This is a genomic window from Janibacter sp. Soil728 (assembly GCF_001428305.1).
Classification (GTDB): Bacteria; Actinomycetota; Actinomycetes; order Actinomycetales; family Dermatophilaceae; genus Janibacter.
Window position 1 is genome coordinate 456,676 of sequence record NZ_LMRZ01000003.1, and the last position, 57,101, is coordinate 513,776.

Below are 57,101 nucleotides of genomic sequence, written 5' to 3' on the forward strand. Positions count from 1 at the left end.
GGTCTTCGGTCCCGTGCTCGGCCTCATCCGCGCCGACTCCCTCGACGAGGCAATCGAGCTGCAGAATGCGACCGACTTCGGCCTCACGGGCGGTCTGCACAGCCTCGACGAGGGCGAGATCCTGCGCTGGACCGATGCGGCCGCGGTCGGCAATGCCTATGTCAACCGGCACATCACCGGTGCGATCGTGCGCCGCCAGTCCTTCGGCGGCTGGAAGGCCAGCTCGATCGGTCCGGGCGCCAAGGCGGGCGGCCCCAACTACATCGCCCAGCTCGGGACGTGGACGAGCGACACGCTCCCGACGAAGGGAGCACCCGTCACCTCCTCGGTCCGCGCGACCGTCGACGCGCAGCTGGCAGCGCTCGGCGATCGCGTGACCGACTCCGAGCGCACCTGGCTCGAGGCCGCGATGGCCAGTGACGCCGCCGCCTGGGCGGACGAGTTCGGCGTCGAGCACGACGAGAGCAACCTCGTCGTCGAGACCAATGTCTTCCGCTACCGCGCCCACCCGCAGGTGCTCGTGCGGGCCGGTGCGGGCACCCGACTGGTCGAGGTAGTGCGTCTCGTCGCTGCAGCGACCCTGACCGGCGCCCACGTCACCATCTCGGCGGACCCGACCGCCACGCTGCCCAGCAGCATCGGGCACGTGCAGGTCATCACCGAGGCAGACGGTGCCTTCATCGCTCGTGCCGGACGCACGAGCGACGTGCGGGTCCGCGCCATCGGCGGCGCTCCCGCCTCGCTTGTCGACGACCTCGTCGCCGCTGGCGTCGACGTCATCACCGGCGAGGTCCTGGCCACCGGACGACGTGAGCTCCTCCCCTTCGTCAGGGAGCAGGCCGTCAGCACCACCCGGCACCGCTTCGGTCACGTGGCGAGCGCCTGAGGCTCGACCCCTCCGTCCCCCGCCCACCGGGTGGAGGTATACCCGCGGACCTTTCGCCCGCGAGTTCACCTCCACCCGTCGGTCGGGGCACCCGGGTGGATGCGGACTCGCCGACGATCCACCCGCGCGTTTACCTCCACCCGGGGAGTGGGGGGCGGCGGGGCGAAGGGGGGTTGCCGCGCCTCAGCGGACGGGGACGCCGGCGCGCATCAGCCCGTAGGTGACGCCGTCGACGAGGGCCAACCACGAGGCCTCGACGATGTTGGGCGCGACCCCGACGGTCGTCCACGAGGTCGCGCCGTCGCTGTGCTCGATGAGCACCCGGGTCGTCGCATCGGTGCCGTGTGCCGCGTCGAGGATGCGCACCTTGTAGTCGATGAGCTCGATCCGATCGAGCTCCGGGTAGACGACCGACAGCGCCTGACGCAGGCCCTGGTCGAGGGCGTTGACGGGGCCGTTGCCCTCCCCCGTCGCGACGAGCCGCTGCCCGCCGGCGACGGCCTTGACGGTCGCCTCGGACATCGCGTCGGCTCCGCCCCGGGCATCGATCATGATCCGCCAGGACTCGATCTGCGCGTACTCGGGAGCCTCCTCGTCGAGCTCCCGCCGCAGCAGCAGCTCGAAGGACGCATCGGCCGCGTCGAAGGTGTAGCCCTGCTGCTCCAGCTCCTTGACCTTGGCCAGGACCCGGGTCAGTGCGTCGTCGTCGCCCGAGAGGTCGACGCCGAACTCGCGGCTCTTGAGCTCGACCGTCGCCCGCCCAGCCATGTCGGAGACGAGCATGCGCATGTCATTGCCGACGTCCTTGGGCTCGATGTGCTGGTAGAGGTCGGGGTCGACCTTGATCGCGCTCGCGTGCAGACCGGCCTTGTGGGCGAACGCCCCCGAGCCGACATAGGGCTGGCGGGAGAAGTGCGGGAAGTTGGTCACCTCGCTCACCGCGTGCGCGATGCGGGTGGCGTCCTGGAGCCGGTGCGGCTCCACCAGGTCCATGCCGAGCTTGAGCTGCAGGTTGGCGATCACGGTGATCAGGTCGGCGTTGCCGGTGCGCTCGCCATAGGCATTGACCGTGCCCTGCACGTGGTCGGCGCCCGCCTCGACGGCCGCCATCGTGTTGGCCACCGCGCAGCCGGTGTCGTTGTGGCAGTGGATCCCCAGGCGCGCACCGGTCGCCTCGATGACGTCAGCCACCGCCGCGCTCACCTGCCCCGGCAGCATGCCGCCGTTGGTGTCGCACACGGCGACGACCTCGGCGCCGGCCTCATGGGCGGCGCGCACGCAGGCCAGGGCGTAGTCACGCTCGAGGTGGTAGCCGTCGAAGAAGTGCTCACCGTCGACCATGATCGTGCGACCCTGCGCGCGCAGATGGCTCACGGTGTCGGTGATCATCGCGAGGTTCTCCTCGCGGCTGGTCTTCAGTGCTCGCTCGACGTGGCCGGGGTGCATCTTGGCCACGAGCGTGATGACCTCGGCCCCGGAGTCGAGGAGTGCCTGGACCTGCGGGTCCGTGGCGGCCGAGCCACCCGCACGCCGGGTGGCACCGAAGGCGGCCAGCGTCGCGCTGTGCAGCTCGAGCTCGGTGGCTGCCCGCGCGAAGAACTCGGTGTCGTTGGGGTTGGCGCCGGGCCAGCCCCCTTCGATGTGGGTGACGCCCAGGTCGTCCAGGTGCCGCGCAATCGTCAGCTTGTCGACGACCGAGAGGTTGATGCCCTCCTGCTGGGCACCATCGCGCATGGTCGTGTCGTAGACGTGGAAGCCGTGCATGGCGGGATCTCTCGTTCGGGACGAAGGGGGCTGCTCGCCTCCCCGCAGTGTGACACCTGCTCGTCGCGCCCGTCCGGTGCTTGGGGTGATGCTCCGGATCCGTCTGCCGTTGTCGCCAACTGCTCGACACATGCAAAAGACCCCCCGGGTGCGGGAGGTCTGCGCGACGAGCAGGTGGCTCGTCGCGCCTAGATAATGAGCTCGGCTGCGGTAGCAGCCCGGGTCGTCATCTGAAGCATCACGCGCTCACCATGGCACCGATGCATCGGCCACCTTGTCCCGTGTCCGGATCGTGGGACGCGGCGATTCACCCGATGAGACCTTCGAGGACCTGCGCGACGCCGTCCTCGTCATTGCCCGGCGCCCGGTCGGTCGCCACGGCCAGCACCTCCGGATGGGCATTGGCCACGGCGAAGGAGCGCCCAGCCCAGGTGAGCATCGGCAGATCGTTGGGCATGTCGCCGAAGGCCCACACATCCTCCGCCGCGATCCCGAGCTCGGCGCACCAGCCGGCGAGCGCGGCGGCCTTGGTCACGCCGACAGCCGAGATCTCCGCGAGCCCGCCGGCCCCGGAGAAGGCGACGATCGCCCGGTCCCCCACCACCTCGGTGGCGACCCGGATGAACTCGTCGTCGGTCAGGTGCGGGTTGCGGGCCAGCAGCTTGCCGACGGAGGCATCGGTGAGCAGCTCGATGGCCGGTGTCGTCACGAGGTCCTCCGGGTGGTCGTGGATCGCGGCGAACATGCTCTCCGCGGCCAACCCGTTGTGCCGCTCCGCGGCGAAGCCGGTGCCCGGCACCTGCTCGCGCAGGTCGTGCACGATCGCCGTGACGATGCCGCGAGGGATGGACCGCACGCCGAAGATCCGTCGCTCGGCGACGTCGTAGCGGAAGGCACCGTTGCCGCAGATCGCCACTCCCCTGGCCCCGACGACGTGCGCGAGCTCGTCGAGCCACCTGGGCGGGCGCGCGGTGACGAGCACCGTCTCGATGCCGGCCTCGGCGACAGCGCGAAGGGCGTCGACCGAGCGCTGCGAGACGCTCCCGTCACTGCGCAGCAGGGTGCCGTCGAGATCGGTCGCGATGAGCCGTGGGGTCACGGGCCCAGTCTCGGCCACGAGGGCGAGGTCAGGCGAGGCGGGTCATCCAACCGCGCGTGTCCTCGGCGACGCCGTACTGGATGTCGAGGAGTGCCTGGCGGATCCTGCGGGTGTACTCCCCGCCCCCTTCGCCAGCAGTGGACGCAGTCGAGCCACCGTCCCAACGCAGCTCACCCACGGGCGTGACGACGGCGGCGGTGCCACAGGCGAAGACCTCGGTGATCTCACCGGAGGCGACCCCTTGCGTCCACTCGTCGATCTCGATGCGCGACTCCTCGGGCGTGAGGCCCAGGTCGGGAGCGAGCTCGAGGATCGAGGCGCGGGTGACGCCCTCGAGGATCGAGCCGGTGAGCGCGGGGGTGCGCAGCCGGCCGTCCTTGGTGACGAAGAAGAGGTTCATCCCGCCGAGCTCCTCGATGTAGGTCTGCGTCGAGGAGTCGAGGAAGACCACCTGGTCGCAGCCGTGCTCGATGCCCTCCATCTGACCGGCGAGCGACGAGGCGTAGTTGCCACCGCACTTGGCGGCGCCGGTGCCCCCGGCGCCAGCACGCGCGTAGTCACGGCTCAACCACAGGTTGACCGGCTTCAGGCCACCGGGGAAGTAGGCACCCGCCGGGCTCGCGATGACGCAGAAGGTGACCTCGTTGGCCGGCCGGACGCCGAGGAAGGCCTCGGAGGCGAACATGAAGGGACGCAGGTAGAGGCTCATCTCGCCGCTGCCATACGCCGGGACCCACGCCTTGTCGGCCTCGACGAGGGCCTTGATCCCCGCCACGAAGTCCTCCTCGGAGATCGTCGGGAGGGCCAGTCGCTCGCAGCTGCGCGCCATCCGGGCGGCGTTGCGGTCGGGCCGGAAGGTCCACACCGAGCCGTCCTCGTGGCGGTAGGCCTTCATGCCCTCGAAGACCTCTTGGGCGTAGTGCAGGACCGATGCGGCCGGGCTGATCTGCAGCGGCCCGAAGGGACGCACCCCGCCGGTGTGCCAGCCCTCTCCCTTGGTCCACGTGGCCGTGACCATGTGGTCGGTGAAGGTGGACCCGAAGCCGGGGTTGGCCAGGACGGCCTCACGCTCGGCGTCGGACAGGGGGGCTTCGCTGCGGGTGGTCGCGAAGGTCAGCTCAGCGGTCATCGGTGACACGTCTCCTCGGGGGTCTGGTGTGTTGCAGGTTACCCCTCGGGAGCGGTGTCTCAGAGCAGAGCGGCGATCGCGTCCCCGATCTGGCTGGTGGACCGCTCACCCGAGCGCTCGGCGAGGTCGCCCGCGACGGCCGCCTCGATGCGCTGGGCGTCCTCGGGACGACCCAGGTGGTCCAGCAGCATGGCGACGGACAAGATCGCGGCCGTCGGGTCGGCCTTGCCCTGACCGGCGATGTCGGGGGCCGAACCGTGGACCGGCTCGAACATGCTCGGGGCCTCGCGGGTGGGGTTGATGTTGCCGCTCGCGGCCAGGCCGATGCCACCGGCGACGGCCGCGGCGATGTCGGTGATGATGTCGCCGAAGAGGTTGTCGGTGACGATGACGTCGAAGCGCGCCGGGTCGGTCGCGAGGAAGATCGTCGCGGCGTCGACGTGCTGGTAGGCGGTCTCGACGTCGGGAAACTCTGCGCCGACCTCCTCGACGGTGCGGCGCCAGAGGTGACCCGCATGGACGAGCACGTTGTGCTTGTGCACGAGGGTCAGGTGCTTGCGCGGTCGGGCCTGGGCGCGGGCCAAGGCGTCGCGCACGACGCGCTCGACGCCGAAGCGGGTGTTGACGCTGACCTCGGTCGCGATCTCGTGCGGGGTGCCGACGCGCAGCGCGCCGCCGTTGCCGACATAGGGACCCTCGGTGCCCTCGCGGACGACGACGAAGTCCAGGCCCTTGTCGGTGACCTCGTTCGACAGCGGGCTCGTGACGCCCGGGAAGAGCTTGGCCGGACGCAGGTTGACGTAGTGGTCCAATGCAAAGCGAAGGGGGAGCAGCACGCCACGCTCGAGCACACCGGACGGTACGGTCGGGTCGCCGATCGCGCCCAGGAGGATGCCGTCGTGACCGCGCAGCTCCTCGACGACGGAGTCGGGCAGGGTCTCCCCCGTGCGGTGCCAGCGGGCAGCGCCCAGGTCGTACTCGGTGGTGCGGACGTCGACGCCGGTGGCCGCGAGGACCTTCAGGCCCTCGGCCACCACCTCGGGGCCGATTCCGTCGCCCCCGAGGACAGCGATGTCGAACGTGGTCTGCTGCGCGTCGCTCATGCGGTCAACCCTAGGACGCCGTCCCGACATGTGAACCCCTCGTCCCGCGATGCGGACGTGAGCCCGCATTGCCCTAGGGCAATGCAGCGACAGGGGGCGAAGGGGTCTCGTCAGTCGACCTTGCGCGCGGCGCCCTTGTCGGCGGACTGGGCGAACTTCGCGAAGATCTTCAGCGCCGGGGAGATGGGACGTTCGCGGCTGACGGGGGCCCACCCCTTCGCGTCCTGCTCGGTGCGGCGGCGGGACAGCTCGGTGTCGTCGACGAGCAGGTTGACGCGGCGGCCGGGGATGTCGAACTCGATGACGTCGCCGTCCTGCACCAGACCGATCGCGCCGCCCGAGGCGGCCTCCGGGGAGACGTGGCCGATGGACAGGCCCGAGGAGCCGCCGGAGAAGCGGCCGTCGGTGATCAGGGCGCACTTCTGGCCCAGACCGGTGCCCTTGAGGTAAGAGGTCGGGTAGAGCATCTCCTGCATGCCGGGGCCGCCCTTGGGGCCCTCGTAGCGGATGACGAGGACCTCGCCCTCCTGCACCTCCTTGGACAGGATCATCGTCACCGCGTCGTCCTGGGACTCGGCGACGCGGGCCGGGCCGGAGAAGTTCCACTGGTGCTCGGGCACTCCGGCGGTCTTGACGATGCAGCCGTCGGGGGCGAGGTTGCCGGTGAGGACGGCGAGCCCGCCCTCGGCCGTGAAGGCATGCTCGACGGAGCGGATGCACCCGTCCTCGCCGTCGGTGTCGAGGCTGGTCCAGCGGTTGGTCGAGGAGAAGGCCTCGGTCGTACGCACGCCGCCGGGAGCTGCGTGGAAGAGCTCGGTCGCCTTGGCGGTCGTGGCGCCGGAGCGGATGTCCCAGTCGGAGAGCCACTGCTCGAGGGTCTTGCTGTGCACCGAGCGCACATCGGTTTCGAGCATGCCCCCGCGGTGCAGCTCACCGAGGATGGCGGACACACCGCCGGCCCGGTGGACGTCCTCCATGTAGTAGTCGCTCGAGTTGGGCGCGACCTTGACCAGGCACGGGGTCACGCGGGAGAGCGCGTCGATGTCGTGCTGGTCGAAGTCGACCTCCGCCTCCTGGGCGGCGGCGAGCAGGTGCAGGATCGTGTTGGTCGAGCCCCCCATGGCGATGTCCAGACGCATGGCATTGGCGAAGGCGGCCTTCGTCGCGATCGAGCGCGGCAGGACCGACTCGTCGTCACCGTCGTAGTAGTCGCGGCACAGGTCGACGACCAGGGCGCCGGCGTCGAGGAAGAGGTCGCGGCGGGCCGCGGAGGTCGCGAGCGTCGAGCCGTTGCCCGGGAGCGAGAGGCCGAGCGCCTCGGTCAGGCAGTTCATCGAGTTGGCGGTGAACATGCCCGAGCAGGAGCCGCAGGTGGGGCAGGCCGCCTGCTCGATCGCGGAGATCTCCTCGTCGCTGACGTTGTCGTCGACCGCCTTGACCATCGCGTCGACGAGGTCGAGGCGGGTGAAGGTCTCGCCGTCCTCGCCGATGATCGCCTTGCCGGCCTCCATCGGCCCGCCGGAGACGAAGACGGTCGGGATGTTCAACCGCAGCGCGGCCAGGAGCATGCCGGGCGTGATTTTGTCGCAGTTGGAGATGCACACGAGGGCATCGGCGCAGTGCGCGTTGACCATGTACTCGATCGAGTCGGCGATGATCTCGCGACTCGGCAGGGAGTAGAGCATCCCGTGGTGACCCATCGCGATGCCGTCGTCGACGGCGATGGTGTTGAACTCCTTGCCGACTCCCCCGGCCTCCTCGATGGCGCCGGCGACGAGCTGGCCCATGTCCTTGAGGTGGACGTGCCCGGGGACGAACTGGGTGAAGGAGTTGGCGATCGCGACGATCGGCTTGCCGAAGTCGCCCTCACCCATACCGGTGGCGCGCCACAGGGCACGGGCACCGGCCATGTTGCGACCGTGGGTGGTGGTTCGAGAACGCAGCTCAGGCATGCCTCCACCGTAGTTCGACGTGCCGAGGAGTGATACCGCGTCTCACATGCAGGCGCCCCCGACCGTGCGGTCGGGGGCGCCTGGAGGTGCGGGTGCGCTCACTCGCCGCAGTCGCGGCGGTCCAGGCTCTCCTGGAGGGCGCGGCGGGCTTCGGTGGCCTCGTCGCTCATGACGGCTCCTCGATATGTGCAGCTGGGGTGGTGCGGACGGGCACGGTGGGTGGGGGTGCCGATGGTGCGAAGGGGGTGGGGCCGGGTAGGCCGGGCGATCGTGCGACGGTACGCCGGTCGGGTGGCCCACCGGAAGGCCCCATCCAGTGCGTGGACGGGCGTCTGACCCTTCGAGACGGCCGCGGGCGGCCTCCTCAGGGACCGGGACGAGACGGCCTCCTCAGGGACCGGGACGAGACGGCCTCCTCAGGGACCGGGACGAGACGGCCGCGGGCGGCCTCCTCAGGGACCGGGACCCAATAAATGGGAGGCGCGTGTCGGTGGGTGGACATAGCCTTGACAGGTCATGACCCAGACCCTTCAGCGGACCGCCACGCCGCCCCCGACCACCACGACCGACCCGACACCCCCGGAGCGCACCGTCACCTGGCGCCGGATGCGCTCGCCCGCCGCCGCTGCGGCGCTCGTGTGCTCGGCCCTGGCCGCGATCCTGCTCACCCTCGGCACGGTGGTCATCGGTCGCCTCGCCGAGACCCCGACGATCGCTCTCGTCCAGATGCTCGCCGTGCTCGTGATCGGCGGCGCGCTCATCGACAACATCGGCAAGGTCGTGTGGGTCGGCCTGTCCGACCGGGCCGAGGGCGTGCTGCGCGACGACCTGCTCGACGCGGCCCTGGCCCAGCCGGTCGCAGTCCTGTCCGAGCAGGCCGCTGGCGAGATCCTCGACCGGGTCGACGACGACACCCACGAGGTCGGCAACCTCATGCGATGGCAGCTGTGGATGTTCGCCCGCACCGCCTTCTCCGTCCTCCCGATGTGGATCGTCGCCGGGCTGACCTGGTGGCCCGCGTGGCTGATCTTCCCGGTGCTCGCGGGCCTGACGGGAGTGGCCGTGCGGCCCCTGCTCGGCGAGATCGCCCGCCGCAAGGTCATCGAGGAGATGGCCTGGACCGACCACGCGAGCGCGCTCGAGGAGGGCATCGCCGGACGCGACGACCTGCGCACGAGCCTGGGTCAGGCGCACATGGTGCAACGGCTGGCAACGCTCACGGCCCGGGTGCACGCACGATTCCGTGACGTCGTCACTCTCGAGAGCCAGCTGGCCCGTCGTGCGGGCCTGCTGCTCCACTCGCTCCTCGCCGGCATCGGCATCGCCGGCATCGCCTTGACCGTGAGCGACTCGCTGTCGGTGGGCGAGCTGGTCACCCTCTTCCTCGTCACGTCGACCTTCGTCGGACTGGTCAGCCAGCTGGCCAACCACCTCCCAGACCTGCAGGCCGGTCTGGGTGCCGTCATCCGGCTGCGCCAGATGCTCGCCGTCGAGCCCGAGCCGCGCGGCGGGGTCCCGGTTCCCGACGGGGCCGAGGTCGCCGTCGAGGTGCGCGGCCTGGACTTCTCCTATGCCGAAGGCAGCTTCGCCCTGCGCGATGTCACCTTCGCCGCACCCGCGGGCGAGACCGTCGCGCTCGTCGGGAGGACCGGCTCCGGCAAGTCGACACTGGCGTCCTTCGTCTCGCGGGCTGTCGAGCCGCCCCGCGGCAGCGTCTTCGTCGGCGGTGTCGACGTGCGAGACATCGACCTGCAGCGGCTGCGCACGGATGTCGGGGTCGTCACGCAGCGGACCGAGATCGTGGCTGCCACCCTCGCTGACAACATCTCCCTCTTCGACGACATCCCGCGTGCTGACATCGAGGCGGCCGTCATCGAGCTCGGTCTGCGCGACTGGGTCGAGGGACTGCCGGGCGGCCTCGACACGCTGCTGGGCCCCGGCGGCACCACCCTGTCCGCCGGGGAGGAGCAGCTGGTCGCCTTCGCCCGACTGCTCGTGCGCCGTGTCCGCGTCGTCGTCCTCGACGAGGCGACCGCCCGCATGGACCCGCTCACCGAACGCCGGGTCGTGTCAGCCGCGGACCGGCTGCTCGTCGGCCGCACCGGCATCCTCATCGCCCACCGCCTCAACACCATCGAGCGAGCACCGCACGTCGTGGTCCTCGATCACGGCCGAGTCATCCAGCAGGGGCGGCGCACGCAGCTCGCGGAGATGGAGGGCCCCTTCCGCAGACTCCTGCTCGACAGCCGGACCGAGTCGGCGACGGACCTGCCCGCAGCGCAGGGGCACCTCGACCACTCCGACCTCGACCCGGTCGGCGGACGGCGCCGCACGACGACGCCCCCCGAGGTGCCCGAGATCAGCGACGGCCCCTCGCTCGCACGAGGCATCGTGCACGCGCTCTCGGTCACTCCGACGTGGGGCGTCGCCGGAGCGATCTGCTTCTTGGCCATGTCGCTCCTGAGTGCTCAAGGAGCAGTCACCGGCCTCGTCTGGGGTCGCATCGTCGAGGGCCTGCAGGCCGGGCAGGACCCGACAGCGCTCGCGATCGTGCTCGCACTCAGCCTGCTCGTCGTCCCCTTCCTCACCGCGGAAGCCTTCGCTCGCTACCCACGCTGGTGGATCGAGGTCATGCTGCGCACCCGCATGGCGGTCCTCGTCGGCCAGATCCGCGCCGAGCGGCTGCCCCGGACCCCTCCCGGTGAGGTCGTCGCCCGCTCGATGGACGCCGACCGCTACGCGCGCTATGCCGACAGGTGGGTCGACTTCATCAACGGCCTCGTCATCGCGGCGCTCACCGCTGTGCTCGCCGGCACCTGGGTCGCGGGTGCAGTGCTCCTGACCGTCATGGTCACCTCTGCCGTCGCGGCCAGCTTCGGCCGTCCGATCGCCGGCCGTTCGGCTGCTGCCGCGTCCACCGCGCGCGCAGGCTTTGGTCGAGCCGTCGTCTCCGCGCTGGAGTCGGTGCGCACGATCAAGCTGGCGGCGGCGACCCCGCACGTCCGACGGCACCTGCGCGAGGTCGACGGCGGACGCGTCGATGCCGCGGTCAAGGAGCACCGGGTGCAGGCCGTCCTCGACGCCGTGCCGCTCGTCATGGTGCAGTCCGGAGTCGTCGCGACCTGGTGGATCCACGTCGCGGGCGGCTGGGGGCTCGGCACGGCCATCCTCGTCTCGGGTGCGGTCGCCGGCTTCGACTGGTTCGGTCGGGTCGCGAGCATGGTCGTCACCGAGGCCCCCGGCACGCGGGCCTGGCAGGTGGAGACGGCGCACTTCGCAGGCGGGACCGACCTGATGGACCTGCCCGAGGGCGTCGACCTGGTCGAGGGCACCGCCCCGTCACCGGTCGCCGGTGAGCGCGAGCCACTGCAGCACCTCGAGCTACGAGATGTCACGGTCGTCCACGACGACGGGACGATCGGCGCCACCGACATCGACCTGACCGTCCACGCCGGAGAGCTCGTGCTGCTCATCGGGCAGGTCGGGTCCGGCAAGTCGAGCCTGCTCGCCTCCCTCGCCGGGCTGGTCGATCACCGCGGCAGCGTCCTGTGGAACGGCCAGCCCGTCACCGACCCACAGCGTGTGCTGCGACCCGGTCGGGTCGCCCACGTCGCCCAGGTGCCTCGGGTGCTGTCAGGGACCTTCACCGACAATGTGCAGCTCGGGCACGATCGGCCCCTCGAGGACCCGGTCGCTCTGGCCCGGCTGAGCGACGACGTCTCCTCGGCCGGCGGCCCGGACTCGCTCGTCGGGCACCGCGGGGTGCGTCTCTCGGGCGGACAGGTCCAGCGTCTGGCGCTGGCCCGCGCGCTGGCCACCGAGGCCGAGCTGCTGCTCGCCGACGATGTCTCGTCCGCGCTCGACGCGACGACCGAGATCGCTCTGTGGCAGGGCCTGCGCGAGCAGGGCGCCACGGTCATCGGGGCCACGTCCAAGCGCGCTGCGCTCGAGCAGGCAGACCGGGTCGTGGTGCTCGTCGCGGGCCGGGCCGTCGCGATCGGCCCGTGGAGCGAGCTCTCCCCCGCGTGGGGCCACCTCGCCGGCTGAGGGCAGCTCCCCCTTCGTCGGTGGAGGTAAACCCGCCGACGAATCCCCCGCGCGTCCACCTCCACCCAGCTGCTTCCCCCAGCCATGGCCCCGCCCACGCACCCAGGCACCCACGCACCCAGGCACCCAGCGCGGGCCGGGCATGACACAGGGGGCGCCCCGGCTGATGAGCCGGTGGGCGCCCCCTGTGGGGACCCGCTCGCGGGGGTGACCGCGGCGGGAGTGCGTGATCAGCGAGCGGCAGAGCCCTCGGTGTAGTCGTCGTCGCCGGACTTCCACGCGAAGTGCGCGCGCAGCGCCTTGCCGGTGGCCTCGATCGGGTGACCGGCCTCCTTCTCGCGCAGCTGCTTGAACTCGACGGCGCCCTTGTCCTGGTCCTCGATGAAGCGCGTGGCGAAGGTCCCGTCCTGGATGTCCTTGAGGATGCCCTGCATGGACTCCTTGACCTTCGAGTCGACGACGCGCGGGCCGGAGACGTAGTCGCCGTACTCGGCTGTGTCGGAGATCGACCAGCGCTGCTTGGCGATGCCGCCCTCCCACATGAGGTCGACGATGAGCTTCAGCTCGTGGAGCACCTCGAAGTAGGCGATCTCCGGCTGGTAGCCAGCCTCGGTCAGCGTCTCGAAGCCCGCCTGGACGAGGTGCGACATACCACCGCAGAGGACGGCCTGCTCCCCGAAGAGGTCGGTCTCGGTCTCCTCGGTGAAGGTCGTCTTGATGACGCCGGCGCGGGTGCCGCCGATGCCCTTGGCGTAGGCCTTGGCGATGTCCCAGGCCTGACCGGAGGCGTCCTGCTCCACGGCGATGATGTCCGGGATGCCGCGGCCGTCGACGAACTCGCGACGCACGGTGTGGCCGGGGGCCTTGGGCGCGACGAGGATGACGTCGACGCCGGCCGGTGCCTTGATATAGCCGAAGCGCACGTTGAAGCCGTGGCCGAAGACGAGGACGTCGCCGTCCTTGAGCTCGGGGGCGATGTCGTCCGCGTAGAGGTGACGCTGCACCTGGTCAGGCGCGAGGATGACGATGACGTCAGCGTCGGCGGCGGCCGCGCGCGGGGTGAGGACGGTCAGGCCCTCGGCCTCCGCCTTGGCGCGGCTCTTGCTGCCTTCCTTCAGGCCGACACGCACGTCGACGCCGCTGTCACGCAGGTTGAGTGCGTGGGCGTGGCCCTGCGAGCCATAGCCGATGACGGCGACCTTGCGGCCCTGGATGATGGACAGGTCGGCGTCGTCGTCGTAGATCATTTCGGCGGCCATGTGGCGGTTCTCCTTGTGGTGTAGGTACTGCAGTCACGTCTGGGTGTCATCGTCTCGCGTCCGGCGCGAAGATGACGAAGGGGGTCAGTGTCTGGAACGGTCGGTGATCGAGCGGGGACCGCGGCCGATGGCCACGACACCCGACTGGACCAGCTCCTTGATGCCGTGCGGCTCGAGGATCTCCAGCATCGAGTTGAGCTTGTCGGCATTGCCGACGGCCTGCAGGACGATCGCCTCCGATGTCGCGTCGACGATCTTGGCCTTGAACATCTGACCCGTCTCGAGGATGCCGCTGCGGTTGCTCGCGTCCGCGCGCACCTTGACGAGCACCACCTGGCTGTTGACCGAGGCGAGCGGGTCGAGCTCGACGACCTTGAGCACCTCGACGAGCTTGTTGAGCTGCTTGGTCACCTGCTCGAGGGGCAGCAGGTCGACGTCGACGACGACGGTCATCCGGGAGACCGCGTCATTCTCGGTCGGACCGACCGCGAGCGAGTCGATGTTGAATCCCCTGCGGGAGAAGAGCGCCGAGATCCGAGCAAGGACGCCCGGCTTGTTCTCGACGAGGACGGAGAGGGTGTGCTTGGTGCTCATGGTCTCGTGCCTCACTTTCCGTCGTGGTCTGCGTCGGTGTCCTGCTCCTCGGCCTCGGACTCTTCCCGGTCCCAGACCGGGGCAGCGTCACGGGCTGTCTGGATCGCGTCATTGCTCACGCCGGCGGGCACCATCGGCCACACCATCGCGTCGCGCTCGACGACGAAGTCGATGACGACCGGGCGGTCGTTGATCGCCATGGCCTGCTCGATGGTCGCGTCGAGGTCCTCGGGTCGCTCGCAGCGCAGGCCCACGCAGCCGTAGGCCTCCGCGAGCTTGACGAAGTCGGGGATGCGACTGCCGACCGAGGTGTGCAGGTCGGTGTTGGAGTAGCGCTCGTTGTAGAAGAGCGACTGCCACTGGCGCACCATGCCCAGGCTCGAGTTGTTGATGATCGCGACCTTGATCGGGATGTCGTTGATGACGCAGGTCGCGAGCTCCTGGTTGGTCATCTGGAAGCAGCCGTCACCGTCGATCGCCCACACGACCCGGTCGGGCTCGCCGACCTTGGCCCCCATCGCTGCCGGCACCGAGTAGCCCATCGTCCCGGCTCCGCCGGAGTTGAGCCAGGAGTTGGGGCGCTCGTACCCGATGAACTGCGCTGCCCACATCTGGTGCTGCCCCACACCGGCCGCGTAGACGGCCTCCGGCCCGGCGATCGCACCGATGCGCTCGATGACCTGCTGCGGCATGAGGGCGTCGTCGCTGGGCGCGGTGTACCCGACCGGGAACTCCTGCGCCCACCCCTTCGTCGTCGCCGCCCATGCGTCGTAGGTGTGCGGGTTGACGTCGGCGGCGTCGCCCACGCCGGCCTCGATGGTCGTGATGAGCTCGCTGATGATCGCCTTGGCGTCACCGACGATCGGCACGTCTGCGGCCCGGTTCTTGGAGATCTCGGCCGGGTCGATGTCGGCGTGGATGATCCGTGCGCCCGGGGCGAAGGACGACAGCTGGCCGGTGACCCGGTCGTCGAAGCGGGCGCCGAGGGTGATGAGCAGGTCACTGCGCTGCAGGCCGGTCACGGCAGCGACCGAGCCGTGCATGCCGGGCATGCCCAGGTGCAGCGGGTGCCCGTCGGGGAAGGCGCCCCGCGCCATGAGGGTCGTCACGACGGGGATGCCCGTGATCTCCGCGAGCCGGAGCAGCTCCGCGTGGGCGCCGGCGCGGATGACACCACCACCCACGTAGAGGACCGGCTGCCGGCTGGCTGCCATCAGGCGCACGGCCTCGCGGATCTGCTTGGCGTGCGGACGCGTCACCGGGTGGTAACCCGGCAGATCGATCTGCGGCGGCCACGCGAAGGTGGTGGTGGCCTGCAGTGCGTCCTTGGCGATGTCCACGAGGACCGGGCCGGGTCGGCCCGTGCTCGCGATGTGGAAGGCCTCGGCGATGACGCGCGGGATCTGCGCCGCGTCGGTCACGAGGTAGTTGTGCTTGGTGATGGGCATCGTGATGCCGCGGATGTCCGCCTCCTGGAAGGCGTCGGTGCCGATGGAGCTCGAGGCGACCTGACCGGTGATCGCGACCATCGGGACCGAGTCCATGTGGGCGTCGGCGATCGCGGTGACGAGGTTGGTGGCGCCGGGTCCGGAGGTCGCCATGCACACGCCGACCTTGCCCGTGGCCGAGGCGTAGCCCTCGGCGGCGTGGCCGGCGCCCTGCTCGTGGCGTACCAGGATGTGACGGACCGCGGTGGAGTCCATGAGCGGGTCGTAGGCCGGCAGGATCGCGCCCCCCGGGATACCGAAGACGACCTCCGCGCCGACGTGCTCGAGGGCGAGGACCAGGCTCTTGGCTCCGGTCACCTGCTCGGGGGTCGGTCGGGCGTTCCCGGGCCTACGGGCCATCGCGGCCGGGCTCGGGGCGCTGCTGCTCGTGTCAGTCACCGTGTGTCCTTCGGTTCGGCGTGCCATCTGCTGGTGCTCCTTGATCCTCTCCCGGCATGAAAAAGCCCCTCAGTCCGGGTGGACATGAAGGGCGCGCGCTGCGTCGACGACGGGTCGTCGCTCAGGCAGCGCGCCGGGGAAGTACGAGGAGGAGGGCCATGTCGCTACTTTCCCCCGCCGCCCGCAGCGTGTCAACGTTTGAGACAACGAAGTCCACGATTCGGGACGCAAACTCGGGTGACGAGACCCGGCGAAGGGAGCATGCTGGCCCGATGTGCGATGGAACCACCCCCTGCACCCTCCCGGACGGTGCCGCGCTCACCGTCCGCCCGCTCGAGGTCACGGACGCGGAGGCGGTGGTCGACCTCGCCCGCGCCGACGAGATCGAGAGCCTGCCCGAGGCGATGACCGAGCTCGTCGACGTGCAGCGCAGCTGGCGCGCTCCGGGCACCGACCTCGCCGCGCGCTCGCTGGGGCTCCTCGACGGTGACGAGCTCGTCGGGTACGTCGTCATCGGCCGGCACGGACGCCTGGACGCCGTCGTCTCGTCCTCGTGGCGTGGCCGTGGCCTGGGTCGGGCGCTCCTCGACTGGGCCCGGGCGAGCGCCTTCGCCCTCGACGCGGTCGAGGTCTCGCAGACGGTCCCCGTCGGGAGCCCCGCCGAGGCCTTCCTCGTCGCGGCCGGCGGGCGGGCCGAGTACGACGCCTGGGTGCTGGAGCTGCCGGCGGAGCGCCGGCTGGTCGACCAGCCCCTCCCCCGTGGCCACACCCTGGACGAGGGCCGGCCCCACGAGATGCGCGCCGTGCACCGCGTGATCGAGGACGCCTTCGGCGAGTGGCCCGGTCGCCGTTCGACGAGCTATGAGGAGTGGTCGGCTGACTTCCTCGAGGGCGCGGAGGCGGCGTCCTGGCGTTGCCGCGTCGTCCGCGGGCCGCAGGGCGCGGTCGTCGGTGTCGCGATGATCATCGGCAGCGACGACGGGATGCTGTGGGTGGACGAGCTCGCCGTTGCTGCGGATCGACGTGGCCTCGGGCTGGCCCGAGCCCTGCTCGCCGACTCCTTCGCCGAGGGGCGCAGCCGAGGATTCGCCCGCTCCGGCCTGTCGACCGACTCCCGCACCGGCGCCCTCGGCCTCTACGAGCACGTCGGCATGGAGGTCGTCTCGACATTCAGGCACTACGCGCTCGACGTGGATGGCCCCCGGCAGGACTAGCTGGTCGGAGCCCGGTACTGGTCGAGCACGGCCGCGCCGAAGGCGAGGTCCTGCCAGTGCCCGGAGAAGCGCAGCACGGCAGCCGCGCCGGGCGGGAAGCCGTTGCTCAGCAGCTCGTGCGCGTCGTCATCGCCCTCGCCGTCCGCCAGGAGGCTCGCCACCGCCGGCAGACCGGGGGCGTGCCCCACGACGAGCAGGACATTGGCGTCGTTGATCGACTCCCTGATCACGGACAGGACCGCGTCCGCGTCCGCGTTGTAGAGGCGGTGCTCGATCTGCACCTCGGCCTCGGAGCACCCTGCCTCCGCGACCTCCTGCATCGTCTCGCGGGTGCGCAGCGCGGGTGAGCACATGACCTCGTCGCAGCCCAGGCCCTGCTCACGCAGCCAGCGTCCGATGTCTTGCGCATGCTCTCGGCCACGCTCGGTCAGTGGTCGCTCACGGTCGTCCTGTCCGGCACGGCCCGTCTCGGGCTCCGCGTGCCGCAGCAGGATGAGTGTCCGGTCCTCCGCTGACGTCGTCATGACTTGAGTGTGGCCCGAGACACACTGAGACGCCACTCCTCGATAACGTCTGTGCATGACGCGGCACGCAGCGGTCCGGCTCCTCCTCGGCATGGCCCTGCCGATCGCGCTCGCCGCCTGCAGCACGCCCCAAGGGGGCACCCCTCCCCCTTCGTCATCGCCGGTCACTCCGCCCGCCGCGCAGCCGGTCGTCTCCGAGGTCGTCGGCGATCTCGACGTGCCGTGGGACCTGGCCTTCCTCCCCGATGGCGCCGCGCTCGTCACCCTGCGTGATCGCGGCGAGGTGGTGCGGATCGAGGACGAGGAGGTGAGCACCGTCGGCACCGTTCCGGGCGTCGTGGCCGAGGGCGAAGGGGGTCTCCTCGGCCTCGCGATCTCCCCCGACTTCGCGCGGGACCGGTCCGTCTTCGTCTACGTGACGACGGCCGATGACAACCGGGTTCTGCGGATGGCTTTGGGGGACAACGGCCTTGGCTCACCAGAGCCGGTCCTCACCGGCATTCCCAAGGCCGGCAACCACAACGGCGGTCGCATCGCCTTCGGCCCCGACGGCCAGCTCTACGTGGCGACCGGGGATGCGGGCGACACCTCCGCGGCGCAGGACCCGGACAGTCTCGGCGGCAAGATCCTGCGGATCACGCCCGACGGCGACGCTGCACGGGGCAACCCCGTCCCGGGCTCCCCCGTGTGGAGCTCAGGCCACCGCAATGTGCAGGGACTCGCGTGGGGCGAGGACGAGACGATGTGGGCCAGCGAGTTCGGGCAGGACACCTGGGACGAGCTCAACCGGATCGTGCCGGGCGGCAACTACGGCTGGCCGCAGGTCGAGGGCGCCGGTGGGCGGTCGGGGTTCATCGATCCGGTGGCGACCTGGTCGACAGCGGACGCCTCGCCGAGCGGCATCGCGGTCGCGAAGGACGGCTCGGTCGTCATGGCGGCCCTGCGAGGCAAGAGCCTGTGGCGGGTTCCGGTTGAGGGAGAGGGTGGTGACGCACGAGCAGGTGAGCCCGAACGCCTGCTCGAGGGCCAGCACGGCCGGCTGCGCGACGTGGAGCTCGCACCCGACGGGAGCCTGTGGGTCCTGACGAGCAACACCTTCCGCGGAGAGCCGCGTGAGGGCGACGACCGTGTCCTGAAGGTCACCCTCCGCTGACCGTCGGACCGCCCCGTCCGCCCCTAATATCCATGGACATGAGGCGCGTGGCGGTAGTGGGAGCTGGGCTCGTCATCGTGGGCGCCGTGGGGATCACCGCGGCCGTGCTCGCCGATCTCGGTCGCTGGCCGTACTACGGCGGAGCCGTCGCGCTCGTCATCGGTGTGGCACTGCTGCTCAGTCGGGTCCTGCGACACCGCGCTGCGCTCGGCGGCGCGTGCCTGGCCGTCGCCGTCGTCGTGGGCGGTGGAGCCTGGTTGGGCTTGAACGGTCTGCCGGAGCAGCACTCGGCCTGGCCGCAGGAGGGCGGATCCGTCGACTACCGCGTCGCCGGGGACGCCGCCCGGCAGGGTGACCTGTGGTTCACCGGGGCCGCTGCCTACGAGATCTCGACGGGTGAGGTGCGCTGGACCGGCTGGGGCACGGGCGCACCGCCCAGTGGCGCCGAGGACATCCGGCTGATCGCCGTGACGCCGACGATGGTCGTCAGCTTCGAGCCCTCGACGCAGGACCGATACAGCGGACAGCTTGTCGCACGCGCTCCAGCGGACGGCAGCACGCTCTGGTCGGTCCCGAGCCCGATCGTGCGCGGCTCGGCCGTCGACGGTGATGCCCTCGTCGTCACGTCATCCGAAGGCACCACTGCCCATGGCCTGAGTACGGGCGAGACGGTGTGGACCTCGCCCGATGGGTCGGCGGCATCGTGCGAGCTCGGTGAGTTGCGCCACTCCTATGGTCCGTCCCCGTCGCAGAGCGTCGTCCTGCTGTCGGGCGAGGGACGAGGCGCCCGGGCCGATGTCGTGCGGGTCAGCGACGGCAAGGTCCTCGTCGAGGATCTCAGCTGCCTGTTGAGCGCCCGTGTCGTCGGCGATGTCATCGTGCAGGCGGATGACAGTCGCCTCGTCGCTCGCTCGACCGAGGACGGCACCGCCGTCTGGTGGACACCGGAGCACATCACGCTCGGATCGCACTACAACGTGTCCGGTAACGGATCGACCATCTTCACCCCCGATGGCTCCAAGGACTACTTCGCCATCGACGTCGCCACCGGCGATGTCTCCGAGACCAGCCCACCCCGGGGCTGGCGGGTCGCCCGGGACGAGACACGGCGTCAGGTCGGAGAGCACGTGTGGCAACCGGTAGTCCGAGAGCAAGGCGGACTGGGGATGTGGGAGCTCGGCACCGATCGGGTCGTCCCCGTCCCGGGCCCCCGGATCCACCGCAGTCTCGAGTCGGACCCGACGAGTGGGTGGCTCGTCGTCAGCGGCCATGTCGAGGACCCCGTCGGTGACGATCACCCACAGGCCTGGGCGCTCTCCCCCGAGGGCGATCTCCACGGCCCCTTCACCGGTCGCTCTGCCTACGCCGAGGACGGCGTGATCATGGTCGACAGCACCGTTCATCCACTCGAATGACCCTGCTCTCCCCGGCGCGGTGACCCGCTGGGGTGGTGGCCCCCGAACTAGACTCCGACCCATGGTGAGCAAGGTCGTGCGATGGCTCCGACGTCACCCGGTCGTCGTCGGCGCAACCCTCACCGTGACCGGTGCGGGCCTGATCGCCGCTGCTGTGCTTGCCGACCTCGGCCGCTGGCCCTACCTCGTCGGGACAGTCCTGCTCGTCGTGGGTCTGGTCCTCGTCGTCGTCCGCCTCCTGAACCGCCGGACCCCTGCGATCGCCGCCGCCCTGGCCATCGCGCTCGGCCTCGGAGGCGGCGCCTGGCTCGCCCTCAACACCCTCCCCGACAGTCATCCACACTGGGAGGAGGGCAGCAACGAGGGCCACCTCGCGGTCGACTCCTTCCGCCTGGGCAGCATCCTCTTCGCCGAGGGCATCGCCCGTGACGCCCAGACCGGTGAGGTGCGCTGGACCGCCCCCGACGACAGCCACGTCATGACCACGACCGACGAGACCGTCGTCCTCGACGAGGCCGTCGAGGGCGAAGAGGGGCGGCGTCTGGTCGCGCGCCTCATCGACTCGGGTCGACAGGTGTGGTGGACCATGACCCGAGGGCGGCCCACCGCCGTCGCCCAGCACGACGGCGTCCTCGTCATCAGCACCCGCGAGGGCACCACCGGCCACGACCTGACCACGGGCGATGAGCTGTGGACCTCGGCCCGCAGAGCCGGTACGGAGTGCAAGCAGGGCGTCCCGCTGACCCTCGACGTGCCCGACCTGCAGCAGTCGGTGGTCTTCCTCCCTTCGTCCAAGCGTGGGTCGAAGGGGGTCGACCTCGCCCGGGTCTACGACGGAGAGGTCGTCGCGCGCGGGCTGGACTGCCTCAACTACGGCCGCGTCGTCGCAGGCATCTACGTCGAGCACGGAGACGGGGTCCTCACCGGACGGTCCGTGAGCACCGGTGCGCTCGAGTGGGAGCAGGACTGGATCGCGCAGGCCCGGCCCTTCTCCCTCCCCGACAGTGACGGCACCATCTACATCCCGGACAAGCTGAGCAGGGACGGCAAGGGGTCCACCGTCGATCACTACTCCGCGCTCGACCTGCGGACCGGCGAGATCACGCAGACCCGACCGCCCGGCGGGTGGGTGTCCGACACCGACGTCGTGCAGGACCAACGGGCCGACGTGCTGTGGCAACCCGTCCGTCGCGGCGCCTCGGCCGGGCTGTGGGAGGTCGGGACCCCCAAGGTCGTACGCATCCCGGGCAGCCCGCGCATCTCGATCTCCGAGGCCGACAGCAGCGGCTGGGTCGCGGTCGATGGCTCCACCACGAACATCGTCGGTGAGCGCACCCGGACCACGTGGGCCGTCTCACCCGATGGCACGCTGCACGGACCCTTCACCGGCGGCAGCGCTCCCCTCGACGGCGCCTCGACCATCGCCGACGGCGTCCTGCGCGTCGGCGCGCAGGTCTACCCCCTGAAGTGAGCCGGCCTCAGCCGCGGTCCACGACGTGCAGCGGATCCTCACCCGCAGCGAGCCGGCGCAGCTGCTCGCGCAGCAGCGCGACCATGCGGGGCCGGAAGGCCTCGGTCACCCCGCCGACGTGCGGGCTGATGATGACGCCCGGGGCCGACCACAGCGGGTGATCCGCAGGCAGCGGCTCGGGGTCGGTGACGTCGAGTGCGAAGCGCAGGCGTCCTGCCTCGGCCAGCGCTGCGTCGGTGTCGAGCGCCGGACCACGCCCGACGTTGACGACGAGCGCCCCGTCGGGCAGCGCAGCGAGCGTCTCGGCCCCGAGCATGCCCTTGGTCGCGGCCGTGCCGGGCAGCACCGAGATGACGATGTCGTGCTCCGGGAGCAGGTCGAGCAGCTCGTCGGTGCCGTGGATGCGATCGACGAAGTCGTCGCCGTCGCGGGCCCGTGAGGCGACCGCGGTCAGCTCCACCTCGAAGGGGGCCAGTCGTCTGGCGATCGCGGAGCCCACCGAGCCGTAGCCGAGGACGAGGACCCGCTTGTCGGCCAGACCGGGGCGGAACTCGCGGGGCAGCCACTCCCCCTTCGCCTGAGCGGCCGCGAACTCGTCGAAGCCGCGCTGGGACGCGAGCACGAGCGCCACCGCCAGCTCTGCGGTCGCAGCGTCGTGCACGCCGTGCGCATTGGCCAGCTCGACGCCGTCGGGGACGACGGGCAGGGCCGCGTCGACGCCGGCGGAGAGCAGCTGGACCAACCGCACCGACGGCTGCTGCCGGATCGGCTCGATCTTGTCGGGCGAGGCCATGTACGGCGCCACGAAGACGTCGAGCTCGACCTCGGGTGGCGGCTGCGTCGGGTCCCACACGAGGGTGGTGACGCCCTCGACGGGACCGACGGCATCGAGCCAGGACTGATCGGGCAGCGAGACGGTGACCATGCTGCCGACCATAGTCACACCGAGGTCAGCCCTCGACCCCGAGCTTCGTCAGGATGATCGCCCGGGCCTTGTCTGCGTCGGCCTGACCCTTCATCTCCTTCATGACCTGGCCGATGAGGGCACCGGCGGCCTGCACCTTGCCGCCACGGATCTTGTCCGCGACATCGGGGTTGGCCGCGATGACCGTGTCGACCGCCGCCTCGAGCGCCCCGTCGTCCTGGACCAGCTCGAGACCGCGCGCGTCGGCGACGACCGTGGGTGCGCCCTCGCCGTCGAGAACCCCCTCGAGGACCTGGCGAGCCATCTTGTCGTTGAGCCGGCCGGCCACGATCAACGACTCGAGCTCGGCGACGTGCTCCGGGGTGATCCCGACCTGCTCGGCGTAGGTCGCCAGGTCGACGCCCTCGGTGTTGGCCCGACGGGAGGGCTCGGCGAGCCACCACTTGCGCGCCGACTGGGCCTTGGCGCCTGCCGCAACGGTGGCCTCGATGAGCTCGATGGCGCCGGCGTTGATGACATCGCGCATCTCGAGGCCGGAGAAGCCCCATTCGCCCAGCAGCCGCTTGCGGCGCAGCGCCGGCGGCTCGGGAAGAGCGGAGCGCAGCTCCTCGACCCACTCACGGCTCGGGGCGACCGGGACGAGATCGGGCTCGGGGAAGTAGCGGTAGTCGTCCGCGTCGGACTTCTCGCGGCCGCTCGTCGTGACGCCGGTGTCCTCGTGCCAGTGCCGCGTCTCCTGCAGGACCGACCCGCCAGAGGTCAGGACCGCCGCGTGGCGGCAGACCTCGTAGCGCACGGCGCGCTCCACGCTGCGCAGCGAGTTGACGTTCTTGGTCTCGGAGCGCGTGCCGAGGGGGACGGCCAACTGCTCCGGTGAGGTCGGGTCGTCGCCCGCCTTGGCACGCAGCGACAGGTTGACGTCGCAGCGCATCGAACCCTGCTCCATCTTCAGGTCCGAGACCTCGAGGGAGCGCAGCAGGTCCCGCAGCGCCCCGACGAAGGCCTTGGCGACCTCGGGGGCCCGCTCGCCCGCACCGGCGATCGGCCGGGTGACGATCTCGATGAGGGGGATCCCGGCGCGGTTGAAGTCGACGAGCGAGTACTCGGCTCCCTGGATGCGGCCGGTGGCGCCACCGACGTGCAGGCTCTTGCCGGTGTCCTCCTCCATGTGGGCGCGCTCGATCTCCACACGGAAGATCTCGGTGCCCTCGCCGGTGGCGGCGGGGATCTCGACGTCGAGGTAGCCGTCGAAGGCGATCGGCTCGTCGTACTGCGAGGTCTGGAAGTTCTTGGGCATGTCCGGGTAGAAGTAGTTCTTCCGGGCGAACCGGCACCACTGCGCGATCGAGCAGTTGAGCGCCAGCCCCATGCGGATCGCCGACTCCACACCGATCTCGTTGACCACGGGCAGGGCTCCGGGCAGGCCGAGGCAGACCGGGCAGACCTGGGTGTTGGGCTCGGCGCCGAACTCGGTCGCGCAGCCGCAGAACATCTTGGTCCTGGTACCGAGCTCGACGTGCACCTCGAGACCCATGACGGGGTCGAAGGTCGTCAGTGCCTCGTCGTAGCCGAGGACGTCGTCGGTGGTGGTCGTCGCCATGTCTCAGGCTCCCTTCGTGATGGCCAGCTCGGGGGCCTGCTCGAGCAGGTGCCCGCCCCAGGCGGAGACGAGGCGCTGCTCGAGAGCCGCGCCGACGGTGTAGAGACGGTCATCGGCCATGGCCGGCGCGAGGATCTGGAAGCCTGCGGGCAGCCCGTCCTCGGCCAGACCGCTCGGCAGTGACATGCCGGGCACGCCGGCGAGGTTGGCCGGGATCGTCGCGATGTCGCCGCGGTACATGGCCATCGGGTCGTCGGTCTTGTCACCGAAGCGGAAGGCCGTCGTCGGGGCCGTCGGGCTGACGAGGACGTCAGCGCTGCCGAAGGCCGCGGCGAAGTCGTCGGCGATGAGACGACGCACCTTCTGCGCGCTGCCGTAGTAGGCGTCGTAGTAGCCCGAGGAGAGGGCATAGGTGCCCAGGATGATGCGGCGCTTGACCTCGTCGCCGAAGCCGGCGTCGCGGCTGGCCGCCATGACCTGCTCGGCGCTCGGTGCGTCGATCCCGTCCGGGGAGACCCGCAGGCCGTAGCGCATCGCGTCGAAGCGGGCGAGGTTGCTGCTGGCCTCGCTCGGCATGATCAGGTAGTAGGCGCCGAGGGCGTGCACGAAGTTGGGGCAGGAGACCTCGACGACCTCGGCGCCGGCGTCGACGAGGTGCTGCACCGACTCGTCGAAGCGGGCCTGGACGAGTGGCGAGAAGCCCTCTCCCGTCAGCTCCTTGACGATGCCGATGCGCAGGCCCTTGACGTCAGCGCGCTGGGCGGCGCCGACGACATCCGGGACGGGCTGGTCGATCGAGGTGGAGTCGAGCGGGTCGTGACCGGCCATGACCTCGTGCAGGAGCGCGGTGTCGAGGACGGTGCGCGCACAGGGGCCGCCCTGGTCGAGCGAGGAGGCCATCGCGATCATCCCGTAGCGGGAGACGCCACCGTAGGTGGGCTTGACGCCGACCGAACCGGTGAGGGCCGCGGGCTGACGGATCGAACCACCCGTGTCGGTGCCGGTGGCCAGAGGTGCCTGCCACGAGGCGACGGCAGCGCTGGAGCCACCGCCGGAGCCGCCGGGGATGCGCTCGAGGTCCCACGGGTTGCGCGTCAGGCCGTAGGCCGAGTGCTCCGTGGAGGAGCCCATCGCGAACTCGTCCATGTTGGTCTTGCCGAGGATCGGCAGGCCGGCCGCCTTGAGCTTGGCGACGATGGTCGCGTCGTACGGCGGGACCCAGCCCTCGAGCATCTTGGACCCGGCGGTCGTCGGCATGCCGGTCGTCGTCATGACGTCCTTGACGGCGATCGGGACGCCGGCGAGACGGTGGAGGTCCTCCCCCTTCGCCCGGCGGTCGTCGATCTCGCGCGCCTCGGCGAGGGCCGACTCACCCGCGACGTGGAGGTAGGCGCCGACCTGCTCGTCGACTCCCTGGATGCGGTCGAGGTGGGCGCGGGTGATCTGCTCGGAGGACAGGTCACCGGAGGCCAGCGCGTCAGCGAGCGCGGCAGCGGTCATGCGGGTGGGGTCGCTCATGGTGTCCTTCTGGCTCAGTCTTCGGTGAGGATGCGCGGCACGGCGAAGCGCTCGATCTCGGAGGCGGGCGCCATCGCGAGAGCCGCCTCGGGGGTCAACGACGCACGCACCTCGTCCGGACGGGTGACGTTGACGATCGGCATCGGGTGGCTCATCGGCTCGACGCCATCGATCGGGGCCTGCTGCACGGCCGCGACCGAGGAGATGATGCTCGCGAGCTCGCCCACCATGGTGTCGAGCTCGGCGTCGGACAGGTCGATACGAGCCAACGAGGCGAGATGTGCCACGTCGTCGCGAGTGAGGTCAGCCATGCGGGACAGTCTAGGTTCCGGCGAAGGGAGCACCGCCCCCGGTCGGTCGGGCGGTGCTGCGCGCCCTTACCGGTGCGCTCACGCTCGCAGGAGCGGGCGTGGTGGTCGGGTGTGCCGACGCGCCGGGAGGCGAAGGGGTGCCGTCCGGGGTGAGGGTCGAGCGCGGCACCGTCTCCGGAGCGGGCATCCGGGACGCGAAGTGGGCACTCGTCCGGCCGGACGGTGACGCCGAGGTGGCCGTCTGCGTCGTGCTGCACGGCAAGGGAGGCCACGTCGACCAGGTCTTCGGAGGTGGGCTGCGGGCCGAGGAGGTCCTCGCCGACCTGCTGGCCGACGGGGACTTCCCTTCGCCGTGGCCGCGGTCGACGGTGGCGACAACTACTGGCAGGCCCGGGCCGACGGGAGCGACTTGGGCGCCCTCGTCACCGAGCACCTCCTGCCGCTCCTCGCGGACGAGCAGGCGATCGACACGACGAGGATCGGACTGCTCGGCGGGTCCATTGGGCGGGTACGGGGCACTGCTCCTCACCGGGTCGCTGGGGCGAGCGCGTGTGGCGGGAGTCGCGGCGGAGTCCCCGGCCCTGTGGTTCAACGCGGGCGGGACCCCGGCCGGCGCTTCGACGACGCCGAGTACTAGGCGGCTCACGCGGTCAGGGGCGCCAGTCGCGGCTGCGCGGCATCCCGGTGGGTGTCGACTGCGACGACGAGGACCCCTTCGCAGCTGTCGTGGATGGGCCGCCACCTGACAGCCTGATGCGGTCGGCGCTTGTGACTCGCGGGTACGACGACAGGCTCCGTGGCCTTGGTGCACCCAACCCCCGGGAACTCGGCGTCGTTTGAGGCTTCGCTCGACACTCTGTCGTCGTACCCGCGCGTCACATGTCCTGTGGACAACCCGAAGCACGCATCTGGGCCCCGCCACCAAAATGCTTGCCATGCAGCCAGATCAGGTTCTTTCGGAACTGGGCGGGATGGGTTCTCGAGCCGACCTGCTCGCCAAGGTCACCGAGGCGTCCCTGCGACGAGCCCTCGCGGCGGGATCCGTGGTGCGCCAGTCCCGAGGGAGGTATGCCCTTCCCGTCAGGCCACGCATCGGCGAACGCGCTGAGCTTGCAGAGCTGGCCCTCTCCGGCCAGCGCGCTGCCCACGAGTTGTCAGGGACTGCGATCCTGCTGAGTGCAGCGGCGCGCTGGGGCTGGTCGACCAAATGGGTCGCCACCCTCCCTCAGGTGGCCGTCCCCCTGGGCCGCAAGGTCTCTCCACGTGCTCGACGGTCGATCGACGTGCGATGGCGACCAGTGCTGCCGGGCGACCGCGACGACGGCTGGGTGACCTCTCGGGTGCGGACCGCCATGGACTGCGCGGTTCTACTACCGGCAGATGAGGGGCTGGCTGTCCTCGACTCCGCGCTGCGCGAAGGTGCGATCGACCGGGATGAGCTGCTCTTCGCTTCGGCGGGTCTGCCTCGCAAGTCTTCCAGCAGAGTCGAGAGCCTCGTCCGGATGGCGAGCCCTCTGGCGGCGAACCCCTTCGAGTCGGTGCTGCGCTGGATCGTCTCGGACATCTCGGGACTGAGCGTCCAGCCACAGGTGGAGATCACGGATGGTGACGGGCCGATCGGCCGCGTCGATCTGGCGGACGAGGAGCTGCGGATCGTCATCGAGGCGGATTCCTTCGAGTGGCACGGGCAGCGCGAGGCCCTCGAGCGCGACTGCATCCGGTACAACCGGCTGGTCGCGGACGGGTGGCTGGTCCTGCGCTTCAGCTGGGACCAGGTCATGCACCACCCCGAGCGGGTCCGTGACCTCGTCCTTCGCACAGTAGCGCAACGTGACTCGCGGGTACGACGACACGTTGCGTGACCGCCGCCCCCACAGCCCCCGCCCCATGGGGGGCTGACCATCCGATGTCCACCAACATGTCGTCGTACCCGCGCGTAACGGCGCGGCGGGGCAGCCAGAGGACGGCCCGGCGGGTGGGGTCACAGGAGGGGCACGGCGGACCGGGTCCGCTCGACGGCCCGGCGGGTGGGGTCACAGGAGGGGCACGGCGGACCGGGCACTCTCGACGGCCTGCCGGTCGATCTCGCCGACCAGCACGTCCTCTCCCCCGCCCAGGCGGGCGCGGACCTCGCCGGTGGGGTCGGCGAGGACGGAGCGGCCGATGCCGTAGGGGCCGCGCACCGAGTCAGCCGTCCACGCCTGGCCGACGGCGAGCAGCCACGCCTGGGCGTCGTGGGCACGGGCCCGCGTCAGCAGGTCCCACTGACTCGCCTTGCCGGGCCCGTCACCCCATGACGCCGGCAGCACGACGACCTGCGCACCGGCCCGGCCGAGCGCGGTGAAGTGATCGGCGAAGCGCACGTCGTAGCAGGTGGCCAGGCCGACCCGCCAGCCGTCGACGTCGACCGTGACGACCTCCTCCCCCGGCGCCACGGTGTCGGACTCCGTGTTGCCGAAGGCGTCGTAGAGGTGGATCTTGCGGTAGCTCGTCTCGGTCGTGCCGGGCCCGGTGGCGAACAGCGTGTTGTGCACCCGCGAGCGCTCCCGGCCGTCAGCGGTCGTGATCTGGTCGGCGGGGGCGAACATACCGACGACGATGCTCACGCCATGGCGCTCGGCGAGCGAGCGGACCCCGTCGGCGAAACGCCCGTCGAGCGGCTCGGCGACCGTGTCGAGCCGCCCGGCGAAGGAGGCCATCGCCGCCTCCGGGTGGACCACCAGCCGCGCGCCGGCCTCGGCGGCGCGACCGGTGAGCTCGTCGATGCGCGCGAGGTTGGCGACCGGGTCGCCGGTGGAGGTCCACTGGCACCCCGCGAGGCGAAGAGAGTCACTCACGCGACCTCGCCCCCTTCGGCCTGCTGGTCGGCACCGGCACGACGGGCCATGTCCGCACGGGCCGCCGCGAGCACCTGCTCGTCCCGGCACCCCCCGGCGAAGCCGTCGATCCGCTTGCGGATCTCCCGGCCGAGCAGCCACTGGCCGATCGGGTGGGCGATGCGCTGCAGCCAGGTGGGGCGCACGTCGTAGGTGTACTTCCACACCGCGAGCGTGCCGTCACCATCGGGCTGGAAGCGCCACCCGCCGCCGAAGCGCGCGAAGAACCACGGCCCCCGCACCATGGTCATCCCGACTGACGTGGGCGGGCGCCACGAGACGTACTCGCTGACCATGCTCGGCGAGATCGGCCCGGCGAAGGACGAGCGGGTGTAGGTGCGCACCCCCACCCCCGGCTCGACCGCTCCGTCGAGGAAGCGCTGCTCGCGGATGAAGGGGTCCCACCGTCGGCGGACCGCACCGGTCGTCTGGGACACGGCGAAGGCGAGGTCCGGCGGGATCGGGACGTGCACGTCGGCGCTGACCTGTGGCATGTCTCCACCTTAGGCTGGGTGACATGGCGACTCTCTTCACGAAGATCATCAACGGCGAGATCCCCGGACGGTTCGTGTGGTCCGACGAGACCTGCGTGGCCTTCCTGACGATCGAGCCGGTCACCGACGGCCACACGATGATCGTCTCCCGCGCCGAGATCGAGCAGTGGACCGATGCGGATCCGACCACCTGGGCGCACCTGCAGGAGGTCGCCCGGCTCATCGGCCGCGCGCAGCAGGCCGAGTGGCAGACCCCGCGGGTCGCCCTGATGCTCGAGGGCTTCGAGGTTCCCCACCTGCACGTGCACGTGTGGCCGGCGGCCTCCGCGGCCGAGGTCGAGCCGCACGCGATCATGAAGGACGTGCCCGCCGAGCGCTTCGACGAGATCGCCGAGCGACTGCGCTCCCGCCTGCGCGCCGATGGTCACGAGGCCACCGTTCCGGGCCCGGGGCCGCTGCCCGCATGATGTCCCGCCGCGTCAAGGCGCTGATCTTCGGTGCGGCGATCCTGGCCTTCGCGCTGGCCCTCGTCGGTGGCGCGGCGCTCTTCGCCAGCACCGGCCAGCCGTGGCCTGCGGCCGGCTGGGCGCTCGTCTGGGGCATCGCGGTCGCCACGACGACCTGGGGCCTCGTCGGCCACCTCCGAGAGACCGACCCCGCGCTGGTGGACGAAGGGGGCCACACCGTCGTCGCTCCCCCGGCGGCCCCCCTTCCTCCCGCGACCGACCGCAAGAACCCGTGGCCGGTCGAGTGGCTGGCCCCGGCGCTGGCGGAGGCCTTCGCAGGCACGCCCTATGTCGTGCGCAGCAACGGCCGCTCGATCCTCGTGCACGCCGATCTCGTCGACGCGCGCTGGCAGCACGTCGCGACGGCCCACCACCTGCGGCAGACCTTCGTCGCACGCTTCACCCCCACCGGGACGAAGGGGGTGATCCGCCGGACCGACGAGTCGCGCCGGCTCGAGGCGAGCGCCGGGGTGACGCACCTCGGTGCCCAGCTGGCGGTGCAGTCCGGACGCCAGTGGGGCCGCACCCGACGGGTCGAGTACGGCCTGGGGCTGGATGGCTTCAAGAAGAGGGTCGACTTCGAGTTCTCCACCGCAGAGATCAACCAGCCGGTCAGGGAGGTCATGACCCGCGCGGGCTGGCGCGCGACGCTCGACGCCGAGTCCAAGGGTGCGCTCGTCATGGGCGTGATGGGCCTGTCCGCCCTCGTGCTCGTCCCGGTGGCCCTGCTCGTGAAGAACCTCCTCGGCTGAGCGCCCACACCTCGGGCCGGTCGTGACTCGTCGCGCCTGAGGGTGTAGGCATAAGGCATGGCTACCACCGCATTCAAGGGCAACCCCGTCAACACCGTCGGCGAGCTGCCGGCCGCCGGCGCCACCGCTCCGGCCTTCGACCTCGTCGGCGACGGACTGTCGGCGCTGACCACCGCCGACGTCTCCGGTCGCGTCGTCCTCAACATCTTCCCCAGCATCGACACCGGTGTCTGCGCTGCGAGCGTGCGCAAGTTCAACGAGCTCGCCGCCAGCCTCGACAACACGACCGTCGTCAACGTCTCCCAGGACCTCCCCTTCGCGCAGGCTCGTTTCTGCGGCGCCGAGGGCATCGACAAGGTCAAGGTCGGCTCGACCTTCCGCTCCTCATTCGGTGAGGACTACGGCGTGACGATGGCCGACGGCCCGATGGCCGGTCTGCTCGCCCGCTCGGTCGTCGTCCTCGACGCCGACGGCAAGGTCCTGCACACCGAGCTCGTCCCCGAGATCACCCAGGAGCCCGACTACGACGCGGCCGTCAAGGCGCTCGGCTGATCGGTCCCGACCCCGAAGGGGGGATGTCGTCCACGTCGGCGACATCCCCCCTTCGTCATGTCCGAAGGGTCGGCCCGGGAGAACGTCAGGCGCGGACGGTGCGCGTGACGATGTAGCTGCGGTCACGCACGAGGACGTCGGTGGGGCCGAGGTCTCGCAGACGCTGCAGATAGGGCAGGTGCGCGTTGTACACCAGCACCAGCTCACCACCGGGCACGAGGACCCGAGCCGCGTCGTCGATCATCTCCAGCGTGGGCGTCGAGTCCTTGGCGGTGCCGACGTGGAAGGGCGGGTTGCTCACGATGGCGCCCACGGAGGCATCCGCCAGCTCGGTCAGACCGTCCGTGCGTCGCACGTCGAGCGCGCCTCTCGTCGTCGCCCTGGTCGAGGCCACCGCTGCAGACGACACGTCCAGCGCGACCACATCGGCAAAGCGACGGGCCAGGAGCGCGGCGAGGATGCCGGTGCCGCAGCCGAGGTCGATGACCGTGGCGTCGGTGTCGCCGAGCCGGTCCAGCTGGCTGACGAGCAGGGCCGTCCCGGCGTCGACGCGCGTACCGGCGAAGGCCGCGCCGTGCGCGTGCACGGTCAGGTCGAGGCCGTCGTGGTGGCGTGAGCGCGGCCAGTTCTGCTCGACCGCTCGCGGGCCCACGGCGTGCAGGACGCGTGACTTCTGCCGACCGAGGCTGGCGCTCACCTGCTCGAAGCTCACGGCGAGCACGTCATTCATCGATCGGGTCATGTGCTTGACCCGTCCACCGGCAACGACCCGGACGTCCGGTGCGCCCACCACCGCGGCGGTGCGGGCGATCTCGTCGAGGGCATCGAGGGACGCGGGCAGGCGCAGCACCACGAGGTGGGCACCCGTGAGAGCCGTGACGAGATCGGACGCCACGTCGACTCCAGTGGCGGCCACTCGTCGCTCGCTGACGAGGCTGTCGCTGTGGGCCACGACGTCGGCCCCGGCCAGCTCGGCCACCGCTGCGGCCAGCGCACCGTGATCGTCACCGATCACCGCGGTCCGCCCCGAAGGGAGGTCCCCGAGCTCGTCGATCAGCAGCCGGTCCACGGGGTCGGGATCGGGACCCATCAGGTGCGCGGGCCCTTGCGGTACGGCTTCTTGTCGGCGCGCTCGCTGGTCTCGCTCAGCTCGATGAGCTGACCGGAGATCCGGGTCTGGCTGAGCCGGTCGCTGGTACCGGCCGGCAGGGAGGCCGGGAGCTCGACGAGCGAGTGGTCGCCGCGGATGTCGATGCGCCCGAAGTCCTGACGGCCCAGGCCGCCCTCGTTGGCCAGTGCGCCGACGATCTGGCGCGGCTCGACCTTGTGCCGCTTGCCGACCGCGATCCGGTAGGTGGCCATCGGGCCCGACGAACCGCGCGGTCCGCCGGCGCCTCGCGAGCCACGGTCATTGCGCTCGCCCCTGCTCTGGGAGCCACCCCTGTCGTCGCGGCGAGGTCCGCGGTCGTCACGCTCACGCCGCGGCGGACGGACCGGGTCGGGGCCGAGCAGCATCGGCTCGTCGCCCTGCAGCAGGATCGCCAGAGCAGCCGCGACGTCGCTCTCGGGCACATCGTGCTCGGCCACGTAGTGGGCGACGACACCGCGGAAGTCCGCGAGGTCGCTGGAAGCCAACGCAGCCGTGATCCGGTCGTCGAAGCGGCCCAGCCGGGTGGCATTGACGTCCTCGGGGGACGGCAACGGCATCTCGGTCAGCGTCGTGCGGGTCGCCTTCTCGATCGACTTCAGCAGGTGGCGCTCGCGCGGGGTGACGAAGGAGATCGCGTCGCCGGAGCGTCCGGCCCGGCCGGTGCGGCCGATGCGGTGCACGTAGGACTCGGTGTCGGTCGGGATGTCGTAGTTGACGACGTGGCTGATCCGCTCGACGTCGAGGCCGCGGGCGGCGACATCGGTCGCGACGAGGATGTCGAGCTTGCCCGACTTCAGCTGGGAGACGGTCCGCTCACGCTGGGCCTGCGCCACGTCACCGTTGATGGCGGACGCCGAGAAGCCGCGCGCCCGCAGCTTCTCCGCCAGGGTCTCGGTCTCGTTCTTGGTCCGGACGAAGACGATCATGCCCTCGAAGTTCTCCACCTCGAGGATCCTCGTCAGCGCATCGACCTTCTGCGGGTACGAGACGAAGAGGTAGCGCTGGGTGATGTTGGGCGCCGTCGCGGTCTTGCGCTCGACGGTGATCTCGAGCGCGTCCGTGAGGTACTTCTTGGAGATGCGCCGGATCTGCGAGGGCATCGTCGCGGAGAAGAGCGCGACATTCTTGTCGTCCGGGGTGTCGGCGAGGATCGTCTCGACGTCCTCGGCGAAGCCCATCTTGAGCATCTCGTCGGCTTCGTCGAGCACGAGGAAACGCAGCTCCGACAGGTCGAGCGTGCCCTTGTCGAGGTGGTCCATGATGCGTCCGGGGGTACCGACGACGATGTGCACGCCGCGCCGCAGGGCGCTCAGCTGCACGCCATAGCCCTGGCCGCCGTAGACGGGCAGGACGCGCACGCCCGGCACCCGGGAGGCGTACTTCTCGATCGCCTCGCAGACCTGGAGCGCCAGCTCACGGGTGGGCGCGAGGATCAGGGCCTGCGGCAGCTTTTGCTTGACGTCGAGCCGGCTGAGGATCGGCAGCGCGAAGGCCGCGGTCTTGCCGGTACCGGTCTGGGCGAGGCCCACGACGTGGCGCCCCTCGAGGAGGGCGGGGATGGTCGCCGCCTGGATCGGAGAGGGTGTCTCGTAGCCGATGTCCTTGAGTGCGCGCACCACGCGCTCGTCGAGGCCGAGGTCGGCGAAGGACTGCTGTTCGGGCTCTGGGGTGGTCACGCTGTCGTCGCTCACACCCCCGACGGTAGTCGTGCAGACCACCTCCCGGCGACAGCGCCACGTGTGTCCCTCAACGCCCCCGCACCAGATCGACGCTCAGATCGACATGTCCGAGGTGCTGGAAGAGCTCTTCGACGACGTGGAGCGCGACGAAACCCTGCGTGATCGGCTCGGGGTCGCCCTCCTCCCAGCCATCGGGTCCGCGCGGGACCTCGTCGGCCTCGAAGTCGGCGAGATCCTCCACCCAGCGCCGTCGCTGCGCGGCGACGATCGCCTCGAGCTGGTCGAGAGTGCCCGCCGCGGTGAACTCCGCCGACCGGTCCCGGGAGATCGATCGACCGGCGATCGTCTCGCCGCCCCACCGCTCCATCACACCGCAGCAGTGGACGATCAGGGCGTAGACGCTGTTGGCCCCCTCGACCTCGGGCTGGCGGCACAGCAGCTCGGCTCCCCCGACCTCGTCCAGCTCGTCCGCCCGCGCGAGCAGCTTGGCCAGGGCGGAGTCGATGTACCACTGCAGGGTGGCGCGCGTGATGCCGGCGGTCATGACCTGCTCCCTTCGGCCGGCACCCGGGTGAAGATGCCCGGGCCGTCGTCCGTCGCCAGCCGCGCACGCAGCGCCGGGTTGCGGTGCAGCCGTCGAAGCGCCTCCAGCGTGGCTCGCGGCTCGACGTCGAGGTGCCGCGCCTCGTAGAGCGTGATCGTCCGTCCCTCGACGCTCACGCAGGCGTTGTCGATCGGACGCAGGTGTCCCTGTCGCTGCTCCTGGGTGGCCAGGACCGCGTCGACGAGCGTCCACTGCACCTGCACCCGATCCGCCACGAGCCAGGTCGGGGTCACCCCGATCTGTCCCGGCTCACGTCGCCGCCTGAGCGACTCGCGGGTCGCGAGCGCGAAGAGCCAGGCGAAGAGCAGCAGGACGGCGAACCCGGCGACGAGGGACACCGGCCCCGCTGTCGTCCCACCACGCACGAGGCGCACCGCGCCGGCCACGAGAGCGGCCACGATGGCGATGGTGAGCAGCCCGAAGAGCGGGACGGCCCACCACGGCGGTGGGCGCAGCGGCAGCGCGACCCCGCGCTCCCCCTCCCACTCACAGGTGAGGGGCACCCCCTTCGTCCGGTAGTGCCGACTCGACCAGACCGCGAGCGGACTGCCGAAGGGAGAGTCCGACGCCGGCACCCCATCGGCGCCGGTCAGGACTCGTCCTTCGCCTCGGGCTCGGCCTCGGACTCGTCCTCGGGCTCGGGCTCGGGCTCGGGCTCGGCGAAGCGCGCCACGCTCCCGGTCTCGAGCAGCTCGGTGAACTCGTCCTCGGTGAGGATCGGCCGACCCAGGTCGCGAGCCTTGGCCTCCTTGGTGCCGGCGTTGTCGCCGACGACGACCCAGTGCGTCTTCTTGCTCACCGAGCCCGATGCCTTGCCGCCCCGCTCGAGGATCGCCTCCTTGGCGCTGTCCCGCGAGTAGCGCTCGAGCGAACCGGTGACGACGACGGTGACGCCCTCGAGCGTCTGGGTGATCGACTCGTCGCGCTCGTCCTCCATGCGCACGCCGTCGGCTGCCCACTGCTCGACGATGCCGCGGTGCCACTCGTTGCCCTCGCCGTCGAACCACTCGCGCACGGAGGCCGCGATGGTCGGCCCGACACCCTCGACATCGGCGAGTGCCTCCTCGTCGGCCTCGCGGATCGCGGCGATGGAGCCGAAGTGCTGGGCCAGTGCCCGAGCAGCGGTCGGTCCGACGTGGCGGATCGACAGCGCGACGAGCACCCGCCACAGCGGCTGCTGCTTGGCCTGCTGGAGGTGCTCGGCGAGCTTGGCGCCGTTGGCCGACAGGACGCGCCCGTCGTGCACGGCCTCCTGCGGGTCGCTCTTCTTGGCCGTCCGGGTGAAGAGCGGCACGCGCGCGATGTCCTCGGCGGTCAGGCCGAAGAGGCCGCCCTCGTCGGTCAGCACGCCCGAGTCGAGCAGTCCGACCGCGCCCTCCCACCCCAGGGCCTCGATGTCGAAGGCCCCTCGACCGGCGAGCGAGGAGAGCCGCTCGCGCAGCTGGCTCGGGCAGGTGCGCGAGTTGGGGCAGCGGATGTCCTTGTCGCCCTCTTTTTGCTGGCCGAGCTCGGTGCCGCAGGCCGGGCAGTGGGTGGGCATGACGAACTCGCGCTCGGTGCCGTCGCGCAGCTCGACGACCGGCCCGAGGATCTCGGGGATGACGTCACCTGCCTTGCGCAGGACGATCGTGTCCCCGATGAGCACGCCCTTGCGCTTGACCTCGTGACCGTTGTGGAGCGTCGCGAGGGAGACCGTCGAGCCGGCGACGGTCACCGGCTCCATCACGCCGAAGGGGGTGACCCGCCCCGTGCGTCCGACGTTGACCTGGATGTCGAGGAGCGTGGTGTTGACCTCCTCGGGCGGGTACTTCCACGCGATGGCCCAGCGGGGTGCCCGCGAGGTGGTGCCGAGGCGGCGCTGGATCGCGATCTCGTCGACCTTGACCACCACGCCGTCGATCTCGTGGTCGTACTCGTGGCGCTGCTCCTCCACCTCGGTGATGAAGCGGCGCACCTTGGTCATCGAGTCGAAGACCCGGTAGTGCGGTGAGGTCGGCAGCCCCCAGCCGGCCATGAGCTCGTAGGCATGGCTCTGGCTGTCGATGTCGAAGCCCTCGCGTCGGCCCATGCCGTGCACGAGCATGTGCAGCGGGCGACGGGCCGTGACGCGAGGGTCCTTCTGCCGCAAGGACCCTGCGGCAGAGTTGCGCGGGTTGGCGAAGGGAGCCTTGCCCGCCTCGACGAGGCCGGCGTTGAGCTCGGCGAAGTCCTCGAGCCGGAAGAAGACCTCACCCCGGACCTCGACGAGGTCCGGTACGGGGTGCTCGCTGCCGTCCAGCTGCGTCGGGATGCCCTCGATGGTGCGGACATTCATCGTCACGTCCTCGCCGGTGCGGCCGTCGCCGCGGGTCAACGCGCGGGTCAGGCGCCCCCCTTCGTACAGGAGGTTGATGGCCAGACCGTCGATCTTGAGCTCGCACAGGTAGTGGAAGCCGCTCACCTCCTGCTCGACGCGGCGCGCCCAGTCGAGCAGCTCGTCACCGTCGAAGGCGTTGTCGAGGCTGAGCATCCGCTCGAGGTGGTCGACGGCGGTGAAGTCGGTGGAGAAGATCGCACCGCCCACGGTCTGCGTCGGCGAGTCAGGCGTGCGCAGCGAAGGGTGGGCCTCCTCGAGCTCCTTCAGCCCACGGATGAGCCGGTCGTACTCGGCGTCACTGATCGTCGGTGCGTCCTTGACGTGGTAGGCGAACTGCGCCGCCGTGGCCTGCTCGGCCAGATCGGTCCATGCGTGTCGGGCGTCGTCGGGGATCTCGCTCACCCGACCATCCTGCCGCACGGACCCGACAGGGCTTCCCCGCCGGAACGTGCCGACCAGCACACCTCAGCGGGCCTCGGCCCAGCGAGCGAGCTCTCGCTTGGACCGGATCCCCAGCTTGTCCCGCAGCCGCTGGAGGTGGTTGCGCGCGGTGCCGACGCTGATGCCCAGCTCGGCCGCGATCTCCTTGGACGTGAGGCCCTGGGCGGCCCGCTGCGCAACTTCGGACTCGCGCGGAGTGAGCCCTCCGTTGACGGAGTACCGCTGGCTGTCCGGGATGGTCGCCGTGCCCGGCGCTCGTCGCACCCGCCGCTCGCGCAGCAGCGATGCGAGCGTGCGCTCCGCGTCCGTGCCCGACAGCAGGTCGATCGCCGACCGGTGGGCCGTCAGCGACTCGCTGCCGGAGGGTGCGACGCGCGAGGCCCTGCGCATGGCCTCGGCGGCCGGCAGCACCTCCCCTCGCTGGGCGTACCGTCGGGCGATGTCGAGGTAGGCGGGGTACGGGTCGTGCCGCCCCAGGAGCGTCTCGGTGAAGTCGCGCTGGATCGCCGCGCGCTCACCGACGGGCCAGAAGTCCCACATGTCCGCCAGCGTCTCAGCCGCCTCCTCGGGCGCGTGTCTGGCGAGCGCGAGCGCCAAGCCGTCCCAGGCCAGTGCGGGACGGCTGGGAGCCAACCGGCGCAGCGCCGGGCCGAGGTCGCGGTGCGGCCGAGGCTCCCTCCGCGCGGCCCGCAGGTCCGCCTGGACGACCCGGCCCAGCCACCCGGTCAGCATGCTCACCTGCTCCTGGGCCTCGACCTCCTCGGTGAGGTCCTCACGCGGGACGTACCGTCCGACCTCGACCGTGGCCGCGGACCGCAGCAGGGTGACGAGGGATGTCAGCTCCTCGGCGCGCCCCGAGATCGAGTCGAGGACCTCGAGGGCGGCTCGGTGTCGGCAGCGATGGATCAGGGCCGCGGCGCGGGTCGCCTGCAGCAACCCCCGGTGCCGACTCCCGAGGAAGCGGATCTCGGCCACATCGGCCATGGCCGCGGCCTCGTCGTACTCACCGAGCCCGAGAAGGATGAGAGCGTGGTTGACAAGGGCGTTGCCGCACCAGGTCACCATGCTGGGGTTCTCGACGTCCGCCCGGTCCCACACGGATCGAAAGGAGTCGCTCGCCTCGTCGATGCGGCCGCCGTAGGCCAGGACCGCGCCCCGGACAGCCGCCGAGCGCTGCACGATCGCCTCGTCGCCCAGCTGGCGCCCGAGGGACTCGGCCGCATCGCACAGACGCAGCCGGTGGTCCAGGCCCGGGAGCAGGGTGACGCTCGGGAAGGCGAGGCCGAGCATGGCGCTCGCCCGTCCCTGGTCGTCGCCGGCGATCGTCAGCTCGGCCAGTCCCTCTCGCCCCCTGATCTCCTTCTCCCGCGGGACGAGCAGGGCCATGTCGGTGAGGACCTTGCCCCGCGTTGTCGCGCTCAGTGGTTCGGTCAGGAGGGGTCCGACCACCTCGAGCGCGCGGTCCCGCTCGCCCGTCCAGTGGGACACCGTCAACAGGGTCGACACCAGGGGCACGACGTCGGCGTCAGTCCGGCCCGGGGTACGCAGCGCACCAGCGATGAGGTCCGTGGCTCCCCCAGCGTCGGCTCGCATGGCCAGGGCGAGGGCGGACCGACACACCTCTTCGACCCATGCGCTCGACGTGGCGACGCCCGGTTGTTCCATGCACCAACCATATGTGCAGTTCTTGCACTGTGCTCGTCGTCACACTCGCGGAAGCATGCTGTCACCGCCACCCCGGCGGTGAGGGCGCCCAAGTGGGCCCGATGACACCCGTTAGGGAGAGCACCACGCATGAAACTCCGTCGTTCCTCAGCCGCCTTGGTCGTTGCCTGCACGTCCATCGGGATGCTGGCCACCGCGCCCGCAATCGCCACCACCGCGCAGACCCCTGCCGCGCAGACCGCTACGGCCACCCCGGGTGACACGCTCCAGCAGCGTCTCGATGCCATCCTCGCCTCGCCGACCGTCTCCGACGAGGTCAAGGCGAAGGTCCGTGAGATCTCGGCGCTGCTGCCGAGCGACTTCAGCGAGCAGATGGCCACGACACGTGCTCGCCTCGGTGTGGGTGACACGCAGTGGTCGCAGATTGCCGCGAGCGCCATCGACCCTGACGACTACGAGTGCTCCGACACACAGCTCAGAGACTGGATGAGGGGGCAGACAAGTGACTGGGGCTTCGCAGAGGTGCTGATCTACTCGTTCATGCCGTGGAGCGACTTCGTGACGTACGACGCGCTGGTGTACGGGTCGGAGTCGAAGACCGCCACCTTCGGGAGCGACGGCGAGTACACCAACCTGCTGCGGAGCCAGATGAAGGACCTGCGGGACTTCTGGGACGTCCCGGGTCAGGACATCGAGCTGATTCCGATGCACGGTGGGGACGTCTTCGCCGACCAGGAGCGGTTCGCCCGGGTGCTGACCTTCGCGTTCTCGGGCGACCCGGACGAGCCGATCGAACCGGAGGTGCGCGAACTCGCCGGGCTCCTCATCGACCTGCTTGACGTGGCGCCCGGCCTGAGCGACGGCAACCATCCCATCTTCAGCTTCAACGCCTTCGCCTTCGACCCTCAGGACACCGGCCTGGACGTCTCCAAGCGCATCATCATGGGTGACGGGATCATGGAGGGGATGACGGGCGTCGGCGTCGGCCCGAAGGTCGGACCGCGTTCGATCCTGGCTCACGAGTACGGCCACCAGGTGCAGTACGCCCACAACCTTTTCGAGTCCGACCTCACCGGCCCCGAGGCCACCCGGCGCACCGAGTTGATGGCCGACGCCTACGGCGCCTACTTCCTCGTCCACGCCCGCGGCGAGGCCCTCAACCAGAAGAGGACCCTCGACGGACTCCGGGCCTCCTACCTGGTCGGTGACTGCGGCTTCACCAACCCCGGCCACCACGGCACGCCCAACCAGCGCGCTGGCGCAGCGAGCTGGGCGGTCAAGCAGGTCAACAGTGCGCCGGATCAGGGCCACATCCTGCCGACGCTGACCTACGCCGATCGCTTCGACGCAGCACTCCCCATGATCACGGCACCCGACGCCGAAGAGTGACTCCGCGCTCCTGAGCGCCGCCTGTCATGCTCTCGGACCTGATCGGTCCGGGAGCATGACAGCGTGCCCCCCTTCCACTCCTGAGGTCTGCCGTGAGAGATTGCCCTCACACCCGCTGGCCTACCGAGGAGTAGTCGACGATGACCAACCTGGCGACCAATCTGGTCACCACCGCCCAGAACCACCCTGACTCGGTGGCCATCAAGCTCGACGACGCGGAGCTGACCTACGCGCAGCTGCACGGTCTCGCGGCCAAGGCGGCCGGCGCCCTGCGCGCTGCCGGTCTGCAGCCGGGCGATCGCGTCTCCCTGATCCTGCCCAATGTCCCGGCCTTCCCCGTCCTCTTCTACGGGACGCTGCTCGCCGGCGGCATCGTCGTGCCGATGAACCCGCTGCTCAAGGGCCAGGAGATCGAGTACTTCTACAACGACTCCGGCGCGAAGTTCTCCTTCGTCTGGGGCGACTTCGCTGCCGAGGCGCACATCGGGGCCGAGGGCACCTCGACCACGGTCATCACCTCAGGCCCGGTCGGCCCGAGCGAGGAGGACCTGCCGGCGGGCGAGCCGATCGCGACGCCACTCGAGCGTGCCGGCGACGACACCGCGGTCATCCTCTACACGTCCGGCACGACCGGACGCCCCAAGGGCGCCGAGCTCACGCACGACAACCTCGACCTCAACGCCAAGCGGTCGGCCGAGGACATCATCAAGATCGCCCCCGGTGACGTCATCATGGGCTGCCTGCCGCTCTTCCACGTCTTCGGGCTGACCTGCGGGCTCGGCGCGGCCGTGCGCAGCGGCGCGACCCTGACGCTCGTCCCGCGCTTCGAGCCGGGCAAGGCCCTGGAGGTCATCGCCCGCGACAAGGTGACGATCTTCGAGGGCGTGCCGACGATGTACGGCGCGATGCTCCACCACCCGAGCGTCACCGAGACCGACACCTCGTCCCTGCGCACCTGCGTGTCGGGCGGCTCCTCGCTTCCCGGCGAGACGCTGCGCGAGTTCGAGGAGACCTTCAAGGTCAGCCTCCTCGAGGGCTACGGCCTGTCCGAGACCTCGCCCGTCGCGTCCTTCAACATGCTCGACCAGCCGACCAAGCCGGGCACCATCGGCCGCGCCATCCCCGGCTGCGAGATGAAGCTGGTCGGGGACGACGGCAACGAGGTCGGCCCCGGCGAGGGTGTCGGCGAGATCGCGATCCGCGGCGACAACATCATGAAGGGCTACTGGGGCAACCCCGAGGCGACCGCCGAGGCGATCCCCGACGGTTGGTTCCGCAGCGGCGACATCGCGAGCGTCGACGAGGACGGCTACTACACGATCGTCGACCGCAAGAAGGACCTCATCATCCGCGGCGGCATGAACGTCTACCCCCGCGAGGTCGAAGAGGTGCTCTACTCCCACCCCGACGTCCTCGAGTGCGCCGTCGTGGGCGTCCCGCACCCGGAGCTCGGCGAGGACATCGGCGCCGCCGTGTCCCTGCGCGAGGGCGCTGCGGCTGACACCGAGGAGATCAAGCAGTACGTCAAGGACCGGATCGCGGCCTACAAGTACCCGCGCACCGTGTGGGTCCTCGACGAGCTGCCCAAGGGCCCGACGGGCAAGATCCTCAAGCGGGAGATCCACGCCCCGTCCGCCTGAGCGACCACGCTCCTGAGGAGGTTGCGAAGCAACCGTCTCGAAGGGCTGTGCACAAGAGGTCGTCCTGGTGCATCTGATGGCTTCGTCCGCCACGGATCGCACGAGGACGACCTCTTGTGCTCACCCCACCGCCAGATCGGTGAGGGCGGCCGCCAGGTCGGTCGTCGTGCGCACCACCGACACGGCCGACGAAGGGGGGGGCCCCGCCAGTCCGCAGGTCGGCGTCACCACGAGGTCGCCCAGCGCAGCCATCGGCAGGCCGATCCGCTGCCAGGCACCGACGAGCAGGTCACGGGCGGTCCGCCAGTCACCGCCGGTCGTCGGGACGGCACCGGCCCAGAGCACGACCCCGGCCTCGACGGCCTCGGCCAGCTGCTCCCAGCGGGCCCCGTCGATCAGGGAGATGTCGAGCGAGATCGCGCGGGCGCCGCTCTCCCGCAACAGCTGCACCGGCACCTCGCCGGCGCAGCAGTGCACGACCGTCGGCCGCTCCCCCGCCGCGGCGAGCACCTCGCGCAGCCCGTCGCGCACCTCGGCGCGGTCGACGGCCCGCAGCCGCCCGTAGCCGGACTGGGTGGGCAGACGGCCCTCGAGCACGGCAGGCAGGCCCGGCTCGTCGATCTGGACGACGAGGTCGGCGCCGGGGACGAGCCGCTCGACGTCGGCGATGTGCGAGCGCAGTCCCTCCGCGAGCGAGCCCGCGAGGTCGCGCCGGGCACCGTGGTCGGCGACGGCTCGCTCACCGCGCGCCAGCTCGATGCTCGCGCCGAGCGTCCACGGGCCGGTGACCTGGACCTTGAGCGGGCCGGTCCATCCGTCGTAGGCCTCGGCGAGCTCGTCGAGGTCCTCGCGCAGGAAGGCGGCGGCCCTCCCTTCGTCCTTGCCGGGACGGTCGGCGAAGCGCCACCCGTAGGGCTGGGTCTCCACGTGCAGGCCCTCGAGCAGGGCCGCCGCACGGCCGACCATGTCGGCGCCGACGCCGCGTGCCGGCAGCTCGGGCAGGTGCGGGACGCCGTCGCCGAGCAGGTCGCGGACGGCGACGACGGCCTCGCGCGGTCGCGTGCCGGGCCAGGAGCCGACGCCGGACGCGCGCGTCACTGAGCCCCCGCCTCGCTGGTTGAAGGTGTACGCGCTGACGATTCGTCGGCGGGTGCACCTCCACCCGGCATGGAGGGAGCACGCGCAGCGCGGCCGGCGCGGGCGATCGTGCCCGACCCGACGACCCGGGTGCCGTCGTAGAGGACGATCGACTGCCCGGGAGCGGCACCGCGCACGGCGCTGTCGAGGCGGACGACGAGGCGCGCGTCGCTCCCTTCGCCCATCACCTCGGCGGTGGCGGGGATCTCCTCGCCGTGCGCGCGGATCTGTGCGCCGAGCCGGTGGCGGCCCGACGCCGCGGGACCGCACCAGCGCACGTGGTCGGCCTCGATCTCGTCGGCCCCGAGCAGGTCGGCGGTGCCGATGAAGACCCGGTTGGTCTCGGCCTCGACCCTGGTCACGTAGCGCGGCTGCCCGTCGAGGTCCGAGCGGTCCAGCCCGAGGCCGCGCCGCTGGCCGACCGTGAACCCGTAGGCGCCGCGGTGCCCGCCGACGACCTCGCCGGAGCCCTCGTCGACGATCTCGCCGTCCTGCTCACCGAGGCGCTGCGTCAGCCAGCCGCGGGTGTCGCCGTCGGAGATGAAGCAGATGTCGTGGGAGTCGGGCTTCTTGGCCACGGCGAAGCCGCGCTCGGCGGCCTCCTCGCGGATCTGCGGCTTGGACGTGTCGCCGAGCGGGAAGAAGGCGCGCGCCAGCTGCTCCTCGTCGAGCACCCCGAGGACATAGGACTGGTCCTTGGCCATGTCGACGGCCCGGTGCAGCTCACGCCCGTGCGGCCCGTCGACGATCTGGGCGTAGTGGCCGGTCGCGACCGCGTCGAAGCCGAGCGCGAGCGCCTTGTCGAGCAGGGCGGCGAACTTGATCTTCTCGTTGCAGCGCAGGCAGGGGTTGGGGGTGCGGCCGGCCTGGTACTCGGCGACGAAGTCCTCGACGACGTCCCGGGCGAAGGGAGTGGCCATGTCCCACACGTAGAAGGGGATGCCGAGCCGGTCGGCGACGCGACGCGCGTCACCGGCGTCCTCGATGGTGCAGCAGCCGCGGGCGCCCTCGCGCAGGGTCTTGGCGTTCTTGGCCAGGGCGAGGTGCACGCCGACGACCTCGTGGCCTGCCTCGATCATCCGGGAGGCAGCGACGGCGGAGTCGACGCCCCCGCTCATGGCGGCGACGACGCGCATCAGGCGGCCCCGCTGGCCCGCCGGGCTCGGGTGACGGCCTCGGGGAGGGCGGCGAGCACGGCGTCGACGTCGGCCTGCGTGGAGGTCCAGCCGAAGGAGACGCGAAGGGAGCCCCTCGCCTCCTCCTCGGAGCGTCCCATCGCGAGGACGACGTGGGAGGGCTGCGGGATCCCCGCCTGGCAGGCGGAGCCGGTGGAGACGGCGACGTCGGCGGCGTCGAGCAGGTAGAGCATCGAGTCGCCCTCGCAGCCGGGGATGGTGATGTGGGCATTGCCGGGCAGGCGGGTCGTGATGTCGCCGGCCTCCCAGCAGCCGGTCACGCGGATGCCCAGGTCGAGCGCCTGGGTGCCGGCGAGGAATCGGTCGCGCAGTGCGCCGACGCGCTCGGCCTCGGCCTCGCGGTGCTCGACGGCCTCGGTGAGCGCGACGGCGAAGGCACGGATCGCCGGGGTGTCGAGGGTGCCGGAGCGGATGCCCCGCTCCTGCCCGCCACCGTGGCTCAGGGCGACGAGCCGCGCATCGCGCTTGGCCACCAGGGCACCGATGCCGATCGGCCCGCCGAGCTTGTGCGCGCTGACGCTCATCAGGTCGACGCCGCTCGCGGCGAAGTCCACGGGCAGGTGACCGGCCGCCTGCACCGCGTCGGTGTGGAAGGCGAGTCCGTGCTCGTGGGCGATCTGCGCCATGGAGGCGACGTCCTGGACGGTCCCGACCTCGTTGTTGGCCCACATGACCGAGACCAGGCCGACGGTGGACGCGTCCTCCTCGATCGCGGCCCGCACGGCGTCGGGCTTGACGGTGCCGCACTCCCCCGGCGCGACGAAGGTAGCCCGGGCACCCTCGTGCTCGACCGCGTGGTCGACGACGTCGAGGACGGCGTGGTGCTCGACACCGCTGACGACGACGCGGGAGCGTCGGGGGTCGGCCGCCCGCGCGGCCCGCAGGCTGCCGGTGATCGCGAGGTTGTCGGACTCGGTCCCGCCGGAGGTGAAGAGGATCTCGCTCGGTCGCGCACCCAGCGCGGCAGCGATGCGCTCACGCGACTCCTCGACGACCCGGCGCGCGTCGCGGCCGGGACCGTGCAGGCTCGAGGCGTTGCCGGTGATCGCCAGCTGCTCGACCATCGCCTCCCGGGCGGCCGGGGTCATGGGCGTGGTCGCCGCGTGGTCGAGATAGGTGGTCATCACCATGAGTCTACGAGCCGGGATCCGGAAACATTCCGCCCACGGCGGTCGGACACCCCTGCGCGGCTCTCGCTGCCCGTGAGCCTCCCCCCTTCGCCTGACGGGAATGACTCCGGTCTCTGGCAGGTTTGCCTGCAGGATGCACGAAACACGCGAAGGGGGTGCCGGTGGCGACCGAGCCGAGTGGGGTCGTGGATGACACCGCGATCCCGAGCGCCCAGCGCTGGCGGATCCTGGCGGTCCTGCTCGTCGCCATCTTCATGTCGTTGGTCGGCGTGAGCATCGTCAACGTCGCCATCCCCTCGATCCAGCACGGCCTCGACGCCAGCGACTCCGACGTGCAGTGGGTCCTGTCGGGGTACGCGCTGACCTTCGGCGTCGTCCTCGTCGCCGGAGGCCGTGCCGGTGACCTGCTGGGGCGCGGCGGGCTCTTCGTCATCGGCGCCACGATCTTCACCGTCGCGTCGGTCGGCGCAGGACTCGCTCCCGGCGCCAACTCCCTCAACGCCGCCCGGTTCGTGCAGGGAGTCGGGTCGGGACTGCTCAACCCGCAGGGCATCGGGATGATCCAGCAGTACTTCCGGGGCGCCGATCGGGCGCGGGCCTTCGGCGCCTTCGGCAGTGTCGTCGGCGTGGCCGTCGGGATCGGACCCGTCATCGGCGGTCTGCTCATCGAGCTCGGCGGGAGCGAGATCGGCTGGCGGCTCACCTTCCTCGTCAACGTGCCGGTGGGCGTGCTGTGCATCGTGCTCGCCTTCCTGTGGTTCCCCAAGCCGTTGCTGAGTCGTCCCGTCGCGGTCGAGGGACAGCGTGCCCACGGGTGGCGCTCGCTCGACCCCGTGGGTTCGCTCCTCCTGGGTCTCGCGGTGCTGGCGACGATGCTGCCCTTCGTCGAAGGGGGGTCCTCACCGCTCTTCTGGCTCACCCTGCCCGTCGGGCTGGCTCTGGCGTGGGCGTGGGTGCGCTGGGAACGGCACCACCGGGCGACCGGTGGCACCCCCATGGTCGACCTGGGGATCTTCTCCATCCGCAGCTTCACCCAGGGCAGCATCATCGCGCTGCTCTACTTCCTCGGGATGACGAGCATCTGGGTCCTCGTGGCCCTGTACCTGCAGGACGGCACGGGCAAGAGCGCCCTGCAGGCGGGGCTCGTCGGGGTCCCGTCGGCGATCCTCGCCGCGCTCGCCTCCGGCTGGGCGGGACGCAATGTGCCCCGGTACGGCCACCGGATCATCATCGGCGGTCTCGTCCTGGCCCTCATCGGCGTCACGTCGAGCATCGTCGTCGTGCTCCTGCAGGCGGGCGGCCACGTGAGCGAGTGGTGGCTGCTGCTCACCCTCGCCTTCGTCGGTGCGGCCCAGGGCGCGGTGATCAGCCCCAACCAGGCGCTGGCCCTCGAGGAGGTTCCGCTCGCCTACGCCGGCAGCTCCGGCGCCGTGATGCAGACCGGTCAGCGGATCGGGACCTCGATCGGCATCGCTGTCATCACCTCGGTGGCCTTTGCCACCCTCGCCGTGAGCAGCTGGCCGGTGGCGATGGCCACGAGCTTCGGGGTGATCCTGCTGGTCGTCCTCGTGGCGCTCGCCGTGGCGGTCAAGGACCAGCGCGACCGTCGCTGAGCGGGACGATCGCTGGGCCCGCCCCCTTCGCCCCCTCCCCTCGCCCGCCCCCCGTCCGCCCCCTCCCCCGTCCGCACAAACTGTGGCTGGCCGCACCTTCGAAGGTCAGCCACACCACGTGCTGTGGCTGACCACCGCCGATGTGGCCAGCCACAGTTTGTGAGCGGGGGGACGGGGACGACGAAGGCCCCGCCACGCGGGTGCGTGGCGGGGCCTGAGTGCGGCTGGTGTCAGTTGACCGACACGTGCACGTGGTCGTAGTGGTTCTGCGTCGGGCTACCGCGGTCCGACATCATCTTGGAGGTCCCGTTGGGGAACCAGATGCGCTGCTGCCAGATGATGTACTTGATGTTGAGGCTGCCGGCATTCTGCTGCAGCCAGGAGTTGACCTGGTCCCCGCGGGAGCCCGTGACCATGATGTCGACGGCGTTGCCGCTGCCGTGGTCGCCCGGGTCACCGGCGCGGAAGCCACCGATGTTGGTCATGTCGGGGAACTGGGTGCGCACGGCCGAGTAGACCTTCTGCGCGTTGGGGCCCAGGCCGAGAGCCGCACCCTGCGAGGCGTAGTTGCTGGTGTTGACCGAGCTGCTCGGCGCCTGCGTCGGCTCCGGGGCGCTGCTGGCAGTGCTCTCCGGCTGGACGCTCTCGCGCTCCGAGCTGCGCGAGGTCTGCTCGGGCGCCTGGCTGTCGCTCGACCGCGGGTCCGCGGTCGTGTCCGGCTCCTCGACCGGCTGCTCCACCGGCTCGGGCTTCGGCTTGGGCTTGGGCTTGGGCTTCAGCTTCACGACCGGGTCGACGGCCAGGGCCCCGGCCGTGTCATGCACGTCCTTGGCCGTGGTCCCCGTCGGAGCGGTGACGGCCGCGGCGGCGCGGGAGGTCGAGCGCGATGCGGCGGGGTCACCCGCACGGTCGCCGAGGAGCTCGGTGACCGTGGCGCTGTCAGCGCTGAACGAGGCGAGGTCCGTCGAGGTCGCGGTGTCCGCGGCCGAGCTCGGGGCGATGACGAAGGCGCCGGACCCCAGGACGATGCCGACACCGGCGACGGTCTTGGCTGCCGCACGGGCGCCGTTGGCGCTGGCCGAGGACGGCAGGCTGCCCAGGCGGGCGAAGGGGCTGCGACGGCTGGTGCCGTGGCGGCTGACGTAACGGGACGTGCTCACGCGAGACCTCAAAGCATTGAAAACAGGGACTGGCCTCACGGCCACGCACACCATAGCGAGATCTTCAGGCCAAAGTCACGTTTTGGTAAAGGGAGTGCAGGGAGACCTCGCTCACGCTGGCTCGCAGCCGCACTGACCGGGACCTGACGAAGGGGAGGTCAGCACCCGAGGGCGCCGACCTCCCCTTCGTCAGGAAGGACCGAGGGTCACTTGCCCTTGACGGTCTCCGTGGCCTGCGGCAGGACGGTGAAGAGGTCACCGACGACTCCGAAGTCGACGAGCTCGAAGATCGGGGCCTCCTCGTCCTTGTTGATCGCGACGATCGTCTTGGACGTCTGCATGCCGGCGCGGTGCTGGATCGCACCGGAGATGCCCGCTGCCACGTACAGCTGCGGGGAGACCTGCTTGCCGGTCTGCCCGACCTGCGAGCTGTGCGGGTACCACCCAGCGTCCACCGCGGCGCGCGAGGCGCCGACAGCGGCACCGAGGGAGTCCGCGAAGGCCTCGACCGGGCTGAAGTCGCCACCGGTGCCACGGCCACCGGAGACGACGATGGCCGCCTCGGTGAGCTCGGGACGACCAGAGGCCTTCTTCGGCTCGGACGCGGTGATCTTGGACGCCTTGGCGCTGTCGGAGAAGCTCACGGAGAGCTCCTCGAAGGAACCAGCACCATTGGCCTGCTCGGGCGCAGCGGAGTTGGGCTTGACGCAGATGATCGGCGTGCCCTTGGAGACCTTCGCCTCGACGCTGTAGCTGCCGGCGAAGACCGACTGGGTGGTGACCGGACCGGCCTGGACGTCGACGACGTCGGTCAGCAGACCCGACTCCGTCTTGACGGCCAGACGCGCACCGATCTCCTTGCCGGCGGCGTTGCTCGGGATGAGCACCGCAGCGGGCTGCTTCTCGGCGACCAGCTGCGCGAGGACCTCGGCCTGGGGGGCGACGAGGTGCTCGAGAGCGGCCGGGTCGGAGACTGCGTAGATCTTGTCGGCGCCGTAGCGCGCGAGCAGGTCCTTGGCGGTCTCGGCACCGGGGCCGATGAAGACGGCAGACGGCTCACCCAGACGACGGGCGATGGTCAGCATCTCCGCGGCGGGCTTCTTCACCTCACCGTTTGCGTGGTCGATGAGGACGAGGACTTCAGCCATGTTGTTGCTCCTTGATGTCCGGAGTCGTCACTCAGACGAACTTGTTGGTGGTCAGGAACTCGGCGAGCTTGGTGCCGCCGTCACCCTCATCGGTGACGATGGTGCCCTGCTCGCGCGGAGGACGCTTGGTGGTCGCCACGACGGCGGTCGCCGCGTTGGCGAGGCCGACCTGGCCGGCGTCGACGCCGAGGTCGGCGAGGGTCCACTCCTCGACCGGCTTCTTCTTGGCGGCCATGATCCCCTTGAAGGAGGGGTAGCGCGGCTCGTTGATCTGGTCGGTGACCGAGATCAGTGCCGGGAGGGAGGCCTGGATGGTCTCGCTCGCGGTGTCGCCGTCACGGCGCATCGTGGCGACGCCACCATCGACGGACAGCTCGGAGGCGTAGGTGACCTGGGGCAGGCCGAGGCGCTCGGCGAGCATCGCCGGAACGACGCCCATGGTGCCGTCGGTGGATGCCATACCCGTGAGGACGATGTCCGGGGTACCGATCTTCTTGATGGCCTCGGCGAGGACGAGGGAGGTCGCGAGGGCGTCAGAGCCGGCAATCGCGTCGTCGCAGATGTGAACGCCCTTGTCGGCACCCATCTGGAGCGACTTCTTGACGGCCTCGGCGGCGGCGGCGGGGCCGATGGTCAACACAGTGACCTCGCCCTCTCCGGCCTCGACGATCTGGAGGGCCTGCTCGACGGCGTACTCGTCGAGCTCGGACAACAGACCATCCACACCTTCACGGTCGGTGGTGTTGTCCTCGTTGAATCCGCGGTCGGACTGTGCGTCCGGAACGTGCTTCACGCAGACGACGATATTCATCGGTGAATCGTCCTCTTCCTGGGTGAGGGGGCTGGGTACCGGGCGATCCTCTCAGCAGACGTGCGTTGTGGGCACGAACTGTGGGGAGGCTCCCAGTCCGCTCACGCTATCCATCGAGGCACTGGACCACCAAGGTGGCCCGGGGTGCCCTTCGACACACCCTTCGAGACGCTTGCTGCGCAAGCTCCTCAGGGAGCGGTGGTGACGCCCTGCGCAAGCTCCTCAGGGAGCGTGGTCGGCGGCGTTGACGAGGACGTGGAAGGACGGTTCCTCGTACGGGTGCGCCGCGCGCAGGGCAGCGACCACCGAGGTCCGTCGCGACCGGGGGAAGGTGACCTCCACCCGGTCCTCGACGACGTGCTCGAGCTCGCCGACGGTCCCGATGGTGGGGTTCGCGGCTCCGACCGGGCGGAACCTCCCTTCGCCTCGCAGCACGAAGGCGCACTCGCGGTACTCCCCCACCGCGCCGGCCCCGACAGCGAAGAGCGCCTCGAGGACCTGCTCGGTGTGCGTGGCCGGGATGTGCGCGACGAGGACGTCGAGGGCCTCGCGCTCGCTCACCTCACCACCCCGCGGGAAGGTCGAGCTTGTCCTCGGTCACGGCGACGGGCTGGCGGTGCTTGAGCACCTTGGCCGGGACCCCACCGATGACGACGAAGGGGGGATGGCTCCCCCGCACCACCGCGCCGGCACCGACGACCGAGTGGGCACCGATGTCGGTGCCACGCGTGATGACGCACTTGGTCGCGACCCACACGTCGTCGCCGAGGCGCACGGGCGACTTGATGATCCCCTGGTCCTTGATCGGGACCTCGAGGTCGGCAGTGACGTGGTCGAAGTCGCACACGTACACGTCGTCGGCGAAGAGGCAGGCCTCGCCCACCTCGATGTCGAGCCAGGTGTTGAAGGTGTTGCGGATGCCGATAATGGTCTTGGCACCGATCCGCAGCGTGCCCTCGTGGGCGCGCAGCGCGGACCCACCGCCGATGTGCGTGTAGGCACCGACGATGAGCCGTCCCATGCCCGGGGTGACCTGGAACTGCACGCCGGGTCCGATGAAGCAGGGCCCCTCGAAGACCAGCCCGGGCGTGGTGGCGCGAGCCCGGACCATCCGCAGGTAGCCCAGGACGTGGTGGTGGCTCCAGGCCCGGTTGGCGATGACCCACCGGGCCCAGTGCCACCACGTGAAGTGGGAGGCGGCCATCAGCGCGCGTACCTCACCGTGCGGGCTTGGTGCCCGTGACGCCGACGTTGTAGAAGAACTTCTGCGGCACGACGCGGCCGAGGACCGCGTCGACCTTCATCAGGTTCTTCCACGCCCCGTAGGCGAACTTCGCCCAGCCGAAGCTGAGCGCGTCCTCGGCGACCGCGTACTCGAAGGTGCGGATCGGCCACCCGGCGAACGCGGAGAGCAGCTCCTCGGTCGCGGTACCGACGTCGGCGGCGCCGGCCCGACGCGCGGTCGCGGCGAGCTCGGCCGGGTCGAAGGTGTGCAGGTCGACGACTGCCTCGAGTGCTGCGGCACGCGAGGACTCGTCGAGCTCGGCCTGCGCGCGGGCCCACTTCTTGCGGAAGGGAGGCAGCGTGCTGACCCGGGTCGCCGTCTCCCACGTGGCGCGGGAGATGTGGCGGGCGTACCAGTGCCCGATCGTGGTCGGCTCGCCGGCGATCACGAAGCGACCGCCCGGCCTGAGCACCCGCACGACCTCGCGCAGGGCGCCCTCGACGTCGGGGATGTGGTGGATCACTGCGTGGCCGACGACGAGGTCGAAGCTGTCGTCCTCGTAGGGCAGCGCCTCGGCGTCCGCAACCCGACCGTCGATCTCGAAGCCGATCCTGCAGGCATTCTCCTTCGCCGCCTCGACCATGCCCGGGGACAGGTCGCAGACGTGGACCTCGTCGACCAGGCCGGCCAGCTTGAGGTTGAGCGAGAAGAAGCCGGTCCCGGCGCCGAGCTCGAGGGTCCTGCCGTAGGGCAGCGACTCACCGGGATGACGCGTGGACTCCAGGACGTGCAGGAAGCGGTCGCGCACGACGGTGGTGCACCGACCGTCGAAGCTGATCGACCACTTCTCGTCGTAGGTCTGTGCCTCCCAGTCGTGGTAGAGCACCTGGGCGAGCTTGTTGTCCGCCCAGGCCTGCTCGACCTCCTCGGCGCTCGCGGCGCCGGTCGTGACCATCAGATGCCCTCGAAGGTGGCCTTGCCGGGACCGTTGTCGACGAAGCTGCGCATGCCGCTCTTCTGGTCCTGAGTGGCGAAGAGGGCGGAGAACAGCTGCGCCTCGATCTCCAGACCCGTGCCCAGGTCGGTCTCCAGACCCTTGTCGACGGCCTCCTTGGCCGCACGCAGTGCCTGGGTCGGGCCGGTGACGAAGGGGGCGACCATCGCCTGGGCGGTGGCCAGCACCTCGGAAGCGGGGACGACCTTGTCGGCCAGACCGATCTCGAGTGCCTCCGCGGCGCCGACGAAGCGACCGGAGAAGATCATCTCCTTGGCCTTGGCCGGACCGACGAGCCGCGGTAGCCGCTGCGTGCCACCGGCACCGGGGATGATCCCGAGGGTGATCTCGGGCAGACCGAGCTTGGCGTTGTCGGCGACGACGCGGAAGTCGCAGCACAGCGCCGTCTCGAGCCCGCCACCGAGGGCGAAGCCGGTGATGGCGGCGACGGTCGGCTTGGGGATCGCGGCGAGGGCGCGGGAGAAGCGCTGCAGCAGACGCACGTGGGCGGCCATGTCGGTGTACGACATCTCCGCCATCTCCTTGACGTCGGCGCCGGCGGCGAAGACCCGCTCGCCGCCCCAGACGATGACGGCCTTGATGTCGTCGCGGTCAGCGGCCTCCTGGGCCACGTCGACGAGGCGGCGCTGCATGTCGGCGTCGAGCGCGTTCATCTTCGGACGGTCGAGGACGATCGTGCCGATGCCGTCGGCGACCTCGAGGCGGACGATCTCGCTCATGCCTGCGGCTCGCCTGCGTCGGGGGTGGTCCCGCCATCGGGAGCACCCTGCTCGTCGGGGTCCTGACCGGTGGCGCGCTGGTGCCACAGCTGCACGCCCTGCAGGACGAGCGGGAGGGCCAGCCCGAGCAGGCCACGGACGTCCGCGCCGCGCGGGAGGATGTGCTCGCTGGTCACCAGGAGGGTGTCGCCGGCGACGGCGGCCTTGACGAGGTTGAAGGCGACGTTGAGGTCGTTGCTGACCTGCAGGCGCTCCATCGGGTCGGTGGGCACCGGGTCCTCGAGGGCCCACTGGCCGAAGACGCGCAGGACATTGGACTCGTCGTCCTGGCAGCGGACGAACATCTGCTGCTCGGAGAAGAGGAAGGCGATGTCCCCTTCGTCGTCGACGGAGGGCTCGAGCCCGAGCTCGCGCAGGGCATCCTGCACGCGGTCGCTCAGGGGGGTCTCTGGTTCGGGCTGGGCACCACCGTTGGTGGGGGTGGGGCCGAAGTTCGGGAGGGCGGTCGGATCACTCATGCCCACAACGTACCGACTGCATACCCTAGGAGCCATGTCGACCACCTCCGCGCAGGCACCCGCCCCCCTCCCGACTCCGGGCGTACATCCCGTCGACGGCGGGGTCGAGGTCGCGATCCACGCCGCGGCGGCCACCGCCGTGTGGCTGTGCACCTTCGACGACGAAGGGGGCGAGACCCGCTTCGCGCTGCCCTCCGCCGCGGACGGCTGGTGGGGCGGGTTCGTGCCCGACGTCCACCCGGGCGCACGCTACGGGCTGCGGGCCGACGGGCCGTGGGAGCCCACCGAGGGCCACCGGCACAACCCCGCGAAGCTCCTCCTGGACCCGTGGGCCCGCGCCGTCGAGGGGAGCCTCTCCTACGAGCCGGCCGTCTACGGGCACGTCGTGGACGAGAGCGGCGAGGGCGACCCGAGCGTCCGCTCCGACCTGGACTCCGCCCCCTTCGTCCCGCGGTGCGTGGTGCTGGACACCACGTTCGACTGGGGCGACGACGCGCCGCCGGCTCACCCTCGTGACGAGCGGGTCGTCTACGAGGTGCACGTGCGCGAGATGACGATGCGGCTGCCCGGGGTGCCCGAGCACCTGCGCGGCACCTATGCGGGCCTGTGCCACCCGGCCACCATCGAGCACCTCAAGACGCTGGGCGTGACGACGGTGGAGGTGCTGCCGGTGCACGCCTTCGCCGACGAGCCGCACCTCGCCCAGCGGGGCCTGACCAACCACTGGGGCTACAACACGCTCGGCTTCTTCGCCCCCCACGCGCGCTATGCGAGCAACCAGGACCCGCACGAGGTGCTGCGCGAGTTCAAGGGCATGGTCAAGCTGCTGCACGCCGCCGGCATCGAGGTGCTGCTCGACGTCGTCTACAACCACACGGCCGAGCAGAGCATCGGTGGCGCGACGCTCTCGTGGCGGGGGCTAGGCGAGGCGACCTGGTACCGGCTCGACGAAGAGGGCAACAACGTCGACGTGACCGGCTGCGGCAACACGCTCGACCTGACCGACCCGGTCGTCATCGACATGGTCCTGGACTCGCTGCGCTACTGGGTCAGCGAGTGCCACGTCGACGGGTTCCGCTACGACCTGGCCGTCGCGCTGGGACGCGGCGAGGACCTCGGGTACGACCCGGACCACCCCTTCCTCGTGGCGGTGCTGGAGGACCCGGTCCTGTCGCAGGTGCTGCACGTCGCCGAGCCCTGGGACCTGGGGCCGGACGGCTGGCGGACCGGCCAGTTCCCCGGGGCGTGGGCGGAGTGGAATGACCGCTTCCGCGACGCCGCGCGCGACTTCTGGCTAGCCGACTCCGGTGCGCTGTCGCGCGGAGAGGTCAGTGGTGAGGGCGTGCGCGAGATCGCCACTCGGCTCGTCGGCAGCCGAGACCTCTTCGGCGAGCGCACCCCCCTGTCGTCGGTGGGCTTCGTCACCGCGCACGACGGGTTCACCATGGCCGACCTGGTGGCCTACGACGAGAAGCACAACGAGGCCAACGGCGAGGACAACCGCGACGGCAACGACCACAACCGCTCGTGGAACCACGGCGCGGAGGGCCCGACCGACGATGTGGTCATCCAGGTCGCGCGGAGGCGTTCGGTCCGCAACCTGCTCGGCACGCTGCTGCTGTCGTCCGGGATCCCGATGATCGCCTCGGGCGACGAGATCGGCCGGACGACCGACGGCAACAACAACCCCTACTGCCAGGACAACGAGATGACCTGGCTGGACTGGGAGCTCGACACGGCGCGCACGGACCTGCTCGCGACGGCCGCGCACCTGACCGCGCTGCGCCACGAGGTGCCGGTGCTGCGCGACCACGACGAGTCGGTGATCGACTGGTACGACGAGGCCGGCGAGCCCATGACGGACGAGACCTGGGAGCAGGACGACCGCCGCACGCTGCAGCTGCATCTGGCCGGTGAGCCCTCGGCCCTGCTGGTCGTGCACGGCGGCCTCGGTCCCGTCGACGTGACCCTCCCCGACGTCGGACCACTGCGGTTGCGCTGGGACAGCGCCTGGGAGCGGCCGGACGAGTCCAGTGGGGCACCGGGCCAGCGTGGCGTCGACACCCTCACCCCCCTCAGCCTGCGCCTCTACACGAGCTGAGCCACGCCCCTGCCGTTGCTCCGTGCGCTCAACCACGTCGCACCTGCAGGTAACCACGTGGGAGCGGGAGGCCGCAGGGAAGCCGCAGCGGGAGGCCGCAGCGGGCGGGAGGCCGTAGCGGGAGGCCCGAGCGGGAGGCGACCCGGGCGAACGGCTGGGCCGGCGACTCTCATGACGCGCGGGTACGACGACACGTCGGCCCACCCGCATCGCCAGGAGGTCCGGAATTTCGGGCATCCCACGTGGCCCAGCCACGCAACGTGTCGTCGTACCCGCGAGTAGCTCGGCTCGAGCGGTGGCCGGAGCGGGAGGAGCGGGTGGCGCGAGCGGGAGGAGCGGGTGGCGCGAGCGGGAGGCGGCCCGGGCGGCGGGCTGGGCCGGCCTGTCGTTACTTGCGGGTACGACACCCACTTGTGGGCACCGGCAAAATTCAACCCCTGATTTTCTGCGGCTTTGCCAGCACCTCCCACCACAAGTGCACGTCGTACCCGCAAGTAGCCAAGCGGGAGGCGGGAGCGGGAGCGGGAGCGGGAGGCGGGAGCGGGAGGCGGGAGCGGGAGGCGGGAGCGGGAAGCAGGTGCGGGAAGCAGGTGCGGGAAGCAGGTGCGGGAAGCAGGTGCGGGAAGCAGGTGCGGGAGACGGGAGCGAGAGGCGCGCAGCAACGAAAAGTCCGGACCACCTCCTCTTCGCGTGAGACGAAGAGCGCGGTCCGGACTTTTCCAGCGCCACCCCGCTGCCGCCGCCCGCGTACGCGAGCAGCTGTGCGGGTCGTGCAGGTCGTGCAGGCCGAGCGGGTCGCGCGGAAGCAGGCGGAACTCAGGCGTTGGCCACCAGCCCGAGTGACGCCGGGAAGGCCATCAGCTCGTGCTTGGGCAGCACGCGCACGGTCCAGCCGAACTGGCCGGTGCGCTCGATGGGGACCTGCCCGGCGAACTTCGCCTTGCCGTCCTCGTAGTCCTCGACGAAGGACAGTGAGGTCGCATCCCACTCGACGAGGTCGTCGGTACCGAGCGCGACGCGGCCGGCGACGACCTGGACGTCGACCTCGTGCGGGGCCAGCCCGTCGAGGGCGACGTAGGCGTCGACGCTGAGCGACTCGCCGACGAGCGGGCTGTCGGAGACGCCGGAGCCTTCGACGTGGTCGACGCGCACCGACGGCCAGCCGGCGCGGGCTCGGGCCTTGTAGTCGGCGAGCGTCCTGGCGCCCGCGTGGTCGTCGGCGTTGACCCGTGCGTTGTGGGCGGCGGCGGGAGCGTAGAGGCGCTCGGTGTAGTCGCGCACCATGCGAGTGGCCAGGACCTTGGGGCCGAGCGTGGTCAGGGTGTGCCGCAGCATCGACAACCAGCGCTGCGGCAGGCCGGCCTCGTCGACGTC

General features: G+C 70.8%; 48 protein-coding genes (2 of these 48 only partly in view). 15 read left to right on the top strand and 33 right to left on the bottom strand.

Annotation, left to right across the window (positions count from 1 at the left end):
- A protein-coding gene (locus ASG73_RS06375) for a bifunctional proline dehydrogenase/L-glutamate gamma-semialdehyde dehydrogenase (RefSeq protein ID WP_055992492.1) crosses the window boundary here: on the top strand, nt 1-886 show its 3' portion. The gene continues 2,537 nt to the left of window position 1, outside the view; the window shows 886 of its 3,423 coding nt (coding positions 2,538-3,423); its start codon lies off the left edge, out of view; its stop codon occupies nt 884-886.
- Nucleotides 887-1,069: 183 nt separating this feature from the next.
- Here the strand turns inward: ASG73_RS06375 and cimA are convergent, their stop codons facing one another.
- The 5 genes from cimA to ilvD all read right to left on the bottom strand — a co-directional run bounded on the left by cimA (nt 1,070) and on the right by ilvD (nt 7,933).
- Nucleotides 1,070-2,650: a citramalate synthase gene (gene cimA, locus ASG73_RS06380; RefSeq protein WP_055992495.1), complete on the bottom strand. Its 1,581-nt coding sequence runs from the start codon at nt 2,648-2,650 to the stop codon at nt 1,070-1,072.
- A gap of 307 nt (nt 2,651-2,957) precedes the next feature.
- Nucleotides 2,958-3,749 (bottom strand): HAD family hydrolase, encoded by a 792-nt coding sequence (locus ASG73_RS06385; RefSeq protein ID WP_055992810.1) that lies wholly within the window; start codon nt 3,747-3,749, stop codon nt 2,958-2,960.
- Between the two features lie 28 nt (nt 3,750-3,777).
- Nucleotides 3,778-4,878 carry a branched-chain amino acid aminotransferase gene (locus ASG73_RS06390; RefSeq protein WP_055992498.1) on the bottom strand — a complete coding sequence of 367 codons (1,101 nt, stop codon included), beginning with the start codon at nt 4,876-4,878 and terminating at the stop codon, nt 3,778-3,780.
- 59 nt (nt 4,879-4,937) lie between these two features.
- A complete protein-coding gene (locus ASG73_RS06395) occupies nt 4,938-5,981 on the bottom strand; it encodes a 3-isopropylmalate dehydrogenase (RefSeq protein ID WP_055992501.1) in 1,044 nt (347 codons plus the stop codon).
- Nucleotides 5,982-6,091: 110 nt separating this feature from the next.
- On the bottom strand, nt 6,092-7,933 hold the full coding sequence (ilvD, locus tag ASG73_RS06400) for a dihydroxy-acid dehydratase (RefSeq protein WP_055992504.1): 1,842 nt from the start codon (nt 7,931-7,933) through the stop codon (nt 6,092-6,094).
- Nucleotides 7,934-8,449: 516 nt separating this feature from the next.
- Here ilvD and ASG73_RS06405 point away from each other — a divergent pair.
- Nucleotides 8,450-11,980 carry an ATP-binding cassette domain-containing protein gene (locus ASG73_RS06405; RefSeq protein ID WP_055992507.1) on the top strand — a complete coding sequence of 1,177 codons (3,531 nt, stop codon included), beginning with the start codon at nt 8,450-8,452 and terminating at the stop codon, nt 11,978-11,980.
- 230 nt (nt 11,981-12,210) lie between these two features.
- Here the strand turns inward: ASG73_RS06405 and ilvC are convergent, their stop codons facing one another.
- From ilvC to ASG73_RS06420, 3 genes are all read right to left on the bottom strand, one after another.
- A complete protein-coding gene (gene ilvC, locus ASG73_RS06410; RefSeq protein WP_055992510.1) occupies nt 12,211-13,239 on the bottom strand; it encodes a ketol-acid reductoisomerase in 1,029 nt (342 codons plus the stop codon).
- Between the two features lie 84 nt (nt 13,240-13,323).
- Complete coding sequence (gene ilvN, locus ASG73_RS06415) at nt 13,324-13,833, bottom strand: acetolactate synthase small subunit (protein ID WP_055992812.1); 510 nt, start codon at nt 13,831-13,833, stop codon at nt 13,324-13,326.
- A gap of 11 nt (nt 13,834-13,844) precedes the next feature.
- Nucleotides 13,845-15,680 carry an acetolactate synthase large subunit gene (locus ASG73_RS06420; protein WP_055992815.1) on the bottom strand — a complete coding sequence of 612 codons (1,836 nt, stop codon included), beginning with the start codon at nt 15,678-15,680 and terminating at the stop codon, nt 13,845-13,847.
- A gap of 311 nt (nt 15,681-15,991) precedes the next feature.
- Here ASG73_RS06420 and ASG73_RS06425 point away from each other — a divergent pair, with 311 nt between their 5' ends.
- A complete protein-coding gene (locus ASG73_RS06425) occupies nt 15,992-16,933 on the top strand; it encodes a GNAT family N-acetyltransferase (RefSeq protein WP_055992514.1) in 942 nt (313 codons plus the stop codon).
- Here ASG73_RS06425 and ASG73_RS06430 read toward each other — a convergent pair.
- A complete protein-coding gene (locus tag ASG73_RS06430) occupies nt 16,930-17,457 on the bottom strand; it encodes a SixA phosphatase family protein (protein WP_055992516.1) in 528 nt (175 codons plus the stop codon). The two genes, ASG73_RS06425 and ASG73_RS06430, sit on opposite strands and share 4 nt — an antisense overlap.
- A 55-nt stretch (nt 17,458-17,512) precedes the next feature.
- Between ASG73_RS06430 and ASG73_RS06435 the strand changes: the two genes are divergently transcribed.
- The 3 genes from ASG73_RS06435 (at nt 17,513) to ASG73_RS06445 (ending at nt 21,496) form a co-directional block, all read left to right on the top strand.
- The gene (locus ASG73_RS06435; RefSeq protein WP_082567045.1) at nt 17,513-18,610 is read left to right on the top strand and encodes a PQQ-dependent sugar dehydrogenase; all 1,098 of its coding nucleotides are present in this window, start codon (nt 17,513-17,515) and stop codon (nt 18,608-18,610) included.
- Between the two features lie 47 nt (nt 18,611-18,657).
- Entirely contained in the window at nt 18,658-20,025 is a 1,368-nt protein-coding gene (locus tag ASG73_RS06440; protein WP_162253966.1) for an outer membrane protein assembly factor BamB family protein, read from the top strand.
- 61 nt (nt 20,026-20,086) lie between these two features.
- On the top strand, nt 20,087-21,496 hold the full coding sequence (locus ASG73_RS06445; protein ID WP_055992522.1) for a PQQ-binding-like beta-propeller repeat protein: 1,410 nt from the start codon (nt 20,087-20,089) through the stop codon (nt 21,494-21,496).
- Between the two features lie 7 nt (nt 21,497-21,503).
- On the opposite strand, the gene ASG73_RS06450 is transcribed toward ASG73_RS06445, so the two are convergent.
- From ASG73_RS06450 to gatC, 4 genes are read right to left on the bottom strand one after another with little or no spacing between them, the layout of a single operon-like run.
- Nucleotides 21,504-22,421, bottom strand: coding sequence for a 2-hydroxyacid dehydrogenase (locus ASG73_RS06450; RefSeq protein ID WP_156466171.1), 918 nt, complete (start codon nt 22,419-22,421; stop codon nt 21,504-21,506).
- Between the two features lie 25 nt (nt 22,422-22,446).
- Nucleotides 22,447-24,021, bottom strand: coding sequence for an Asp-tRNA(Asn)/Glu-tRNA(Gln) amidotransferase subunit GatB (gene gatB, locus ASG73_RS06455; RefSeq protein ID WP_055992528.1), 1,575 nt, complete (start codon nt 24,019-24,021; stop codon nt 22,447-22,449).
- 3 nt (nt 24,022-24,024) lie between these two features.
- The gene (gene gatA, locus ASG73_RS06460) at nt 24,025-25,539 is read right to left on the bottom strand and encodes an Asp-tRNA(Asn)/Glu-tRNA(Gln) amidotransferase subunit GatA (RefSeq protein ID WP_055992531.1); all 1,515 of its coding nucleotides are present in this window, start codon (nt 25,537-25,539) and stop codon (nt 24,025-24,027) included.
- A 14-nt stretch (nt 25,540-25,553) separates the two neighbouring features.
- Entirely contained in the window at nt 25,554-25,850 is a 297-nt protein-coding gene (gene gatC / locus ASG73_RS06465; protein ID WP_055992534.1) for an Asp-tRNA(Asn)/Glu-tRNA(Gln) amidotransferase subunit GatC, read from the bottom strand.
- A gap of 352 nt (nt 25,851-26,202) precedes the next feature.
- Here gatC and ASG73_RS06470 point away from each other — a divergent pair, with 352 nt between their 5' ends.
- Together ASG73_RS06470 and ASG73_RS06480 are read left to right on the top strand one after the other, a co-directional pair.
- Nucleotides 26,203-26,487, top strand: coding sequence for a hypothetical protein (locus ASG73_RS06470; protein WP_055992537.1), 285 nt, complete (start codon nt 26,203-26,205; stop codon nt 26,485-26,487).
- 334 nt (nt 26,488-26,821) lie between these two features.
- Nucleotides 26,822-27,712, top strand: a complete 891-nt coding sequence (locus tag ASG73_RS06480) for a DUF559 domain-containing protein (protein ID WP_055992543.1) — start codon at nt 26,822-26,824, stop codon at nt 27,710-27,712.
- 171 nt (nt 27,713-27,883) lie between these two features.
- Here ASG73_RS06480 and ASG73_RS06485 read toward each other — a convergent pair whose 3' ends face one another.
- Complete coding sequence (locus ASG73_RS06485; protein ID WP_055992546.1) at nt 27,884-28,687, bottom strand: carbon-nitrogen hydrolase family protein; 804 nt, start codon at nt 28,685-28,687, stop codon at nt 27,884-27,886.
- On the bottom strand, nt 28,684-29,220 hold the full coding sequence (locus ASG73_RS06490; RefSeq protein WP_055992549.1) for a type II toxin-antitoxin system RatA family toxin: 537 nt from the start codon (nt 29,218-29,220) through the stop codon (nt 28,684-28,686). The genes ASG73_RS06485 and ASG73_RS06490 overlap by 4 nt, the downstream gene beginning before the upstream one ends.
- 23 nt (nt 29,221-29,243) lie before the next feature.
- On the opposite strand from ASG73_RS06490, the gene ASG73_RS06495 reads away from it, so the two are divergent.
- Genes ASG73_RS06495 through tpx form a run of 3 tightly spaced genes read left to right on the top strand, consistent with a single transcriptional unit; the run spans nt 29,244 to nt 31,030 of the window.
- A complete protein-coding gene (locus ASG73_RS06495; RefSeq protein WP_055992552.1) occupies nt 29,244-29,687 on the top strand; it encodes an HIT family protein in 444 nt (147 codons plus the stop codon).
- On the top strand, nt 29,684-30,478 hold the full coding sequence (locus ASG73_RS06500; protein ID WP_055992555.1) for a hypothetical protein: 795 nt from the start codon (nt 29,684-29,686) through the stop codon (nt 30,476-30,478). The genes ASG73_RS06495 and ASG73_RS06500 overlap by 4 nt, the downstream gene beginning before the upstream one ends.
- 57 nt (nt 30,479-30,535) lie before the next feature.
- Nucleotides 30,536-31,030, top strand: a complete 495-nt coding sequence (gene tpx / locus ASG73_RS06505) for a thiol peroxidase (RefSeq protein WP_055992558.1) — start codon at nt 30,536-30,538, stop codon at nt 31,028-31,030.
- 85 nt (nt 31,031-31,115) lie between these two features.
- Here the strand turns inward: tpx and ASG73_RS06510 are convergent, their stop codons facing one another.
- The 6 genes from ASG73_RS06510 to ASG73_RS06535 form a co-directional block, all read right to left on the bottom strand.
- Nucleotides 31,116-32,120, bottom strand: coding sequence for a class I SAM-dependent methyltransferase (locus tag ASG73_RS06510; protein ID WP_055992561.1), 1,005 nt, complete (start codon nt 32,118-32,120; stop codon nt 31,116-31,118).
- Nucleotides 32,120-33,871 carry a DEAD/DEAH box helicase gene (locus ASG73_RS06515; protein ID WP_055992564.1) on the bottom strand — a complete coding sequence of 584 codons (1,752 nt, stop codon included), beginning with the start codon at nt 33,869-33,871 and terminating at the stop codon, nt 32,120-32,122. The genes ASG73_RS06510 and ASG73_RS06515 overlap by 1 nt, the downstream gene beginning before the upstream one ends.
- A gap of 55 nt (nt 33,872-33,926) precedes the next feature.
- Nucleotides 33,927-34,403 carry a mycothiol transferase gene (locus ASG73_RS06520; protein WP_055992567.1) on the bottom strand — a complete coding sequence of 159 codons (477 nt, stop codon included), beginning with the start codon at nt 34,401-34,403 and terminating at the stop codon, nt 33,927-33,929.
- Complete coding sequence (locus ASG73_RS06525; protein ID WP_156466172.1) at nt 34,400-34,966, bottom strand: hypothetical protein; 567 nt, start codon at nt 34,964-34,966, stop codon at nt 34,400-34,402. The genes ASG73_RS06520 and ASG73_RS06525 overlap by 4 nt, the downstream gene beginning before the upstream one ends.
- Nucleotides 34,967-35,052: 86 nt before the next feature.
- Entirely contained in the window at nt 35,053-37,221 is a 2,169-nt protein-coding gene (gene ligA, locus ASG73_RS06530) for an NAD-dependent DNA ligase LigA (protein ID WP_327077480.1), read from the bottom strand.
- Between the two features lie 63 nt (nt 37,222-37,284).
- Entirely contained in the window at nt 37,285-38,925 is a 1,641-nt protein-coding gene (locus ASG73_RS06535; protein ID WP_055992576.1) for a helix-turn-helix transcriptional regulator, read from the bottom strand.
- A gap of 129 nt (nt 38,926-39,054) precedes the next feature.
- Between ASG73_RS06535 and ASG73_RS06540 the strand changes: the two genes are divergently transcribed.
- Both ASG73_RS06540 and ASG73_RS06545 read left to right on the top strand, forming a co-directional pair.
- Nucleotides 39,055-40,314: a hypothetical protein gene (locus ASG73_RS06540; RefSeq protein WP_156466173.1), complete on the top strand. Its 1,260-nt coding sequence runs from the start codon at nt 39,055-39,057 to the stop codon at nt 40,312-40,314.
- Between the two features lie 140 nt (nt 40,315-40,454).
- Nucleotides 40,455-41,954, top strand: coding sequence for a long-chain-fatty-acid--CoA ligase (locus ASG73_RS06545; protein ID WP_055992582.1), 1,500 nt, complete (start codon nt 40,455-40,457; stop codon nt 41,952-41,954).
- Nucleotides 41,955-42,074: 120 nt separating this feature from the next.
- Here the strand turns inward: ASG73_RS06545 and ASG73_RS06550 are convergent, their stop codons facing one another.
- Genes ASG73_RS06550 through ASG73_RS06560 form a run of 3 tightly spaced genes read right to left on the bottom strand, consistent with a single transcriptional unit; the run spans nt 42,075 to nt 45,411 of the window.
- The gene (locus ASG73_RS06550) at nt 42,075-43,052 is read right to left on the bottom strand and encodes a methionine synthase (RefSeq protein ID WP_055992585.1); all 978 of its coding nucleotides are present in this window, start codon (nt 43,050-43,052) and stop codon (nt 42,075-42,077) included.
- A complete protein-coding gene (gene mnmA / locus ASG73_RS06555; RefSeq protein ID WP_055992588.1) occupies nt 43,049-44,227 on the bottom strand; it encodes a tRNA 2-thiouridine(34) synthase MnmA in 1,179 nt (392 codons plus the stop codon). The genes ASG73_RS06550 and mnmA overlap by 4 nt, the downstream gene beginning before the upstream one ends.
- Nucleotides 44,227-45,411: a cysteine desulfurase family protein gene (locus ASG73_RS06560; RefSeq protein ID WP_055992820.1), complete on the bottom strand. Its 1,185-nt coding sequence runs from the start codon at nt 45,409-45,411 to the stop codon at nt 44,227-44,229. The genes mnmA and ASG73_RS06560 overlap by 1 nt, the downstream gene beginning before the upstream one ends.
- Before the next feature lie 167 nt (nt 45,412-45,578).
- Between ASG73_RS06560 and ASG73_RS06565 the strand changes: the two genes are divergently transcribed.
- Nucleotides 45,579-47,030 (top strand): MFS transporter, encoded by a 1,452-nt coding sequence (locus tag ASG73_RS06565; protein ID WP_235499374.1) that lies wholly within the window; start codon nt 45,579-45,581, stop codon nt 47,028-47,030.
- A gap of 230 nt (nt 47,031-47,260) precedes the next feature.
- Here ASG73_RS06565 and ASG73_RS18320 read toward each other — a convergent pair whose 3' ends face one another.
- The 8 genes from ASG73_RS18320 to ASG73_RS06605 all read right to left on the bottom strand — a co-directional run bounded on the left by ASG73_RS18320 (nt 47,261) and on the right by ASG73_RS06605 (nt 53,626).
- Entirely contained in the window at nt 47,261-48,190 is a 930-nt protein-coding gene (locus tag ASG73_RS18320; protein ID WP_055992594.1) for a hypothetical protein, read from the bottom strand.
- 206 nt (nt 48,191-48,396) lie between these two features.
- Nucleotides 48,397-49,338 carry an electron transfer flavoprotein subunit alpha/FixB family protein gene (locus tag ASG73_RS06575; protein ID WP_055992597.1) on the bottom strand — a complete coding sequence of 314 codons (942 nt, stop codon included), beginning with the start codon at nt 49,336-49,338 and terminating at the stop codon, nt 48,397-48,399.
- A 31-nt stretch (nt 49,339-49,369) separates the two neighbouring features.
- Nucleotides 49,370-50,149: an electron transfer flavoprotein subunit beta/FixA family protein gene (locus ASG73_RS06580; RefSeq protein ID WP_055992599.1), complete on the bottom strand. Its 780-nt coding sequence runs from the start codon at nt 50,147-50,149 to the stop codon at nt 49,370-49,372.
- A 222-nt stretch (nt 50,150-50,371) separates the two neighbouring features.
- Entirely contained in the window at nt 50,372-50,710 is a 339-nt protein-coding gene (locus ASG73_RS06585) for a hypothetical protein (protein WP_055992602.1), read from the bottom strand.
- Between the two features lies 1 nt (nt 50,711).
- On the bottom strand, nt 50,712-51,353 hold the full coding sequence (locus ASG73_RS06590; RefSeq protein WP_055992605.1) for an acyltransferase: 642 nt from the start codon (nt 51,351-51,353) through the stop codon (nt 50,712-50,714).
- A 13-nt stretch (nt 51,354-51,366) separates the two neighbouring features.
- Nucleotides 51,367-52,329 carry a class I SAM-dependent methyltransferase gene (locus ASG73_RS06595; RefSeq protein ID WP_055992608.1) on the bottom strand — a complete coding sequence of 321 codons (963 nt, stop codon included), beginning with the start codon at nt 52,327-52,329 and terminating at the stop codon, nt 51,367-51,369.
- Entirely contained in the window at nt 52,329-53,108 is a 780-nt protein-coding gene (locus ASG73_RS06600) for an enoyl-CoA hydratase/isomerase family protein (protein ID WP_055992611.1), read from the bottom strand. Before ASG73_RS06600 ends, ASG73_RS06595 begins: the two co-directional genes overlap by 1 nt.
- A complete protein-coding gene (locus ASG73_RS06605) occupies nt 53,105-53,626 on the bottom strand; it encodes a T3SS (YopN, CesT) and YbjN peptide-binding chaperone 1 (protein ID WP_055992614.1) in 522 nt (173 codons plus the stop codon). The genes ASG73_RS06600 and ASG73_RS06605 overlap by 4 nt, the downstream gene beginning before the upstream one ends.
- A 34-nt stretch (nt 53,627-53,660) precedes the next feature.
- Here ASG73_RS06605 and glgX point away from each other — a divergent pair, with 34 nt between their 5' ends.
- Entirely contained in the window at nt 53,661-55,727 is a 2,067-nt protein-coding gene (gene glgX, locus ASG73_RS06610) for a glycogen debranching protein GlgX (RefSeq protein WP_055992617.1), read from the top strand.
- Between the two features lie 816 nt (nt 55,728-56,543).
- On the opposite strand, the gene glgP is transcribed toward glgX, so the two are convergent.
- A protein-coding gene (gene glgP, locus ASG73_RS06615; RefSeq protein WP_055992620.1) for an alpha-glucan family phosphorylase crosses the window boundary here: on the bottom strand, nt 56,544-57,101 show its end. 2,013 nt of this gene lie beyond the right edge of the window; 558 of the gene's 2,571 nt are visible here — the last part of the coding sequence; the start codon falls outside the window, past its right edge — the gene reads right to left on this strand; its stop codon occupies nt 56,544-56,546.

What these genes read in the sequence shown, in the direction of transcription:
- cimA (WP_055992495.1), bottom strand. Translation starts at nt 2,650, where the DNA reads ATGCACGGCTTCCACGTCTACGACACGACCATGCGCGATGGTGCCCAG.
- ASG73_RS06390 (WP_055992498.1), bottom strand. Translation starts at nt 4,878, where the DNA reads ATGACCGCTGAGCTGACCTTCGCGACCACCCGCAGCGAAGCCCCCCTG.
- ASG73_RS06395 (WP_055992501.1), bottom strand. Translation starts at nt 5,981, where the DNA reads ATGAGCGACGCGCAGCAGACCACGTTCGACATCGCTGTCCTCGGGGGC.
- ilvD (WP_055992504.1), bottom strand. Translation starts at nt 7,933, where the DNA reads ATGCCTGAGCTGCGTTCTCGAACCACCACCCACGGTCGCAACATGGCC.
- ASG73_RS06405 (WP_055992507.1), top strand. Translation starts at nt 8,450, where the DNA reads ATGACCCAGACCCTTCAGCGGACCGCCACGCCGCCCCCGACCACCACG.
- ilvC (WP_055992510.1), bottom strand. Translation starts at nt 13,239, where the DNA reads ATGGCCGCCGAAATGATCTACGACGACGACGCCGACCTGTCCATCATC.
- ilvN (WP_055992812.1), bottom strand. Translation starts at nt 13,833, where the DNA reads ATGAGCACCAAGCACACCCTCTCCGTCCTCGTCGAGAACAAGCCGGGC.
- ASG73_RS06420 (WP_055992815.1), bottom strand. Translation starts at nt 15,680, where the DNA reads ATGGCCCGTAGGCCCGGGAACGCCCGACCGACCCCCGAGCAGGTGACC.
- ASG73_RS06425 (WP_055992514.1), top strand. Translation starts at nt 15,992, where the DNA reads ATGTGCGATGGAACCACCCCCTGCACCCTCCCGGACGGTGCCGCGCTC.
- ASG73_RS06430 (WP_055992516.1), bottom strand. Translation starts at nt 17,457, where the DNA reads ATGACGACGTCAGCGGAGGACCGGACACTCATCCTGCTGCGGCACGCG.
- ASG73_RS06435 (WP_082567045.1), top strand. Translation starts at nt 17,513, where the DNA reads ATGACGCGGCACGCAGCGGTCCGGCTCCTCCTCGGCATGGCCCTGCCG.
- ASG73_RS06445 (WP_055992522.1), top strand. Translation starts at nt 20,087, where the DNA reads ATGGTGAGCAAGGTCGTGCGATGGCTCCGACGTCACCCGGTCGTCGTC.
- ASG73_RS06450 (WP_156466171.1), bottom strand. Translation starts at nt 22,421, where the DNA reads ATGGTCACCGTCTCGCTGCCCGATCAGTCCTGGCTCGATGCCGTCGGT.
- gatB (WP_055992528.1), bottom strand. Translation starts at nt 24,021, where the DNA reads ATGGCGACGACCACCACCGACGACGTCCTCGGCTACGACGAGGCACTG.
- gatA (WP_055992531.1), bottom strand. Translation starts at nt 25,539, where the DNA reads ATGAGCGACCCCACCCGCATGACCGCTGCCGCGCTCGCTGACGCGCTG.
- gatC (WP_055992534.1), bottom strand. Translation starts at nt 25,850, where the DNA reads ATGGCTGACCTCACTCGCGACGACGTGGCACATCTCGCCTCGTTGGCT.
- ASG73_RS06480 (WP_055992543.1), top strand. Translation starts at nt 26,822, where the DNA reads ATGGGTTCTCGAGCCGACCTGCTCGCCAAGGTCACCGAGGCGTCCCTG.
- ASG73_RS06490 (WP_055992549.1), bottom strand. Translation starts at nt 29,220, where the DNA reads ATGCCACAGGTCAGCGCCGACGTGCACGTCCCGATCCCGCCGGACCTC.
- ASG73_RS06495 (WP_055992552.1), top strand. Translation starts at nt 29,244, where the DNA reads ATGGCGACTCTCTTCACGAAGATCATCAACGGCGAGATCCCCGGACGG.
- ASG73_RS06500 (WP_055992555.1), top strand. Translation starts at nt 29,684, where the DNA reads ATGATGTCCCGCCGCGTCAAGGCGCTGATCTTCGGTGCGGCGATCCTG.
- tpx (WP_055992558.1), top strand. Translation starts at nt 30,536, where the DNA reads ATGGCTACCACCGCATTCAAGGGCAACCCCGTCAACACCGTCGGCGAG.
- ASG73_RS06510 (WP_055992561.1), bottom strand. Translation starts at nt 32,120, where the DNA reads ATGGGTCCCGATCCCGACCCCGTGGACCGGCTGCTGATCGACGAGCTC.
- ASG73_RS06520 (WP_055992567.1), bottom strand. Translation starts at nt 34,403, where the DNA reads ATGACCGCCGGCATCACGCGCGCCACCCTGCAGTGGTACATCGACTCC.
- ASG73_RS06535 (WP_055992576.1), bottom strand. Translation starts at nt 38,925, where the DNA reads ATGGAACAACCGGGCGTCGCCACGTCGAGCGCATGGGTCGAAGAGGTG.
- ASG73_RS06540 (WP_156466173.1), top strand. Translation starts at nt 39,055, where the DNA reads ATGAAACTCCGTCGTTCCTCAGCCGCCTTGGTCGTTGCCTGCACGTCC.
- ASG73_RS06545 (WP_055992582.1), top strand. Translation starts at nt 40,455, where the DNA reads ATGACCAACCTGGCGACCAATCTGGTCACCACCGCCCAGAACCACCCT.
- mnmA (WP_055992588.1), bottom strand. Translation starts at nt 44,227, where the DNA reads ATGCGCGTCGTCGCCGCCATGAGCGGGGGCGTCGACTCCGCCGTCGCT.
- ASG73_RS06560 (WP_055992820.1), bottom strand. Translation starts at nt 45,411, where the DNA reads ATGACCACCTATCTCGACCACGCGGCGACCACGCCCATGACCCCGGCC.
- ASG73_RS06575 (WP_055992597.1), bottom strand. Translation starts at nt 49,338, where the DNA reads ATGGCTGAAGTCCTCGTCCTCATCGACCACGCAAACGGTGAGGTGAAG.
- ASG73_RS06580 (WP_055992599.1), bottom strand. Translation starts at nt 50,149, where the DNA reads ATGAATATCGTCGTCTGCGTGAAGCACGTTCCGGACGCACAGTCCGAC.
- ASG73_RS06590 (WP_055992605.1), bottom strand. Translation starts at nt 51,353, where the DNA reads ATGGCCGCCTCCCACTTCACGTGGTGGCACTGGGCCCGGTGGGTCATC.
- ASG73_RS06595 (WP_055992608.1), bottom strand. Translation starts at nt 52,329, where the DNA reads ATGGTCACGACCGGCGCCGCGAGCGCCGAGGAGGTCGAGCAGGCCTGG.
- ASG73_RS06600 (WP_055992611.1), bottom strand. Translation starts at nt 53,108, where the DNA reads ATGAGCGAGATCGTCCGCCTCGAGGTCGCCGACGGCATCGGCACGATC.
- ASG73_RS06605 (WP_055992614.1), bottom strand. Translation starts at nt 53,626, where the DNA reads ATGAGTGATCCGACCGCCCTCCCGAACTTCGGCCCCACCCCCACCAAC.
- glgX (WP_055992617.1), top strand. Translation starts at nt 53,661, where the DNA reads ATGTCGACCACCTCCGCGCAGGCACCCGCCCCCCTCCCGACTCCGGGC.